Origin of the sequence: Paenibacillus sp. FSL L8-0435, assembly GCF_037965655.1 — a bacterium.
GTDB lineage: Bacteria > Bacillota > Bacilli > Paenibacillales > Paenibacillaceae > Paenibacillus.
The window spans coordinates 980,417-1,038,087 of the sequence record NZ_CP150185.1; the positions used below are offsets into that span (position 1 = coordinate 980,417).

Sequence of the window (57,671 nt, forward strand, 5' to 3'; positions counted from 1 at the left end):
AATTCCCGGGTGTGAACGGGGTGGGCAACTATTCCGAGGGTATCTTTGTAGGGTATAAAGGATATGACAAAGAAGGCATGACACCGGCGTTTGCCTTTGGACACGGGCTGTCGTATACCGATTTTAATTATCGTAATCTGCATGTGAAAAACACTGGCAAAGGTGATAAGGAAACCGTAGAAGTATCCCTTAACCTGCGTAATACCGGTAAAGTTTCCGGTGCAGAAGTTGTACAGGTCTATGTTGGCAATCTGCCAACCAAAGTCGAGACTCCGAAGAAACAACTTGCTGGTTGGGCGAAGGTTGATCTCAAAGCAGGCAAGCAGCAGCGGGTCAATATTCAACTGGATCGCAGCGCACTGTCCTATTGGGATGAAGCATCACATGAATGGGTAATGCCTAAGGGTAAAGTTCAAGTGTATGTCGGCAGTGCATCGGATGATATTCGTCTGACAGGCAGTGTGAATATCGGAAGCAAGTCTGGTAAATAAAACTGCAATCTGGGAGATTGGAAGGTTGTTATCCCAGTGAATTTATTAGCGTCAAATGCAGTTGGTTCTACTTTATATAGATTAGGAAATTGAGTCGTGGCCTATTGGCCGCGGCTTTTTCCACAATGAAAGGAGAGTGAAGCGTGATGAACATAGGCTGGCGAGAGCATCCCAAACGATGGATGATCCTGTTGATCGCAGCTATTTGTTGTATCGGTATAGGAATCTGGCTTATCTTCAACCGAAGTGAACAACCTGCTCCGCCACCGGTTGTGGACAAACAGAGAACGGCCGAAGTCTGGCTAACCACGGGAGATCAGCAAAATCTGCTTACACCTCAGAAGCCCATTCCAATTTCAGATCACCATGATGCAGACACAGGCTCTCCCGTTTCTTCAACGCAGGAGTCAGACACGTCTTCATCGGATTTCACCATACAGATTGACCCGGACAAGACGTATCAGACCATGGATGGTTTTGGCGCAGCGATGACGGGTTCATCGGCACATCTGATCAACGAGCTCCCAGAGGAACAACAAGAGCAACTGCTGAAGGAACTATTTACAACAGAAGGGCTGAACATGGATATGGTGCGTCATACGATTGGTGCCTCCGATTATTCGGTAGATGAAACAGGTGTGGCTTCGAGTTATACCTATGATGATATCGAGTCCGGCACGGATTATGACATGGAACACTTTTCGATCGAAAAGGATCAGGAAGTCGTGAATATGCTGGAGCGTGTAGCTGGTTTGAAACCGGATCTTAACGTACTGGGCACACCGTGGACGGCCCCGGCCTGGATGAAGTATGGGGAGAAGACCACGAACGGCTGGTATCTGGATTACAACGACCCCCAGGTATACGAAGCGTACGCAAGATATTTTGTGAAATATATCAAAGCTTATCAGACAAAGGGCATTCCCATCTACGGGATCACGTTGCAAAATGAACCGGAGTTCACATCGAATAAATATCCAAGTATGAGTATGGGCGCCGAAGAACAAGCCATGTTCATTCGGGATTATCTTGGCCCTGCGCTACAGGACGCGGGACTGGATACGCAAATCATCGCGTATGATCATAACTGGGATCAGGCGGTCGAATATACCAGCAAGGTGCTCGGTGATGAGCAGGCTGCTGTCTATATCGATGGATCTGCTTTTCACTGTTATGCAGGTGATCCATCTGTCATGTCGGAAGTGCATGAGCGCTTCCCGGATAAAAATATCTATTTTACCGAGTGTAGTGGTGGGGAGTGGAGTCCTGATTTTGGCGAGAATCTGAGCTGGCAGATGTCCAATCTCATCATTGGTGCACCTCGCAACTGGGCGAAGAATGTGCTGCTCTGGAACATCGCACTCGATCCGCAAGGTGGACCCACGAACGGTGGCTGTGAGAACTGTCGTGGGGTTGTGACGATTGACCCGGAGCGTGATGAAATCACGAGAAATGTCGAGTATTATGCGATGGGTCACATCAGCCGTTATGTACGTCCGGGAGCTGTGAGAGTTGATTCCACGCAAGAACAGGGCCAGCTCGAGAACGTAACCTTCTGCAATCCGGATGGAACGTTGGTGCTGGTTGCAGCTAACACGGGTGAGGCAGAAGTTTCCTTTGATGTACTCATAGATGGAGATTCGTTTCGATATATACTGTCTTCCCAATCGGCAGCAACCTTCCGTTGGAAGCCAAAAACGGAGGGAGAACGTTGACTCATGATTGGAAATTATGGGTACAGATTGAATGATGAACATGATAAAATAAACGTAGAGTTATTTCAAATTTGATATATTAAACAAGTCCGATCCCAGGATCGGGCTTTTACATAACCTTTTACTTTTAATAGAGAAGGAGCATACGTCGGACATGTTAGTCGCTGCATATCGGGAACAGGATCATGACAAGTTGGTCGAGATCTGGGAGAGTGCTGTTCGGGCAACCCATACGTTTTTGGAAGAGCATCACATTCAGTTCTACAAAAAAGTGGTGAGTGATGTTTTGCAACAAAGGCAAGTCGAGGTTTGGGAAGTGCTGAATACGGAGCAACAACCCGTGGGTTTTATTGGTGTGGATGATAACTTTATCGAGATGTTATTTGTAGATCCGAGCCAACACGGACAGGGTGTGGGACGTCTGCTAATAAACCATACCTTCAAAATCAAAGGCCGTCACCTCAAGGTGGATGTTAATGAGCAGAATACTGGGGCAGCCCGATTCTATGAAAAGATGGGATTTGTACAAATGGGGCGATCTGAATTGGATAGTTCCGGTAATCCGTTTCCACTGTTGCATCTGGAGATCATATAGGAACAGGTTGAGAGAGAGCGTCATTGGTTGACCACAGGATGTTAATGAACACGCAGAGGAGTGTGCAGGATGACACAGATCAAGGTGACACCGGAACAACTGGAGAAGGTCAGTGGTCAGTTCGCTCGGGCCCATCAGCAATTATCGGGCTTCATGTCCACATTGGACGGCAAGATGAGTGTCATGCGCAGCAACTGGGATGGCATGGAACGGGAACGCTTCTATAACGATTATTCAACGGCTCAAGGCACGATGAAATCTGTTCTGGAACTGGTTCTGTCCATTCAGTCGGAGCTTAAGAAGATTGCCGAGCGTTTCCGCACGACAGATGAAGAGGCAGTGAGCCAGGCAATCATGACGGCGCTGACCGCAGCGCGGGCGCTATCAACCATGGGCAAAAATAAAGGCGATGATCTGGACAAAACGCCAGGTCCACCAAAGAACATGGATGAATGGGATGAGAAAGATGCCGAGAAATACCAGAACTATGAGGAAATGCTGAAGAAAGCCAAAGAGATGGGTGACGAAGAACTGGCGCAGCAGATTCAGGCCAGCATGAACATCATTCGGCTTCAGTATGAAGATGTAATCTATCAGACTGACCCCAATACTGGCAAGACGGTAAAAATTACCGAGGATTCCATCGTAGGTACGTATCAGGTGAAAAGCGACAAGGGCGAAACGACCACCATCAGTCTGGATAAACAGGGCAATGTGGTGGACTATAGCAAGGATACGGAAAAGTATAGGTATTCGGAGCAAACGCACACGACCAGTCAAGGCGAGCATCTCTTTGGCAAAGCAGCACAAACGGCTACAGCCTACGGGATTGGTCTGCTGCTCACAAGCAAGACGGGCTCTGCCTTTACAGAACATGCCACTGGACTTGGTTCTTCGTTCGTTGCGGACAAGTTCCTGTTCTCTGTGCCGGAAGAAGGCGAGACACGTACGATGATCTACCGTACCAATAAGGACACGGGCAAAATGGAAAATATGATCGTGGTCACGCGCGGCGACAACGATATTGAATATACGCCGTGGCGGGATTACTTCTAAGCCACGGATGGGGTTGGCAAGCGGCTTAACCGCGAGCCTGCCCATAGAGAAACACCCCGGCAATCTACTCCCTGAGATGGGAAGGTTGCCGGGGTGTTTTGGATTCTCCTTACCGATCAGCCACGGTCGAAGGACCGAGCTGTAAGGGAATCTTTTTTTGCCAGAGATTAATGTGTCTCTTCATCCAGAAACGGTTTGTTCACCGCATAATACATAAAGCCCATCAGCAGCACACCACCCACCAGATTACCCAAGGTCACGGGAACCAGGTTGTGAAGCACACCTTCAAATGAGATCGTCCCCGGGTGATTCAGCACAAGTGCAATCGCGAACGTACACATATTGGCGATGCTGTGCTCATATCCCGAGATGAAGAAGCAGAACACAAAGAGCATCATGGCAAACATTTTGGCTCCATTCTCCTTCATGAACATTGGGACAAAAAACGCCATACATACAAGCCAGTTACACAGGATGCCCCGGAAAAAGAGCTGCATGGTTGGAACTTCCATCTTATGCTCCACCACGCTTAACAGAAAACCATTCACCTGAGACGAGTCGAACAACCCGGTCAGGTAGATTAACAAGGCAAACACGGCTGCGCCCATCAGGTTACCGCTATAACTTGCAATCCACAGCTTGATCACTTCAAACCAGCGCAGTTTCTTGCGCAGCGCCGCATACGTGTAATAAAACGTATTGCCCGTGAACAGGTCACCCCCGCCGTAGGCGATCAGAATGATGGCCGCGCCAAACGTAATTGCCGCCATCGGATAGGTAAACGGGGACTGCTCCATATAAAAGAAGTTACCTGTCTTAAACGCCACGATGACGCCGAATCCGATAAACATACTGGCCAGCATGGAGCGTGCAAGGTACCTGATTAAGCTTTGTTTGTATATCTTGTGTTTTTTCAAAGCTAGTTGTTCCACGTTGCGTAAAGCTTCCGTTTCCATAATTCTCCTCCAATAGCATGATGTCTTGCTTACCATTATAACGAAATTATGGAAATTGGGGAGATTAAACTTGGTTTATTGATTATTACTTCGTTGATTCGAATGCAGTACCCGCATTGCAGAAGAGCCAAAATCAGGATCGGATTGAAGCGATTCTAGCGCGGATGCTGCGCCATTAACTTGTGGATGTGCAACAAGCATAGCAAAGGCCGCTCCTCTGACTAATATGTAGGCATTACCCTCCAGAACTTCCTGAGCCAATTGGATCTCGGCTTCTGTGACGGGCAGTAGAGCGAGCGTTTGCAAGACGTAATTCTGTACATCCTCATCTTCTTCTGAGTCACGAACAAGTTGTGCGGCAGCATGAAGGATTTCACCCAGAAGAGCAGAGGAGCCTGCCATGCCTAAAGCGCGCCATGCTTCGATACGGATGAGATCCTCTTCATGTGTATCCATGCCAATAGCGAGAACTTGCTGAGTAAGGTGATTATCGGTTAGTTCGATCAGATCACGAAGTGCCTGTAGTTTTTCTCCTCCGCTGATTCCGTTAAAATCAGGGTGTTCATTGTTGTTATTATGATTTAAATCAGACATGTCAGACATATCCTATCGTTCATCTCCTGAAGAATATTAAGATTGGGGTGGAAGAATGATTGGACGTGAAGCCAAGGCTTCTTCCACAATCTGTTCAGGCGTCAGGTCTCGATCATCCCAGAAAATCAGATTACTGATCTCTGCATGTGGAACCTGCTGCTGTAGCTCCGTCAACATGTCATCTAACTCGGCTTCCGTTCCTTCAGAGTCCATCAGCTTGCGAACCAATTCGACCAAATGTAATCTATTGTCCATATCGATACCTCCTGAATGATTCATAGCGTGAACAAACTAGTCTTTCATGGGCTGATTTAATGGATCATATATAATGAGCACCGGAAAAAAATTGGGCTCAAGCATCAGACTAATACCTTGCTCGTCTTGATCAGTATATGAAATGATATAGTTCCCGAAATGAGACACGTAGTTGAAGTCTTGGAATTGAAAGGAATGTTCGGGATACTTTATCTTCACATATAACGTAGTAACTCCGCGGGCTAAGGTTTCTTTTAACATAGGAATTTGGGCCAAAAGCATAATAGCAACAAGAAAAATTAGTATACGTTTAGCTAGACGGGTCAGATGGATTCACCCCATTATCGTAAATCAATTTTCAACAATTCATGAAGGCCCATCTCCAAAATAGATGTCACTCCATAAGGATAGCCAGATTACCAAACTGCTCGCCGTTTTCCATGCGTTCGAATGCTTTTGCTACGTCTTGCAATGGATATACGCCATCAATTACAGGATGTATATCATGTTGCTCCACGAATTGCAGCATCTGGATAAACTCCTCACGGCTACCCATAGAGGTGCCGATCAGACTGATCTGCGGGAAGAAGATAGAGCGAATCGGTAGGGTCAGATCATCCCCCGAGCTTGCACCATACATCACGATACGTCCACTTGGTCTGATTATATCAAAATATTTTGGGAACATGGCTTGTCCGATGCTATCCAGGATGATGTCCACAGGTTCCAGATCGTTCTGCCTACGCCAATCAGCATGACTATCCAGTGCCTGGGCAGCGCCCAAACGCTGAGCTTCATTTCTTTTGGCGTCACTTCTGGAGGTGACGGTCACCTTGGCACCAGCCGCTACCGCCATGAGCAGGGCATAGGTCGCTACACCACCGCCAACGCCGGGAATAAGGACATGTTCACCTTGCTTCAATACGCCGCGAGTGAATAAGGCGCGATAGGCCGTCAGCGCTGAAAGGGACAGCACACCTGCTTCCTCCCAGGATAGGTGGGCTGGCTTAGGCAGGGCATTTGCAGCAGGCAACGTTATATATTGAGCCAGTGTTCCATCCGTAGGGCCACCAACAATATCGGGTACGGTCGGCACTTCAGATGCATGTTCCCAACCGAGTGTAGGATGGATAATGACTTCATTTCCTATCGCGAACCCTCTTACGCTTTCGCCAATCGCTACGACAATACCTGCTCCATCGGAACCGGGAACGAGTGGGATGTCCTGAGGGCCGCGTCCTGCCATGATGAATAGATCCCGATGGTTGATTCCAGCGGATTTTAATTGAATCTGCACTTCCCCGGCTTCTGGTGCCCGAGAGATTGACTCTGTATATTGAAGACCTGCAAGGCCGCTCTGGGCCGAATGGACAATAGCTTTCATGTTCAATATTCCTCCTGTCTGTGTAGCTAGATTTAACTACTGAGCCTCATTGTACAGACGGAGCAGATTCACGTAAAATGAACAAAAATGATTGTCAGTATCATTGAAAATAATAGATAAGCACTTTGCATGAATCGGATGATGCAGAATGCCGATATAACGACGAGCAGGTGATCAGAGTATGGATGCAGGTGATTTGAAAATATTTCAGGCGGTTGCCCGCGAAGGTAGTATCAGTAAAGCTGCGCTCTCACTTAATTATGTGCAGTCCAATGTAACAGCACGGATTAAACAGTTGGAGACCCAACTGCAAGTACCGCTATTTCATCGTTCCAATCGGGGGATGTCGCTTACACCTGCAGGCGAGAACCTGCTTGGGTATGCGGATAGAATATTGGAATTATTATATGAAGCAGAGCAGGCCACACAAGTGGGTAACCCACCAGCGGGGATGCTTCGTCTAGGTGCCATAGAGACAGCAGCTTCTACTTTTCTGACGCCGCTCTTGGCTGAATATACTTCATGCTACCCGGAAGTACAACATTCGCTTGTCACGGGTGGGACCCATGAACTGAACCAGAAGGTCATCCAACATGAATTGCATGGAGCCTTAATATATGGCCCGATTGATCATCCTGAGCTGAACTATATGAAGATGTATGACGAGGAATTGGTGTTGATCGCTGAACCTGGAGCACATGAGATGTACACGTTATTGTCCAGGCCGATGTTGTTTTTTGAGATCGGATGCACACATCGTGATCAGGCGGAATCCTTTTTGAAAGATCAGGGTATCCACACGCTTAACATCATGGAATATGGAACACTGGACACGATTCTGAATGGTGTATCTGCCGGGCTCGGTGTATCATTGCTGCCGCGTTCTTCGGTTACCAAAGCAGAATCAAGAGGTGAGATTGCAGTGTTATCTTTGCCCGATCCTTATTGCCGGTTGGAAGTAGGATTTGTGTATCCCCGTGGTGAACATATATCTAGTGCGCTCAGCGCTTTGGTTGATATTATTACAGAACCAGAACGATAAGAGGTTGTTCATAAAGTCCATTTTTGAACACACACTATAAAGGAGTGAATGACTTTGGAGGATACTACGTTAACATTGGCTGATGCATTTAATCAGGCAGACTTTATTGTAGGTGGTCACGGCAGTCGCCAAGTGAAGGTGCTTCAGAACGTACTGGACCAGATCGATGGGGAGGTGTTCAGTGACCACTACGGCAACGGCCCCCTTATTGAAGAATTTCAGCAACAGATGGCCGACGTTCTTGGCAAGGAATCGGCGGTGTTTTTCCCAAGTGGAACGATGGCACAGCAGATTGCATTACGGATCTGGTGTGACCGCAAAGGTGTAAAACGAGTAGCTTACCACCCTTTGTGTCATCTTGAAATCCATGAGGAAGACGGACTGAAAGAGTTGCATCAGATTGAATCAATTTTACTTGCGGACAAGGATCGTTTGATTCGTTTGCAAGATGTACAGGCGCTCGATCAGGACATTGCCTGTCTGCTGTTGGAACTGCCGCAACGCGAGATTGGTGGGCAATTGCCAGCGTATGAAGAGTTGGAAGCGATCTCGGCCTATTGCCGTGAACGCGGGATTAAGCTGCATCTGGACGGGGCACGCCTGTTTGAGATCACTCCCTATTATCAGAAAACGCCTGCGGAGATCTGCAGTTTGTTTGATACGGTGTATGTGTCCTTTTATAAAGGCATTGGAGGTATTGCGGGGGCTATATTGGCGGGTGATCCGGATGTGATGCAAGAATCGAAAGTATGGAAACGTCGGCACGGCGGAGATCTGATCGGCCTGTATCCGTATATTCTGAGTTCTCAGTATTATTTCAATGAACGGATTGGCAAAATGGAGCTGTATTACGAGCAGGCTCAAGAACTCGCCTTCCTACTGAATGCGTGTCACGGGATACAAACGTTGCCCGAGGTACCTGTATCGAATATGTTCCATGTACATTTTGCGCTCGGTGCTGCCGAAGTTGAACCAATCCTTGTGCAAATGGCTAAGCGGTTTGGCATAGGAATGACTTCATATCTGAACAAAACAAGTGGGAACAGCTGTGCCTTTGAATTGTCTACGGGTGATCGTTATGAGAAAGTTCCTCAGGACAAGCTGCGTGCAGCACTGGAATGGCTGGATCAAGAGTTGCGTAAACAGGTGAGATAACAAGCGGATTCTATGTAAAGGGGGAGTTCAAGTGACGTCGATAGAATTGGAACCGATTCGTGATCTTTTGGTGAAAGCTTACGATACAACAATGGGAGAAGGGTGTACTCCCGAAACGCAAAAGAGCATTGAGGATTTTGAGCAAAAGTATAATGTGAAACTGCCCGCAGCGTATCGCGCACTTTTGCTTGAATTCGGGGCATGTAATTTCGGCGACCCTGCCTTGTATTCGGTGAAAGAACTGAGCTGGGCTTATCCGGATTTTTTGGAAGTATACCGTGAATATGAGAAAGAATACGAGCTGCCAGCTGACCTCCAGCCTTTCCCGATTGGTGGATTTGGTGAAGGAAGTACGGCCATACTGGATCAAAATTCAGGCAAGGTGCTGATGTTGATCCACGATGCAGGGGAAACTCCTCTGCGGGAAATTGCTGTGGACTTTAATGAATTGATGACAATGCTGGCTGAGTCGGCAATCTGGGTTCAGGAACAGATGAATTAACAAGGTAGACGGAAGGATGCGCAACAGACTTATGGATATCCGAAAGTTAAGATACTTTATCACCGTGGCGGAGGAGCTTCATTTTCACCGTGCAGCGGAAAAATTAAATATGACGCAACCACCGCTGAGCCAGCAGATTCAGAATTTAGAGGATGAGCTTGGCGTGAAGTTGTTGGAGCGCACCAGAAAAATGGTTCGTCTCACCCCGGCTGGTGCCGTATTTCTGGAACAGGCCAGACTGATCATGGCCCAGCTCGAACGATCCATTCAGCTTACGCAAAAGGCAGATCAGGGCATCATCGGGCATATAACCATAGCCTTTGTGGATTCGGCTTCGGGGAGCATTATGGTGGATGTTCTTAGGAAATTTCGCGCTGCGTATCCGCAGATTGAATTGACGCTGCGTGAGATGACTTCGTCCCAACAATTGCAGGCACTGGAAGACGGACAGATCCATATTGGATTTTTGAGATATCAGGAAGATACTCGTCATGTCTCGTTCCGCCCCTGCCAGATGGAAACGTTGATTGCTGTATTGCCAGATCATCACCCGAAGGCTTCTCAGACTCAAGTTTCAATTCGAGAACTGGCGGATGAAGATTTTATTTTATTCCCACGGCATCTGGGTTCTCCGTTCCATCGTCTCGTTCTGGATTATTGCAGGGAGCATGGCGTAGATCCTCGAATTACGCAGGAAGCGATCCAAATGTATACGATTGTGAATCTCGTTGCAGCGGGCATGGGCATTTCCATTGTCCCGTCATCGGTGGATGTGTTCCAGCGAAAGGGTGTAGTCTTTCTTCCATTACAAGAAAATCCGCCCTCCGTACCGTTGTATACGGCATGGCGGACGGATATGAATCAGGAAGTAGTGTCCCGCTTTATGAACTTTGTTGATGGGGAATATGAGTTGCGCTAAAGGTTATTTACACTTACACTGCGATGACAGAACAATCTTCCAATCGCTGTTATCCCCAGATTTTTTTCGATCCCTTTTCTCAAGGGGAAAATCTGGTGATAAAGGCGAAGTGTATGCTTCCGAAGTAGCTTTCTTGCAGAAAGCTTTTAGCTCCGCTTTTTCAGGTTTTTTCTGTCCTCTTCGTTCTCGTGTAAATGATTAGTACAACTTAGTATGTTGTGAGTAATGGAAAAAGAAACTATCCCGTCTTGGTTGGATCACGCTCAATCCACGGATTCAGTATTTCATCAATACGAGACATGATCGCAGAGTCCAGTTTCACACCGGAGGCTTTTACATTTTCCAATACCTGCTCCGGCCGGGATGCGCCGATAATGACGGAACTGACATACGACTGTTGTAGAACCCACGCGACAGCGAGTTGAGGAAGAGTTAGATCAATCTCTTTAGCGAGTGGAACAAGCTGTTGCACAGCGGTAAGAACATCTTCACGTAACCACTGACCAGCCAGTTTATTGAAAAAGGGTGCTCCTGCCTCAGCAGCTGCACGTGATCCGGTGGGCAATGCTTCGTTAGGCGGATATTTGCCCGATAATATACCCTGAGCCAGTGGAGACCATGTAATCTGTCCAAGTCCTGCTTGGTCGCTTGCAGGCACCACATCTTGCTCAATCACACGCCATAACATTGAATATTGGGGCTGACTTGCAATGAAGGGGACATGGAGTTCCCGCGCCAAAGCGGCTCCTCTTGCAATCTGATCTGCGTTCCATTCACTTACGCCAATGTAATGGACTTTGCCCTGACGGACCAAATCGGAGAATGCCAGAAACGTCTCTTCCAGCGGAGTGTTGTAATCATAACGGTGAGCGTAATAGACATCAATATAATCCGTCTGTAACCGTTGTAATGAACCATTGCAGGCTTCCATGATGTGTTTACGTGAAAGTCCGCGGTCATTATGACCTGTGCCGGTTGGGTGACAGACTTTGGTACACAGTTCAATACTTTCTCTACGTACATCCTTAAGAGCCTGTCCCAGTACGGCTTCAGCCTTGGTATTGGAGTACACGTCTGCGGTATCAAATGTGGTAATACCTGCATCCAATGCGGTTCGCACACAAGCTTCTGCAATTCCATCCTCGACTTGTGCTCCATGCGTAATCCAGTTGCCGAGTGAAATCTCACTGACGGTTAATCCACTGTTTCCTAATTTGCGATATTCCATTCATGTCGCCTCCCTAAGTCATCTGGACTCCATTGTAACAATGGCAGATTAATAGGTGAAATATCTTTTAACCTCATCTTTGATACGAAAAAAGTATCAGTGAATCTATATTTTCTCCTGGAGGTATTTGCGATAGAGAGCAGGCGTAATTTCCTCGAACTTTTTGAATATTTTGATAAAATATCCCGATTCATTAAATCCCAGCTCATCACTGATCTGTGAGACAGGCATGTCGGTGACCTCCAGCAATTGCTTGGCCCACTTTATCTTGAGTTTTGCCAGGTAGGTTGTGAAGTTCTCACCGGTTTCCTTGGCAAACAGTCTGCTGAAATAACTCGGACTCAGGTGGCATAGATCGGCCATTTGTTTGAGTGAAACTTGTTCACTCTTGTGACTGTGAATGTATTCAAAAGCTGGCTGAAGTACCGGACTGGAGCTTTCCGTGTCACTTGGGCTGTTCTTCAGATAAGCATCCGCTATCGCATTGGTCATTTCTTTTTTGATCGACTCGATATTACGAATGGAGTAACCCGGCAGAATGGTGGAGAGGTTTAGAGTCTCCTGATTACCTGAAGCTTTCTCGAACATTTCAACTAACAGATTTTTGTTGAGTGCTTCTTCCACAATGTAGTTGCAGAGCAGGGATAACATGTTGGAGATTTTCACAATCTCTTCATAGGTCATCACAGGCAGCTGGGCGTATTCGTCCTTTAATTCCTCCAGCTTGGCTGCATGCATGGGTACGTTTTTGGACGTGACAATTTGCTCCAAGTCACTACCCTTTTCCGGATCGGCAAGTTTCACTTGTCCTGCCATGACGGCGCCGATATATTTGCCATCAATCGTAATTGGAATCGCGATATCAATAATATTGAAATGGCATAGATATACATAGGGCTCATTCAACCGAACGGCTTCCAGACCGCCACGTGAATCACATTTTTGACAGTAGGGTAGAAGCTCGGGGTCTTTACGCACATTCTGGCAGAAAGCCTGACAGCTGCTGTGGCTGGTTATGGGAATGCCTTTATAATCAACGGTGAGGATCGCCAGTTTGGTTACTGTTGCGAGAGAATCTTGTAGACGCTTCCATTTATTAAGGTCGAGAATTTTATTGATATGCAGATATTCTTTAATCATTGGTGCAACCTCCATAGGCTAACCTGATTCATAATTTAGGCCGTTAAAAGTTAGCAACTTGTACATATTAAGATGTAATGATGACGGGTAATGTATTATGGGAGGTCAAAATTCAACCATCTCATGACAATAACATACCATGATTGCACTAAAAAGCAAAAAATTACGATTGTAAATTATAATAATTTGTTATCAAAGTCCACTGTAAACCTGCTGCTCATGCATTATATTAAGGTCAATTGTAAGAAATTAAAATTTGATGTAATCACTACACCAATTCATATCATTAGGAGGCATATATTATTATGAGAAAAGCATTTATCAGCCCAACCAAATATGTACAAGGCGAAGACGAATTGTTGAACCTGGGGTACTTTGTTAAATCCTTCGGAGAATCAGCCTTGCTTATTGCACATCCGGATGATGTACAGCGTGTCAAAGCAAAGCTGGATGCAACAGCCGAGAAATTTAATATTACGTTTGTTGAAAGCGGTTTTAAAGGGGAATGTTCCCGTGAGGAAGTTGCTCGTCTGCAAGCGATCGCAAAGGAAAAGGGATGTGACTCTACGATCGGTCTTGGTGGCGGTAAAGCGATCGATGCTGCGAAATGTGTAGCTGAAGGCGAAGCACTGATTATCTGCCCTACGATTGCGGCAACAGACGCACCGACAAGTCACTCCGCTGTATTGTACACACCGGATGGTTCTTTTGATGACTATGCTTACTTCAAACAAAGCCCAAGTGTGGTTCTCGTTGATACAACAGTCATTGCCAATGCACCAACACGTTTCCTTGTATCCGGTATGGGAGATGCGCTCTCTACATACTTCGAAGCAAGAGCAACAGCGAAATCCTATTCCCGTGTAAACGCAAGTCTGCCAATGGGTTCCCGCGAAGGATACACACCATCTGCAGTAGGTACCAATGCGGCACTTGCACTGGCAAAACTGTGTTATGAAATGCTGCTGACTGACGGTGCAAAAGCAAAAGTAGCGAGTGACAGTAACGTTGTGACACAAGCGCTGGAAAACATCGTTGAGACCAACATTCTGTTGTCAGGTCTTGGATTCGAAAGTGGCGGTCTGGCCGCAGCACATGCGATCCACAACGGTTTGACTGTTCTGGAAGGCACACATCATTTCTTCCACGGTGAAAAAGTATCATTCGGTACGATTGCACAACTTGTACTCGAAAATGCACCAACCGAAGAGCTGCATGAAGTCATGGACTTCTGTCTTGAAGTGGGACTCCCGATCAGCTTGGCGGATATCGGTGTAGACACGATTAGTCAGGAAGAGTTGTTGAAAGTGGCAGAGATCGCTTGTATTCCGGAAGAATCCATTCACGCTATGCCGTTCCCAATCACTGTTCCTGAAGTGGCTGCTGCCATTGCAGCGGCTGACCGTATGGGTCGTGAGTACAAAGCAGCTCGCCGGGAGGTAAAATAATGAAGAAAATTATTAACCAGGCCGAACATGTTGTTATGGAAATGTGCAACGGGATTGCGCTTGCACACCCGGAGCTTGAATTTCTGAAAAAATATAAAGTCATCAAACGCAGAGAGATCCAGGCGGATAAAGTCAGCCTGATCAGTGGCGGCGGCAGTGGACATGAACCGGCTCACGCTGGTTATGTGGGGAAAGGCATGCTGGATGCAGCGGTATGTGGAGATGTATTCGCATCTCCTTCCCAAATCCAGGTGTATCAAGCGATCAAGGCAACAGCCAGCAACAAGGGTACACTTCTGATCATCAAGAACTACAGCGGCGACATGATGAACTTCAAAAATGCAGCGCATCTGGCTGAAGAAGATGGCATCGACGTACAGTATGTGCGTGTTGAGGATGACATCGCTGTACAAGACAGCTTGTATACCGTTGGACGTCGCGGCGTTGCCGGAACTGTACTGGTTCACAAAATTGCCGGAGCAGCAGCGGAGGAAGGCCGAAGTCTGGCTGATGTGAAGTCCGTTGCTGAGAAAGCAGCTCAGAACGTGCGCAGTATTGGTTTTGGATTCACATCCTGTACCGTACCCGCCAAAGGCACGCCTACATTCGAAATTGCTGAAGATGAGATGGAATTCGGCGTAGGGATTCATGGTGAGCCAGGAATTCGTCGGGAGAAAATTGTATCGGCTGATGAATTGGCAGGGCGTATGATCGAAGCATTGCTTGCCGATATGAAGCTGGATACGGATGATTCTGCTGAGATTGCCGTGCTGGTGAATGGGTTTGGCGCAACACCTTTGCAAGAGCTGTACCTGCTCAACAACTCGGTTCAGCGTGAGTTGTCACAGCGTTCAGGCCTCAATGTAGCTACTACATTTGTAGGCAACTACATGACAAGTATCGATATGGCGGGTGCATCGGTTACGATCCTGAAACTGGATGATGAACTGAAGTCATTGTTATTTAAGGAAAGTGATACCCCTGCATTTAAAGTATCCGGTCCTCCTGTAGCACAAGTGGCGTATTCCGAAGCGCTGGAAGCTGTCGTGGGTGAAGAGGCTCCCGTATCTTATGAAGTGGAGACGCCTGCAACATCTGCGGTGATCAGCAACAATCAATTTTCACTGGACAACATCGTCTATCTGATCGATAAAATGGGTGAGATCATCATCAAGAACGAGGTACCGTTCTGTGAACTGGATTCCCATGCCGGTGATGGCGATTTCGGTATGAGTGTGGCAAAAGGCTTCCGCCAGTTGAAACGCGAATGGAATCACATTATTAACGAAGATAAAAAAGACATCGGATCATTCCTGGATGCATGTTCCTTGGTCATCATGGAATATTGTGGCGGCGCATCCGGGCCAATCTGGGGTTCGGCATTCCGTGCGGCTGGCAAAGCAGTAGGGGATAAACAGCAATTAAACGTTGCTGAATTTGCTGAGATGATCCATGCAGCCGTGCAAGGGATTCAGTCTACTGGAGAGCGTTCCTTCGGACGTGGTGCCGTTGTTGGCGACAAAACCTTGATTGATGCACTCGTTCCATGTGCCGATTCCTGGACACAAAGTGCGGAGTCTGGAGATGACTTCAAAACAGCATTTGCCAAAGGTGCAGCAGCAGCCGTTGAAGGTGCGAAGAAAACGGAAGACATCGTGGCACGTATGGGCCGTGCAGGTGCCGTCGGCGATCGTAGTCTGGGTTACCCGGATGCTGGCGCGTATGCGCTGGGTGTTATTTTCACAGAATTATCTGAGTCGATGAAATAAGAATGTTAGTGAAAAATTAGATCATTTCGATGAGAAATATAAATGTATAAAGAGTTCTTACCGCAAAAGAAGTATCACACAGTGATGCTTCTTTTTTTGTATTGAAATGTCGATTTTTATGCATATAAATACCTACAATGGAATATTTGGTTCATAATTTCGCCATGAATTAAAACAATTAGGTTGTTGAAAATGCCTTCTAACTTGTTATAATATAACCTATTGATATTGATAATCACTATCATTTGTTATTTTGTTACTCAGCACTACAGTGAAAAGGGGTTAAGTTTATTCTCTAAATTTACGTCTGAGGAGGTATGATACTGAGTTTATCCAACACATTACGCTGCGTGGGAATCCAAATTTTCTAAATTTAGGGGGATATAAATTAAATGAGAAAGTCTATTTCTTCAAAATTAATGTTTATCATGGTTGCAGCTTTAACTTTGGTGTTGGCAGCTTGTTCAAGTAATGAACCTGCTACGACGGATACTGCGAATACAGAGGCTGCAACTTCCGATGCTGCTACTACAGCTACAGCCACAACAGTTGAAATTACGGATGCTCATGGAACGGTAACCGTGCCTGTAAATCCAACGAAGGTCGTTGCTCTGGATAACAGAACATTTGAGACTCTGTCCACTTGGGGCGTCAAATTAGCAGCAGCGCCGAAGGATGTAATGCCTGCGGATTCACCATATGTGGCGGATGAATCGGTACAAAATATTGGGAATCACCGAGAACCAAACCTTGAACTATTGGCATCAATACAGCCTGACCTTGTCATTGTTGGTCAACGGTTTGCTAGCTACTATGAAGACATCAAAAAATTAGTACCTAATGCAGCAGTGATCGACCTTAATATTGAGCTTGAAGAAACAGCATCACCTGGAGAAAACTTTGTTAATGGACTTAAAGATGCAACAACCAATTTGGGAAAAGTTTTCGAGAAGCAAGAAGAAGCTGCCCAACTGATTGCTGATTTTGATAAAGCTATTGAAGAAGCTAAGGCTGCTTATAATGGTGAAGATAAAATTATGAGTGTTGTCGTTTCTGGTGGAAACATCGGTTTCTCGGCTCCGCTTACTGGACGTGTGTGGGGACCGTTGTATGACATTTTCGGCTGGGTTCCAGCACTAGAAGTGGACAAATCTTCTTCTGATCATCAAGGTGATGATATTTCTGTTGAAGCGATCGCCCAAAGCAATCCGGATTGGATTTTCGTACTGGATCGGGATGCAGCTGTATCTGCTGAAGAAGGTGCCGTTCCGGCTCAGGACGTTATTGATAATTCACCTGCTCTGCAAAACACCACTGCTATTACTCAAAAACAAATCGTTTATGCTCCAAACGACACGTACACCAATGAATCCATCGAAACTTTCTTGGAGTTGATTAACAACCTTACGAAAGCTTTAGCTAAACAGTAAAAAGGAGTATGCTGCAGTGCAGAAAAATTTAATACCAAAATTAGCTGGGGTTGAGAATTCTCAACCCCAGCGTCATAACCCCAAAAAGCTATGGACCATACCTTTTATCATTGCGATTATAGCCACTATTATTTTAGGCATTACATCACTGCTTATTGGAGTTTATGACATACGAGGACAAGCGGATGGAATGGAGATGTTCTTCATTACTCGTGTCCCAAGAACTGTTGCATTAATGCTTACCGGTGCCGCCATGGCAATGGCAGGACTGGTCATGCAGCTTATTACACAGAATCGCTTGGTGGAACCTACCACAACCGGAACAATGGAATGGTCAGGACTGGGGATCATGTTTATTTATCTGGTCTTTCCTGCCCCGAGCTTAACGCTAAGAATGACTGGTGCAATCATTTTTTCTTTTATAGGGACGATGATTTTTTTTATGTTTCTAAAGAAAGTTAAACTCCGTTCGTCTTTAGTTGTCCCGATTATTGGGATGATGCTTGGAGCTGTCATTTCTGCATTTTCAACTTTCGTCGGGCTTGTGTTCCAAATGACTCAAAATATCGAAAGCTGGTTTGCAGGCTCCTTTTCATCTGTGCAAATTGGCAGGTATGAATATTTATGGCTCATCGTATTGGTGACTATTCTTATATTTGTTTTTGCTGATCGGCTGACATTAGCCGGACTAGGGGAAGACGTCGCTACCAGTCTTGGCGTAAATTATGACAGGATCATTCTTTTGGGTACTGCGCTTATTTCACTAGCCGTTGGAATCGTTGCAGCGGTCATTGGGAACTTGCCTTTTCTAGGGTTAATAGTCCCCAATATTGTTTCCATGTTTAGGGGGGACGATCTCAGGAGCAATTTGCCATGGGTGTGCTTATTAGGGATGGGCAGCATCATTGTGTGTGATATCCTGTCTCGTGTCATTATTATGCCTTTTGAAATACCTGTCTCGATGATCCTTGGAACAGTGGGAGCCGTCGTATTCATTGTCATTTTGTTAAGACAAAGGCGGACAACAAGGAGGGTAAGATGAGCAACTTAGCAAGTAGAAATCCACTGAGTATCGAAATCGATTCTAGCCGTCGTCCTAAAAAAAGATCAGCTAAAGCCTTCCGTACCAAAAAAGAAGAAAAGCGCTATTGGATTTTGCTGATAACATTAATTGTTCTGGGCGTTTTTGCATCGGTTGGACTACTGGTTTATAACAATCCGGTTCCTGTGTCTTCGCCTTCTTTCATACCTGTTGTTACAAGAAGAGTAGTTGCTCTGGTTTCAATGCTGATCGCTGCAATTTGCCAAAGTTTATCCACGGTTGCTTTTCAATCGATTACGAATAACAGAATTATAACTCCGTCCCTTTTAGGTTTTGATGCTATTTATTCAACCATTCATACGAGTACTATATTTTTCCTTGGTGCTACGGTATTTGTGAATTTTAGCGGTGTTGATTCCTTTTTATATCAAGTTGCTGCAATGGTCATCATGTGTTTAATCCTCTATGGATGGTTGCTTTCCGGAAAATACGGCAATTTACAACTTCTACTTTTAGTCGGTATTATTATCGGGACCGGTCTGAGGTCTGTATCCTCTTTTATGAGAAGACTTCTTGCACCGTCCGAATTTGATATTTTGCAGGCAAGAATGTTTGCTTCCGTGAATAATGCGGATTCTGCCTATTTCCCGATTGCGATTCCTATCGTCATCATTGCAGCGATTTTGCTGCTTGCTAATGCCAAGAGGTTAAATGTACTGTCGCTGGGTAAGGATGTCTCTACTTCCTTGGGAACTAAACATCAAAGTAGTGTGATTTATACGCTGGTTCTGGTTTCCATATTGATGGCCATTTCGACGGCTTTGGTTGGACCACTTACATTCTATGGATTTTTAGTTGCGATTTTGAGTTATCAGGCCGCTCAAACCTATGATCACAGATATGTTTTCCCAATGGCTCTTGCGATAGGGTTTGTGATCTTAACCGGTGCATACTTTATTATGAATCATGTTTTCAATGCCCAAGGTGTTGTTTCCATCATTATAGAATTGGTTGGCGGACTAACATTTTTAATTGTGATTTTAAGGAAGGGTTCTTTATGATACAGATCAATAATGTCAAAAAAACCTATGCAGCCGAGGTAGAGATTGGCCCTTTGAATATTCATATACCCAAAGCCGGTCTTACTTCTTTAATTGGACCCAACGGTGCGGGGAAGTCGACGACACTTCTCATGATCGGAAGACTTTTGGATTTGGACGAAGGTCAGATCAAGGTTGCCAATATGGATGTTTCCACATCCAAATCAAGGGATCTGGCCAAAATTATAACGGTTTTACGACAAGAAAATCATTTTGTCACAAGGCTTACCGTTAGACAACTTGCTGGATTCGGACGGTTTCCTTATTCTAAGGGAAGATTAACGGATGAGGATGAAGCTATTATATCTAAATATATTGATTTTCTAGACTTAACTGCTCTGGAAAATAGATATCTAGATGAACTTTCTGGTGGTCAAAGGCAAAGAGCCTATGTCGCAATGGTGTTGTGCCAAGAGACGGAATACGTACTTTTGGACGAGCCTCTGAACAATCTGGATGTTGCTCGTTCTGTTCGGATGATGGAGCATTTGAGATATGCTGCTAATGAATTCGGGAGAACCATTCTGACGGTTATGCATGATATCAATTTTGCCGCCAAATATTCGGATCGAATATGTGCCATGAAAGATGGTCAAATCGCCGCTTTTGGAACCGTAGAAGAAGTGATGGACCCCGAAATTTTAACAGATATTTTTGAAACGAAAATTGAAATTATCGATGGTCCGTATGGACCGATAGCGATCTATTAGCTACAGGGCTTCATAAAAAGTTGTTTGTTAAAATGGTTTTCAGAAAGTAGAGTGATTATTCACTCTTCTTTTTTTTGATCAATGCCGAGCATCATCCTGCAAAATTTTCTTTCTTGTTGAAAAGGTATTTTCGCTCACAGAGCGTTATTTTGGATATGGAAAGCGATTTTGTATGCCATAAATTGGCTTGAGGGTTCCAGATAGTGTAATCTGGAGATTATGAAAACCCATTTGAACGAGAAGGGATCGGGATGATTCAATGACGCAAAAAATCTATTATGACTCTGCTTATACAAGAGAGTGGCATACAACGATTACAGGCAGAGTGGACAAGGAAGACGGCGTATATGTCACGCTGGCGGAGACTGCTTTTTACCCGCATGGGGGCGGACAAACTTGTGATCTGGGACAAATTGGCGGCATCGCTGTTCTGGATGTGAACATCGAAGAGGGCGAGGTGTGGCATAAGCTGGAACGCACCCCTGAGCAGAACGAAGTACATTGTGAGATTGACTGGGAGCGAAGATTCGATCATATGCAGCAGCATACGGGTCAGCATTTGTTATCGGCAATCACGCTAAAGCTGACGGAAGCGATGACGCTCAGTTTCCATCTTGGTACGGAGTATGACACGATTGATGTGGCTGCGGCTGAACTGGGAGCGAATCAATTAACCGCCATTGAACAAGAAGTGAATCGTCAGATCTATCGTAATGCTCGCATCAACACGTCCTGGGTTACAGCAGAAGAGGTTGCACAATTACCACTGGTGAAGCAGCCTACGGTAACGGAAGACATTCGCATCGTTGAGATCGAGGGTGTGGAGTATAACGCCTGCGGTGGAACTCATGTGTCGGCGACAGGCGAGATTGGGATCATCAAACTGTTGAAAACCGAAAAAGTGAAGGGCGGCACCCGCATTTATTTCAAATGTGGAACAAGGGCGCTGAATGAATTCACAGCTACACAAAATGTGCTCAACAGCATCATGGTTAAATTAAAGACAAGTAAGGACGAGTTATTGGAGCGTATTGAGAAAATGGAACTGGAGCAAAAGCAGCTGCAAACTGAGCTGAATGCAGTGAAAACAACGAATGATGCCTATTATGCGGAGGAACTTCTGGCCGCTCGGCAAGGGCTGGTGATTGCTCAGGTCTTTGAAGACAAATCGCTCAAGGATATGCAGAGCCTGGCCACCAAGCTGACCGCAGACCATGAGGGGCTTGTACTCTTTGTGAGCATCTCGGAGGCCAAAGTAGTTCTGGCACAGAACGGCCAACCGCCTGAATGGGCTTGTGGACCTTTCTTCAAAGGCAATCTTGGAGCATACCAAGGCAAAGGTGGCGGCAGTGAAAAGATAGCTCAGGCAGGCTTTGCCAGCAGTGAAGATGCGCTTGCCTTTTACGAATTCACCAAGGACCAGTTGGGACATCACTGATTGCGTCTTGCGATATAAGACCGACAGCATTTAAATATGGAGTAAGGGACAAACACGTCACATTGTGGCGTGTTTTCCATTGCCGATAGTTGAAGGAGGTTGGAATATGACAGAACGAATTCCGTGTATACGGGAGGGGTGTGCAAATACCGTTTTACCAACAACAGCAGCGAAAACGGGTGGTTATTGCATGCCTTGCAAACAGGAGATGGAACGTGAGGAGCGCCAGAGATACATTGAAGCGAATCGACGTGACGTGAACTTGTATGCAGGTATCACAGACCCGGTCGAAATTTTGAAAATCATGCACAAACCTCAGGTTCGCGATCCACTAATTCGTTATACACCCTATGAACAATCCGAGGAACAGGTATATCTGTCTTTGTCTGTAGAGCAACAAGATCAGATGAAGGATTACGCGATGCAACGGATTTGTACAGGTGATGAAGATACGGGCAAAGACATTCTGGTATATCTGGTCTGCTACCATGATATATCGTTGACTGCTGAAATTCCTGAGCTGCTGGAACAGGAGATCTATTATCCTGCCATTTTGTATGAAGGTGCCTCGGGTGAGGTTCGTGATCGTCTCTTGCAGCAGGTGAACACCGATGATGAGAATCGGAACCATATTTTGCTCATGCTGGCCCATATCGGGGATGATGTTGTCGTGCAGCAGTTCCGGCAATGGAGACAATCTCCTCCATCTTGGGCGAGCGAATTGTACGTGGCGCCAGAGCATTACACCACTGAAGCTGGTTGGGAGCTTACAAAAGACGGGCAGCGCAGGGAATTATTCACCACCCCAAGTTATTCACTCTATAAAGTAAAAGAGAATGAAGGAGCTAACGTGGAGTTAACCGGAAATTCACTATCGATGCTGAACCCTAGCAAAAATTGCTGTCCATGGTGTGGCAATGCGTTAACCACCTTAATTAGTCTGGATGTTAAACATCCCGCTCTGAAGGACGTGTCTTGGCATGCCCAGCAACTTCAGATACAGACTTGCGTGATATGCAGCAGTTACGGTGTGGTTTACATGGAGATGGATGCAGCGGGGGAACCGCTATGGAGTTCACATAATGTCATGCCCGTGGGAGCGGACGACATTGACCCGGAGGACGATGTAAAACTTACACCAGATATGGGCCGACAGTTTCGGATTGCAAACGCACCACGTCATGTATTCCATGCCAGTGAGTGGGCGATGGAACCATCGCTATCTCAGGTCGGCGGCCATCCAGGATGGGTTCAGGATGCGGAGTACCCAACATGTCCACGCTGTTCCACGAGAATGAAGGCTGTCGCACAACTGGATTGGGGCGAGGTTGAGGAATATGGTGAGGGTATGTATTACATGTTCATATGTGAGCCTTGCCAGATGACCGCCGTATCGTACCAGCAATCTTGATGGTGGAAGCAATGAGGCATCCCGTAAGTTCTTGAACTTCATGGGATGCCTATTTAATATACGTCAGATTTTCCTACAATTCTGCAGATGCCTGCTTCAGCAGTCCCGACAGCCATTCATAATCCGGCGTATCTTTTTCCTTGAGCTTGATCGTTTTGCGCTCTTCCGGGCCTTCGAATATCCCATCGGGCAGATCGAGTCCGGTTGCATGGAAGATGGTGAAGGATACGGCCTGTTTGGATGGCGAGATGACCGCAGCGTACTTCCCGTTTTTCAGAAAATGAGGTTTCTTGTATTGCACGCGTTCCTGAACGTCAGGGATGGAATCATGTACCAACTGACGCAGTTGTTCAGCGATTTGTACTTGCCAAGGTATCTGAATCTGTTCAATAAACTCAGTGACTTCTGCATTCTTGGTCATGCTTGTTCACCCTCCGTATGGATCTGATTGTGTGCTTCCCATTCTGGTCTTAGAATTCCCATCATCAAGCGGTCGTAACGCTTACCATCACGATATACAGCTGAGCGTGCCCGACCTTCCAACTGAAAACCAACCTTCTCATAGGAACGGATTGCTTTGGCATTGTAGGCGATGACGTCGAGGCCAACCCGGTCCAGATTCATCTCATGGAACGCATATCGTAAAATAAGATTCAACGCTTCCGTACCATATCCCTTGTTACGATGTTTGGCAAGTCCGATGCCAATAGCAAGTTGTCCGCAGCGGTTATTCCATTCAATGCTGTGAATGACGACAAAACCAATCAGCGTATCCTCTTCATGCGTGCGCAGTCTGAAGTAAACTTCCTTGTTCTTCGTTTCGCCCTCATCTTCCAACTGTTTCTCTGAATAGGGAATGGCCAGATCAGTATCCACATTCCGAAGGTACTCCGGGTCTTCGTTCCATTGCAGCATGGTCTCCACGTCTTCAGGACGTGGGGGCGTCATTTTTAATCGTTGGCTATAAAACAGGTTGTCCGTACTTAGTGTCATAGGGGTCTCCTTTAAAATAGGTTAAGATGGCTTCACCTTGGTTTCACATTTAACTCTATGTATAATTCGCAATAGACCTCGCCCCTTTGGCATCTGATAGCCTCATCATACTGGAAATTATAGGTGAATCACAATAGCGTATTTCAGTGGATATAAGCAACCTCTTGTCATAAAACCTAACACGGTAGTAAGATGAAATGATTGATATACATTCAGTGATAAAAACAATAAAAATGTCGGCGGGAGTGGTACGTTATGGAGATCAAAGTGGATGATTTGAGTGGAGTCCAAGTTAAGGCTTTAATTGCGGAGCACTTGCAAGGGATGGCGGTAGATTCGCCTCCAGAGAGTATACATGCGTTGAATCTGGATGGACTCAAGAAGCCCGAAATTACTTTCTGGTGTGCTTGGGAAGGGGGCGACTTGCTCGGCTGCGGGGCTATCAAAGAACTTGATTCAGACCATGCAGAGTTGAAGTCGATGCGTACCGCTTCGGCTCATCTGAGAAAAGGCGTAGCGAGAAAAATTTTGGCTCATATTATGAAGGTTGCCACAGACCGTGGTTATAAGCGAATCAGTCTGGAGACGGGTTCAATGGATTCATTTATCCCGGCACGGAAATTGTACGAAGACTTCGGTTTCGAATATTGCGAACCATTCGCAGATTATATATTGGACCCGAACAGCATGTTTATGACAAAAACAATCTAAGTGGAATCGCATGAGAAACCAGAATTCTGTTTTTTTACAGGATGCTGGTTTTTTTTATTGTGCAACATATCACACATATTGAAGTTTGGAAAAAGAGTAAAATAAACTCAATGATGTAACATGGACCATGCTATGAAAAGGGTGGAGGGAGTCATGCATGATATATTGGTGGTTCGATCATATGAATCCGCTGTTTGCCGTCTTGGTGTTATGTCCAATAATTGCTGTGGTGCTTGGAGTATGCAGTTATTTTGCCAATTGGTTTAGACTCTGGGTAGCGCTGGTTATATCTTTTATGCTGCCTTTGTTGTATATTGCGAGTGATCTTTCAACATTAGGTAGTAACATAGGCGCTTGGTTCATCTATGGGGCAGCGTACAGTTTGATCAGCTGGATTGTACATAGATTGCTTGATGCCATTGTAGGGTATAAAACATAGTTATGTCCTTATACGTTTGGGATGAATTGGCCATAAGGAACTTCTGGGCTGATTGATGGACAATAGGGTATACTGGACATTATGTTTATGAGATTGTGCAAAAATATGAAACAAGACAGCATTATAGACGTTTTTTACATCAGGAGGACTTGAATTGGCTCAGACAGAAGGAACATTACAGAAGAAGCTTAAACCAAGACACATCAGTTTTATGGCTATGGGTGGTGTCATTGGAACAGGGATTTTCAAAGGTAGCGCAGAGACGATTGGACTCGCAGGTCCGGGCGTGATTGTCACGTACATTTTTGCTGGATTATTGCTGCTGGTTGTTATGGCCGCGATGGCTGAGATGGCTACGGTGTACAAGAACAAAAATATGAAAGACTTCGTGCAGGAGGCATTTGGTAGCCGAGTATCCTTTGTTATGGGATGGATGTATTGCTTTCTGTGGTTATCGGTATGTGTCATTGAGGTGATTGCTGCCGGGAGTTTTTTGCAGTATTGGTTCGCGGAAGTACCGCTGTGGATGCTGAGTCTGGCTTGTGCGGCGTTCATTATACTCGTTAATCTGTTAAGTGTAGGTGTGTTCGGGGAATTTGAGTTTTGGCTGGCCGGGATCAAAATTGCCATGATCATTATTTTTATCTTCCTGGGTGCAGGGTTGATCTTTGGTATTATCCCAAGTGATAACACGCCATATCTGCAGAATTATACGCAAGCAGGGGGCTTCTTCCCGAACGGATGGTCATCGATCTTCTCGGCACTGCTTGTGGTTATGTTCTCTTACGGGGGATCGGAGCTGATTGGTCTGACCCTGACCGAGACGGAAAATGCAGAAAAAGTTATGCCCAAAATCGTGGGCAATTTCATGCTCAGAATTATTCTGTTCTTCACCTTGCCGATTCTCATCATCTGTGGTCTTATCCCATGGAATGAAATTGGGCCGGAGAGCAGTCCGTTTGTACAGGTGCTTGCCTCTACAGGCCTGCCGGGAGCAGCACACATAATGAACTTTATTTTGGTGACGGCAGTTCTGTCTGCTGCGAATTCAGGGATTTATGGTGCATCTCGGATGATGCACTCCATGGCAGTGGGCGGGGAAGCTCCGAAGGCATTGTCACAGACCAATCGCAACGGTAGCCCTGTTAACACACTTCTGGTGTGCTCAGTAGTTTTGCTTGGAGGTTCCTTGCTTGGCCTGTTCGCGCAGGATCAACTGTTCCGCGTATTGCTCGCAGTTCCGGGGTTTGTCGTAATCCTTGTGTGGATCTGTATTGCCTCATCACAGTTGAAACTGCGGAAGAGATATCCGGTTCAACCGACCTTCAAAGTCTGGGGATTCCCTTACATAACCGGAGTCGTGGTACTATGTCTTAGTGTGATTGCGGTGATGTTTGTGTTTGATGAAGGTAATCGGTTCAGTATTAGCATCTGTCTTGCCGTGCTCGCGTTGTTGATTATCTGGTCCCTGATTCGATTCAGGAAGACGAATGGACGAACAGTTTAGTATGGTTAGGTAGTCATAATTAATGAGAAAACTTTATAAGTAAGATAGGGACTGCTTTCAGCAGTCCCTATTTTATACACTTCTAAGCCCTTCAACAGTAAACTGAAACAACTTGGAATGCTAAGAAGTCACTCTAGGCGTGAGAATTGCCTGGACAATGCCTGTATCGAGTCATCTTCTCTCATTTAAAGACTGAGAAAATTACTTGAATGAAGCAGTTAGCAAAAGCGGATGTTGAGCAGCAAGTGAGCGAATATATTTTGTTCTATAACCAGAACCGCTTGCTAGAATGGACATTAACACGTTCGAAATAACTCTGACTTTTCTTAGAGTCAGGTTAGTAACATGTCAGCTTTCAATCTTCAACTTTAGAAAACTGAGATTTGATTCTAAAGAATTCCTTATATGTCATTGGTTTTCGGCCAATCAGACGTTCAAGATCCCCAGATGTCTCCGAGAATTCTCCAGTGTTGATTCCTCGCACCCAACCTAATAAGAAATCAGTCATAAGAACAGGTAAGCCATTTGTTACCATAGTGTCTATATATTCTTTTTCGCTAATTGCCTCATAAGGGATATTTATCTCACTAATCTCCGAGAGGGCTGCAGCGATGTCTGCAAAAGAGCTTCCCTCGCTGCCACTTAGAGTATATGACTTATTTTCGTGCCCGTTTTGGGTGAGAACGGCTACGATGGCTGCCGCCAAATCATCCAGAGATGCAGCGGCTACTTTACCGGAACCCTCTGGTACTCGCACGCCAACTTTAAGCGCATCTCCGAAATACGAATGCATGACTTCAAGATACGGTGGATTCCGCAGAATGGTATAGGCTAATCCAGATGCTTTAAGTGTTTGTTCAGCAAATAGGTCTGACGTCGATACTTCGGGCACAATAAGATTTGAATTTTCTCTTCGTATGATCGACGTGAAGAGGACTTGTTTAACACCAGCCTGCTTTGCAGCTGCGATTACATTGAAATGTTGCGTATTGCGGTCGGTAAATGCTTGCGCGGAAATAAGCATCACTTTTTCAACACCACTAAATGCTCGCAGAAGGGAGTTATAATCAAAATAGTCGCCTTGGTAAGCTTTCACACCTTCTTTAACAAACCTTTCCACTTTATCAGATTCCGGATTACGGACCAATATAGCGACCTGACTTGACGGAACTTTTTTAAGAAGAAGCTCTAGTGTCCTGCTGCCGAGATTACCTGTTGCTCCAGTAATAAGTATTTTACCCATATTAATACCCCCTTTGGACTTTTATTAATATACTGCTGTAAATCTTACAATTAGAAACTAATCTAATCATTACTCTCCGATCGTCCACCAGTTGTATGACCATAGACTGTCGCAGAAAACTCCTTCCTTACCAGGTTTAAATTTTGAAACGCATATTAGAATTACTATTTTTTGATTTTCTTCATGGTCACAAGTCTCATTATGTACCATGTATTACTTTTAAAATAGTACGTACTTTTAGGTTATATAGTAACTAAAAGGTGATAATTGGGACGAAGTACAAAATAACTTGGTTTTTGAAATTACTCTATTCTACATTTATTCTCTGATATTCATCCTTGCTCAATGTCTTCTCTGCATAATTCTTACCCCATTCACAAAGAGCTCGCAGAGTGGGTTCAAGTGACATACCCATTTCTGATATTGAATATTCCACTTTTGGTGGTACCTGATTATACATTTTTCTTATAACCAGATTATCACCCTCCAACTCCCGTAATGACTGGACTAACATTTTCTGAGAAATTGTTGGCATGAGCCTTTTCAATTCACCGGTCCGTTTAGGACCTTTTAATAAGTAATACAGAATAAGAGGTCTCCACTTTCCGCCAATGACATCCAAGGTAATTTCCAGATCACAATAAAAAGTTTTCAATTGAGAAACACCATCCCTCATTTAATTTCCATTATTATAGTACATGTGTTGATTCAATCTGAAAAATGCAATCTCCGTGTAAAGGATGTAAAAAATGAACTTTATATTCAACACAGATGACTCAATAGTGTATACACAAAACTCCTAATACCGAATAAACATAACTCATAAATTCCTTATGAAAGAAACCTGTAATTAATATCTGCATGGTCAGTTATAATGACGCAGATTTTGTTTGGCAAACAAACTGAGATAAAGCCTAAATGCAGTTCCAATGAACAAAGCTATCACGGCTATGATAGCGTTTTTACGTTAACCCAATATTTTCTTGCCTAATTCGACATATTCGTTTACTATTTTCCCATACATAGTGCTTCAAGCATGCGTTTTTTGGGTAGCGCCTAGTCAAAAAGGCTTGGGTTCACGGGAGAGGAAGAGGAGCGGATGATTGGTTTTTTTAGAAAACGTTTGGTTGTGCGCATTGTTGCAGTAGTCATACTGGTCATTACGATTATAGCCGTGGGAAGCATGCTGTTACAGGTGGCCAATATGAAACTAGCTGCGCAGGAGGCCATTTCGAGTTACAACATCCAGATTGCTCAGAGTTATGTGAATCAGCTGGATACAGCATCTTATGCCGAGTTTGCCAAGGACCCCAAGGAGAATGACGAATTCTTGAAGATTCGTGATGAATTGGATGACTTTCGCGTAAGCATTGGTGCAATGTATGTGTATTTCGTCAAAATAGATGAAAAAGGTACGCCACTTATTATGGTGGACGGCATGAAGGATGCAGATAAAGCCTCACCGATTAATGAAGTAACGGATGTCCCTCAGGAGGCTGTTCAGAAGCTGTTGCAGGGGCAAACAGCCAGTTCTTCGATCATTAACAATGAGGAGTACGGAGACTATATTTCCTCTTACGCTCCCATGCTGGATAGTAATGGCGCTGTAACAGGTATAATTGGTATTGATACGGCGGTATCGGTGATCGGGAGTATTGAATCGGATATTATGAAATCGAGTATTCCTTTCTATGCTTTGTTACTTTTAATTACACTTATAGGCATTGCTGTTGTCACGTGGTTTATCGTAAGAGGACTGCGACCACTTCAACCGCTGAAGGCGAGTGTGGAAAAGATGGCACAAGGTGAGCTTGCAGAAGCTAATCGAATCCTGACGTCGTATCGTTTACGCAGCCAAGATGAGATTGGAACAACATACCAAGCGATGATACATATGTCCGGGAACTTGAATAAGATTGTGAGTAACATGGTTGAAGGCGTAGCAGTAACCACAGATATTTTATCAGAGTCAACGAAGGAATTTAATCGTAGTACCGAAGAGATGCTTGAGATGGGCAAGACGGTTGATAAGTCTGTCGAACAGATTAGGCAGGGCGCACATACGCAGAAGCAGGGTGCAAGCGATAGTGCGCATGCGATGGAAGAGATCGCAAAAGGCATAACGGATATTTCCGAATCCTCGATGATTGTATCTGATGCAGCAACAAGTGCACTTGCTACGGCGGAGTCCGGTAAACAGAGCATGACACTGATGAAAACACAGATGGAGAGCATCTCAAATGTCTCAAGTGAAGTTGTAGCGATGGTCCAGGTGCTGAATAACTACTCCCAGGAAATTGGTGGTGCCCTGCACACGGTTCGTGATTTTGCGAGTCAGACGAAGCTGCTTGCGCTTAATGCATCCATTGAGGCAGCACATGCAGGAGAACACGGCAAAGGTTTTGCGGTTGTGGCGGATGAAGTTCGGAAGCTTGCAGAGGCCTCAAGCACATCCATGGAACGGATCTCCGACTTGCTGCTTCGTATTCAACAAGAATCACAACAGATTGGCTCACAGATGGGGGTTACTGCAACCGAGATTGGACAAGGGGTTACAATTACCGCAGAAGCGGAGCAAGCTTTCGCCCATGTGGTTGATGCGTTCCAACTGGTGACCAGCCGCATTCAGGAAGTCTCCGCTGCGGCAGAGGAAATCTCGGCAGGATCGGAAGAGGCTGCAGCCTCCGTCAATACGATCTCGCAGATATCAGCCGGGGTATCGGATCATTCGGATGAAATCTATCGCTTGATGCGTGAACAGTCGGCCATGTTCAACAGAGTGGCGCAGACCTCAACCATGTTGGAGCAGCAGACGAACGAGATGAGTGAAGCCGTACGCAAAGTTAAAGTATAATTTGAGTAAGGTGTAGTAATAGTAACGCAAGAGGTAGTCAGAAAAGTGTTCCACTCTTGGAGAAGTTGGTGTTCATCCCAAACTTCATTCAAAGGGTGGAACACTTTTTTAGATTTAAACTGTTAAATGATCCAGCTCTATCGCCTGTCTGAAGCGTCGGGCGAATCGTTCTGCGGCTACGGCGGCCTCCTTGGACTCCGTCTGTACGAAGCCAATTTGCATCTTGGGTTGATCGATTCCAGCGATCTCTACCATCTTCACCAGACCTTCTTTCCATAAGAGATTTTGGTGAAAGGAAAAGTCGTGACCAATTGTGGCGGCAATATCGTTTCTTAACACCATGTTGATGGCTTCTGAATTATATGTTTTGAACAGAATGGACAGAGATCCATGATCATACGTGAATTCCTTGATGAAGTCTTCAATGAAACCATCTCGATACAGTGCCAGTTTGTGTTCTTTTAATTGATCCGGTGTAACGCGGCTGTGCTTGGCAAGTTCAGACAGGTGATGAGTACCGACGACCAGCTTGCCCGAGTACATGGGACTGAAGTGAAGTCCATCGAATTCCCGCAATTGTTTCGCATAGATCGCGATAAAGCCCAGATGGGTTTTGTTGTTGCGAATATCTTCGATGATTTCCATGGACCCTTTCTCTTCAATGGAGATGTTAAGTTGCGGGTGCTCACGCTTCATATCCGCAGCAGACTGGACAAGATAGGGCATGACACTTGGAAAAGTAGCCACATGAAGCTCTCCGCTAAGAGAGGAGGCTTCTGCGTTCAGGGATTTCAATTCATCAATCCGCTGCAAAATGTCCAGTGCCTTGGCAATGAATTGTTTTCCTTCGGGAGTGGGATGAGTTCCCTGCCGCGAGCGTTCGAACAGGATGATACCCAATTCTTTCTCCAGACGATGAACCGATTGGCTGATCGCCGATTGTGTGACATGCAGATGCTCCGAGGCGGCGGAGAATGACTGCGTTTTCGCAATTTCAACGACATATTCGAGCTGTTCCAGATTCATGATTTCATCTCCGTTTAGCATTAATACAACTAATGTTAACATTAGTATCTATAAATATGAATAATACATGAACAGCGATATAATATATAGACAATCATACAAAGGGGATGAACTTCATGAAAGCAGCAGTATGGTATGCCCATAAAGACGTGCGTGTGGAAGAGCGGGAGATTCCGGTTGCTCAAGCGGGTCAAGTCAAAATCAAAGTGGAATATGCAGGGATCTGCGGCAGTGACTTGCATGCCTATCATCATGGTGTGGGGATTCAAGAAGGCGAGAATCATCCGCTTTCAGGACATAAAGCACCGTTGACATTGGGTCATGAATTTGCAGGAACCGTGAGTGAATTGGGAAGTAATGTAAGCGGTATCAGTGTAGGGGATCGTGTTGTGGTAGAGCCGTTGTACCACTGTGGAAAATGCGAATACTGTATCCAGGGTCGTTATAACCAATGTACTCAATTTGGATTTGTTGGACTGAATGGTGATGGTGGTTTTGCAGAGTATGTTGTTGTTGAAGCATACATGGTTCATCCCATACCGGATAACGTATCTTTCGAAGAAGGCGCGCTCGTAGAGCCTACGGCAGTAGCCTTTCACGCGGTTCGTCACAGCAAGTTGAAAGTGGGGAACAAGGTAGCCGTATACGGAGCAGGTCCAATTGGATTATTGACCATTCTGTCTGCCAAAGCAGCAGGAGCCTCTGAAATCTATGCAGTTGATGTATTTGGTGAACGTCTGGACCTGGCAGCCAAGCTGGGAGCGATTCCGGTGAACAGTGCCAAAGTCAATGCAACCGAGGTGATCTTGCAACAATCGGGTGGTATTGATGTGGCTTATGAAGCAGCAGGTGTGCAGCCAACGATGGATAGCGCCATTGCGGTTGTTAAAAAAGGCGGAGAAGTTGTTGTCATCGCAGCGATTCCAAATCCGCTTCAAGTGAACTTCTTCGATCTTCTGGTCAAAGAAGCGAATTTGACGGCAACGCTGGCATATCGCCACATTTTCCCTGAAGTAATTTCATTGATTGCGGAAGGATCTCTCGATGTGAAACAGGTCATTACCAAGAAAATCAAACTAGACGACATCGTGCAGGAAGGACTTGAACTGTTGATGAGCGACAAGAGCCATGCGAAGATTTTGGTGGAGATTGGCGGCTAAAAAAATCAATAGCGATGCATCATTTCAGATGCTGATTGATCATTTATAAACGTAGAAAAGACCGTCATGAAAATGATCGGTCTTTTTTACATTTCATTCTCGGCTGGCTGATCCCGTGTTGCTGTTACCCAACACTATCACTAGGAATCATAACGGTAACAGATCGCCTTGCCCTCGCTACTCTCGGAGCTGAATTCCTTATCCTCTGTAAATCCAAAACGCTCATATAAACGGATGGCATTGACCATCTGACCGCCCGTATATAAATACACCATATTTTTGCCCATTTCTTTGGCAGAATCTACGCATTGCTGGAGCAATACTCTGGCAATCCCGTGACCTCTCCATTTTGGATCAACACCCAGCAGCCGAATAAACGGATAATCAATTGGCAATTCAAAGTTGGGATAAGCCTTGCGTGCTGTTTCGAATAATTGGACTGTACCAACAATCTGATCATCAATCTTCGCGATCCATAATTGTGTCAGGTACGGATTAACCACAGACTCTCGAATATCTTTTAGGTAGGCCTCCCATCGTTCATTTTGCTCAAAAGTCTCCCGATACTCGGCATAACTTGCAACAAGGATATCTACAATCTCTGGATGGTCTGCTTCTGTGGCAGGATGAATCGTAACGGCAGCCGTTGTCATTGTATAATTCCTCTTCTCTTATAGGTAAAGTGTGGAATATAGTTTTCTTGCATTTTACCACAATTGACTCCATCTGATTAATTCGAATTTTCTATAGTTAACTCAGTCATTTCTATGGATCAGAGCACATCAGCGATTAAGCTGTGTGGAATACAGATGATTGCGATATTCGGTTGGCGTATTGCCTTCGTATTGTTTGAACATGCGCAGGAACAGCTTGTAGTCGGAGAAGCCGCATTGTCCGGCGATTTCTTTTACACTGGCATTGGTGTTCAGCAGCAATTGTTTCGCCCGGCGAATTCGTTCTGTGAGGATATAGGTTTTGAGTCCAGTACCTTTCTCACGTTTCACCATTTTGGAGATATAGTCTTTATTAAAATTAAAATTTTCCGCAATCTGACTCACCGTGATGTTTGTATGCAGATGAATATCGACCCACTTACAGATATGGTCCACAATTGCATTGTGCGGGCGATAATCCGCCTCTATATTCCGCTCCAGTTCTCGGAACAACAATAACAAAGCAGCGTTGGCTTCCTCGGGTGAGAAGGATGACACATGCAGCAATTGCTTGAATAACTGATTGGCCATGGAAGGGACCTGGATGGTGGCATGTGTCCTAAACCGGTTGAATTCTGGCAACATGGCATCATAGTGAATCCAGTAGAAGCTGACGGGGGCGTCGCTGATCTGGTAGCCGTAATGGGTGCGACCGGCGCGCAGAAACAACAGATCATTGGCACGAACTACATATTGTTCCTCTTCTTCCGCGATGTACATCTCACCTTCCAGCATCAAAATGATCTCGTGAACGGGCATGCTGCGTCTCATGTGGCTCCAGTTGCCTTCGGATATGAACTTGCCGCACAGGTAATGTTCCAGTGGCATTTGCATAGGACGGATTTATCCACCTTTTCTTGGATTATGAGTCTGATGTAATTGTATTTTATTTGATAATATGAGGATATTCAAGCTCTACAGTAGATTGATGAGTATTAGTCATATGGAACAGAACACGGATTTTACCCCTCAAGAATGAATGGATATCTATTACATCCCGAGAAGGAGTGAGTGTCATGATTGATACGAAAAAAGGATTTCTGGGACCGGAACATGTAGATCTGTTAAATGGTGTGTTCCAAACATCACAAGAAGTGGGGGAGCGTTACCTGTTATCGCTGGATATGGATCGATTCCTGGCTCCATGCTTCGAAGCTCATGGGTTACCGGCCCGAAAAGAACGCTACGCGGGGTGGGAGGCACGTTCCATCAGCGGGCATTCCCTCGGCCACTATCTGTCGGCGCTGGCTGTAACGTATCAAGCTACCGGAAATATTACATTAAAAGAAACGTTGGATTATGCAGTTACCGAACTGGCGAGAATCCAGCAGACTACGGGGAGCGGATATATCGGCGGTTTGTCCGAAGAAGCATTCCACATGGCTTTTCGAGCAGAGAATATCGGTGGATTCAACATCGGTGAATACTGGGTTCCCTGGTATAGTGTGCACAAAATCTATCGCGGCCTGATTGATGCCTATAAACTGACTGGCAACGGACAGGCACTTGAGGTGGTTACTCGATTTGCAGATTGGGCAGTAGAAGGTTTGCTCCCGATGACAGAAGAACAGATGCAGACGATGCTTCAAAGTGAACACGGGGGCATGAATGAAGTATTTGCACATTTGTATGGGATTACCGGCAAAGCCTTATATCTTGAGATTGCTAACAAGTTCACCCATCAATTGATCCTGAGACCCTTGGAGCGCAAACAGGACGATCTTCAAGGCAAACACGCCAATACGCAGATTCCCAAAGTGATCGGTGCAGCCGAAATCTACAATCAGGACCATACTCATGAGAGTTATCGGACAGCGGCAGAGTTTTTCTGGAACACCACGGTGCATCATCGTTCTTACGTATTTGGTGCAACGAGCATATCGGAGCATTATGAAGCGAAGGGTATGGAGAGTCTCGGGATCAAGACAGGAGAGAGCTGCTGTACCCACAACATGATGCATCTGACGAAACAACTTTTCGCCTGGAATCACGATAGCGCCTACATGGACTATTATGAAAACGCCCTCTACAATCACATCCTGGGCACGCAGGACCCGGATACGGGGAACAAAACGTATTTTGCCTCAACGCTGCAAGGTCACTACAAAATCTATGGTACACACGATACGGCTTGGTGGTGCTGTACAGGATCAGGCATGGAGAATCCGGGCAAATATGCCGAGGCCATCTATTTCGAAGACGAGCAAGACCTGTACGTCAACCTGTATATCGCTTCCCAGCTGGATTGGACGTCTCAGGGTATATCCCTGAAGCTCGAAACCGACTTTCCTTATTCGGAAAAGGTAACCCTGACGATCACCGGAGGCAGCGCCTCGGCCCATCTAAGACTACGGTTGCCCTCATGGCTACAAGAGCCAATGACGGCAACCGTCAACGGGGATACGGAGCATCCGTATACACGGATGGAACCCGGCTATCTTTCCATCGACCGCACATGGACAGCGGGCGATGTCATCACAATCACACTGCCGATGTCACTCCGCCAGTACACTTCACGGGATGATGCCCACAAAGTGGCATTCCTGTACGGACCAATAGTGCTCGCTGGTGCACTAGGAAACGAGGGGCTCCCTGAGGATACGATTGTGGACGAAACAGCGCTGAATCCCAAGACTGCTTCCGTACCTGTGATCTGGACAGAACAGGAGGATGTACGAGAGTGGATTAAGGTTGTAGATGCAGATACGTTAACATTTGAACTTAGCAAGGATGTCACTTCGACGGGCGAAGCCGTGAAGCTCATTCCTTTCTATGATGTGCATCATGAATTTTATACCGTTTACTGGCCGTTTAACGATGAAGGAGATGCGCTGGAGAAAGAATTGAACGATATCACGATCGACAGGGTTCAAGCTGACGGTCAGCAGGATGAGATTGGACATCAACTGGACAGCAACTGCCGGGGTGAGCATCACAACGGTTCAACCACAGATGGACGTAAGAAGTTGCATATGTGGCGAGAAGCTTTTGGCGTCAATGGGGCTTACTTCAGTTACCAACTGGCAGTGGATCGAACGGCATCCAATTATCTATGTGTGGCCTATTGGGGCGGAGATCATTCCACGTTTGGATGGGAAGGTACGTTATATGACAGACAATTCGCCATTACCGTGGATGGAACACTCGTTGGTGAGCAGCGAATTCACATGAACAAAATCGGCGAAGTGTTCTATGTGACCTATGATATTCCTGAGGCGGTTACATCAGGCAAAGACAGCGTTACGGTAATGTTCCAGGCGAAGGGCGACAATGGTTGTGCCGGGAAAGTTGTAGAGGTACGCACCACGCGGAGCAAACCGGAATCCATCTTTTCATAATAAGAGGCATGGTGTGAAAAGGCGCAAAACACAATGTTATAATGGAGATAAATTACGGTTCGTTGGAAGAGGAGGATGGAAGTGTGGCAAAACCCGACGATAAAGGTACTTATAACTTTCAGGATTGGTTAACATGGGAAGGATCTTGGGAATTAATTAACGGCAAAGCTTTTAATATGTCGCCAGTACCTACTTCATCGCACCAGTTTATTGTGGGTGAGCTGTACTTCTCCTTGCGGACTTTTTTATCAGAATCGGAAATGTTTCGTGTTTGTAGCCCCTTTCGATGTGTATTTTAGCGAAAATGAACAATATGATGTACCAGATCAAATTGTACAACCTGACCTATCGGTGGTGTGCTCGAAAGACCAGATTTCCAAAAGTGGCTGCCACGGTGCACCTTCTTTAATTATAGAGGTGTTATCGCCTTCTACTGCGTTAAAGGATTTCAACGAAAAATTTAACTTGTATCAGAAATATGGTGTGAACGAATATTGGATTGTTGACCCCGGCAATCAAACCGTCCATGTGTACACGCTGGAGGATGGCAGTTACCAGACCCGTCATCTATATACAGAGCAGGAAACGATTCAATCCGTCGTGTGTCCTGACTTGCGCATTTCGCTGGAGTCGTTGTTCAAACTGAGGTAGTGGAAGCACGAAAATGATGAACCAACGCAAAAGGGACGAAACCGGATGAGCTCCGATTTGTCCTTTTTGCATTACTCCTTTTCAGACAAGTCTTATATAAAAAATGACACGCATAGCTATTTTCCACGTATTACCTGATAACATTTCTTCTCCACAATCTGCTGTCTCGTAAAACTCACTTTTAATGGATTGACCACCAAATTTCCTGCCAAGTTCTACGTTGTCCCTGAAAATATGAAATGGGATAAGCCCAAACCACGTATATTATGAGTATCCAAATATCCAATCATATCCACCTGAGAGCGTTAACATCATGTACAATAAGAATAAGTTGAACAGGAAAATTACGACATCAAGCACCAATATATAACATGAAAGGAGGTCGGATGATTGAACATGATCAAGTACATAAAATTGTTCGGATTAATCCTCTGTATTGTGGCTGTGAATGTTCTGGCATTCTCACCCGGCTTCATCGGGCTGAACTTCGATGAGGGTGCATTCACAACTGCACTATCCGTTACCCTTCTGTTCGGCAGTGCAATGGCACTCCTATATGGGAGTTACACCTTGCTGTTCAGACAACCGGTAGTCCTGCCTGTGAAGCATATTGAAACGCATGAAGATTATGTGGAAGCCTTATCTTTTTATAGGCGCATTAAAGTTCTCGAAGAAGATATTACGCTGGGGCTGTCCCAACTTAGTCGAATGAAAAAGAAAAAAGAAACCCTCCTGAATGTGCTTCATCAACGGTTTGATCCAGGAGAACTGAGCTACAAGAAATTTGCTTCGGTCACACTGGAAGTGGAGAAGCTGTTGTACCTGAACATCCGCAGTGTGCTGAACCGATTGAATGTATTTGATGAAGCTGACTATGCCAACATGATGAAATCCAAATCCTCAACACTTCCCCAGAAGCTTTTTCAGGAAAAAACCAAGGTATACAACGATTATCTGTCTTATGTGAAAAATGCATTACACACCAATGAGGAAATCTTGCTCAAGCTCGATCAGTTGTTACTGGAGATTTCACGCCTCGACAGCTTTGAAGCCGGAGATATTGAACAGATGCCTTGTATGCAGGAGATTGATCAGTTAATCAAGCACACCAAATTATACAGACAGTGAGGGGTTGCTCGTATGGCCAAGAAGGGAAAGTTTTTTTTCATATCAATCGTGATGCTGGTACTCGTATTTGGTCTGGTCTATGCAGGAATTACACTAACATCGAACTTTGGCAAGTCAACCACACAGGTGAGCACAGAGAATGCAGGTAAGGAACTGGGGAAACTGTACGCGGACATTGCGCCAGCGACGGCGGAACCGGTCAAAGGACAGATTGATCTCGACCCGGTCGATGTGGCAGAATCACTGCCGGATATCTCCAAATTCGCAATTGCTGTAGAGAATACAACAAATGATTACGTCGAAATCTTTTCTTCCACAGAGAAGTCGGGCAGCGGGGTAGACGGCTGGTTAACCGAAGTGGGCGAGGAGTTCAACAAAGCTAACATTACCGTTGGTGGAAAACAGGTGTCGGTCAAAATTCGCAACATCGCCTCCGGTACGGCCACCGATTATATCAAGTCTGGTAAGTATATGCCGGATGCATTCACACCTTCCAATGAACTGTGGGGCGAGATGGTTGAGGCCAGTGGAGTGAAGACAGAGATGGTATCCGAGCGACTGGTTGGAAATGTTCCGGGTATTGTCATCTCCAAAGCCAAATATGATGCACTGGTTGATACGTACGGCTCCGTTAATGTAAAAACCGTAACCGAAGCGATTGCCAACAATGAGCTCGCGATGGGATATACCGATCCATTTGCCAGCTCCACAGGACTGAATTTCCTGGTGACAGCACTGAATACGTATGACAGCGCCAACCCGCTGGGCGAGAAGGCTATTGAAGGGTTCGAAAAATTCCAAACGAATGTACCGTTTACAGCGTCGACAACGATTCAAATGCGGGAGGCTGCCAAATCAGGCAGACTGGATGCCTTTGTACTCGAATACCAGACGTATGTGAATACCGCTGATCTGAAGAGTGGATACGTCTTTACACCATTTGGTGTGAGACATGATAGCCCGTTGTATGCATTGGGACAATTGCCGCAGAACAAACAGGAGATTATCCAGAAGTTCGCGGAATTCGTCACTCAGGCGAAGTACCAACAATCGGCGGAAGAGTTCGGTTTCAACGGGCTACAGGATTACAAATCCGAGCTGGCTACCGTGGATGGCGGCACGTTGTTGTCTGCGCAGAAAGTATGGAAAGAGAAGAAGAACGGCAGTAAACCAATTGCCGCCGTGTTCGTGACGGACGTATCCGGAAGCATGGACGGTGAGCCGCTTAACCGACTGAAAGAGTCCTTGCGTAAAGGTCAGAAGTACCTGGGCACAGACAACAGTATAGGATTAGTTTCTTACTCCAGCGGGGTAACCGTGAATCTGCCGATTGCCAAGTATGATACAAACCAGCAGTCCATGTTTGTCGGAACAGTTGATAGTCTGCAAGCTGGGGGTGGTACGGCGACCTTTGACGGGATCGTGGTAGCAATGAAGATGCTGGAAGATTATATGGCTGCTAATCCAAACGTGAAGCCGCTGATTTTTGTCCTGAGTGATGGCGAGACCAACGAAGGTCATACCCTCAAGGATATCCGGGATCTGGTCGAGACGTACAAAGTACCAATCTATACGATTGGATACAACGCGGACATCAAGGCTTTGGAGAGCATCTCCAGCATTAACGAAGCAGCAAGCATCAATGCCGATACCGACGATGTCGTGTACAAGATTGGTAACCTGTTTAACGTACAGATGTAAATTTATAACACGAAGACGTAGAGTGCAGAACCGATCTGAAGAAGCGTAGCGGTCGCCTTTATCACCAGATTTCAACCGATTAATGAGGAAAATGAAGAAATCTGGGGATAACAGCGATCGGAGGATGGTACTGCAATCGGAGTCACTCGCGTGGAATATCAATCATTTTACAGCACGTATTTAAAGGGGGAATTGTAGATGTCATTTTCAATGGAAATACCAAGCCAGAAGGAAATTCAGAAGGTGATTGAAGAAGAGGTAAAACCCGTGCCCGCCGAGGTCGCGGAGCTTCAACAAGTGGCAAATGCCAACGTAGAGATGATCATGACACTGGATCTCGAATCCCTGGAGAAGCGCAAAGAGATTTTGCAATCCATTGACGGCTTTGGCATGAACACGATGAGATCCTCTTCTGAGAAAAACGCCTTGCTTCAAGTCTCCGTTGGACATCTGTCCAAGACGGGAGACGAGGGCGGTCAGGTCGCCAAAGGTTTGACCGAGCTGCATATGCAATTGAAGGATCTCGACCCAAGCGTGGTCGACTTTGCCAAGACCGGTTTCCTCGGGAAATTGTTTAATCCGCTTCGCGCCTATTTCCTGAAATACCAGAAGGCTGACGCAGTCATCGCTGACATCGTAACCTCTTTGGATAAAGGCAGATCTACCCTGCGTAACGATAATACAACGCTGGAGATTGAACAGCAGAATCTACGGGAACTCACCAAACGATTGCAAAAGGAAATCCAACTTGGTGTACTCATGGATGAATCCATCGATGGCCAGATTGAAGCGGCCAAGGTCCGCAATGAAGACCCCGAGAAAGTTCGTTTTATTACGGAAGAAGTGCTGTTCCCGCTCCGTCAGCGTTTGATGGACCTGCAACAGATGTTGGTTGTGAACCAGCAGGGCATCATGGCGATCGAAGTAGTGATCCGCAACAACAAGGAACTGATCCGAGGCGTAGACCGGGCGAAGAATGTAACGATCTCGGCATTGAAGATTGCCGTTACAGTAGCGAGTGCTTTGTATAATCAGAAGATTGTATTGCAGAAGATTGAGTTGCTGAACCAGACAACCAACGATCTGATCGCCGGAACATCCAAGATGCTCAAAGATCAGGGGATTGCCATTCAGAAGCAGGCATATGAAGCCAGCATCTCCGTGGATACGATGAAACAGGCGTTTACCGATGTGTTGTCAGCACTCGATTCAATCAGTCTTTATAAGCAGGAAGCCCTGCCAAGAATGCGTGAGACGATTAACCAGTTCCGTGAACTTGCGGATACCGGCGAGCAACAGATTCAGCGTTTGGAGAAAGGGCAGAAGCTGGGGCTGTAATTTTAGAAGAAAAAAATAATTTTGCGTATTAGATTGGTTATCTTCTTATATAATTAGAAAAAGCGACCGTTCCTCATTAAGCATGGGGAATGGTCGCTTTATGGGCTTCAATGAAGATTGGTACTAATGTAGATACCCGATATTCCGTGCATAAGGGTATATCTGCTGCTCGTATTGGTCGAGGAGAACGCCAGCCGCACGTACTTTGGCACGACCTTGTTGCAGTATCTTAGAATTCACTTTGTTTTTGGAAACGGCTTGTTTGTACAACAAGTATCCTTCCAGCTGAAGGTAGCTTCCCTTGACATAATAGGCATGTATTTTCTTAAGTTCAGGATTGGAAGGTTTGATTTGTTTTAACATGGAGACCGTTTTTGTATAATTAGGGATCACCGTATTCGTAAGTTTGAGGTACATGGACTTGCGATTGGTTGAATTCACCTCACCTCCCACACTACCCAACGTGTCGATTGCTTTATTCTCATAAGGTACCAGACGAGATATTTGTTTAAGGTATTTTTCGAATTCCTTTTGATCTTTAGTGAGCTCCTGTTCTGCATCATCTAATTCTAATTCGTCCATAAGTTCTTCGTTCAAATCATCTTCGTCTTCACTATAACTCTGATCTGAATCTGAATATGTAGAGGTTGCTATTTTGGCTGCATCAGCAGAAATGGCTGGAGAGAGAAGCACTCCGCCAAGCAAAACAAAACTGGTAATCAATGATATAATCCACGACTTCTTCAAATGTAATGTCATCCTCCTTTTGTTTGTATTCCATTGGATAACCTAACATATCATTACCAGAAATTACAGGAATGCATTTACATAATTTTGGTGGTGGAGCTTTCTTAAATCACTCTCAATCACCCTGCTATAGGGAAGTAAGACAAATCAGAATCTCAGTTTCTCAACACGACATTATCTGGCTTGTAATGGATGATCTTGAACAACTCCTCGGCCATGTAGGCGGGGCTGTTCTTGAAATCTTGTCTGATCCACTCCATGATCATGCCGAATATCGCATGAGATTGGTAGCTTGCCAATATTTCATGGTTGATGTGCTGCGGGAAGATGTGGTTCAGATCCTGTAAGGCCAGATCCCGAAGAACATCACAGATCATACGCTGGAAGTTGGAGGAGGCCTCAGATTTCACAACCAATGTGTAGAATTGTGCATGTTGGTGCACATGCTCAAATATAGTGATCGCCGAAGAGGGCATCAGATTGACTTGGAACTCTTCCTCATCCTGATAGGGTTTACGAAAAGAAGTCACCAGATCCTGAATTACATCATCGATAATCTCGTTGAACAGGTCTTCTTTGTACTGATAGTGCCTGTAGAAGGTTCCCCGATTCAGGTCGGCACGCTGCACAATATCCGTAATCGAAATTTCTTTAAAGGGATGTTTTTGCATCAAATGGATGAGTGCATCCTTCAGTGCAGCTTTTGATTTTTTAATTCTTCGGTCCATCGAATTCATAGTTTCAGACATCTATTTACCTCCTCGCGAGTTCACTTTATTAATTAAAGTACATTCGGGCTTAATAGTGTTGTTTAACGTACAACTGGGCAAGCTTTTACTGATTGAAGTAAAACGCTATGACTTATTATACTAAGGATAAGAGTTAATGAACATTTGTTTGTTAACTTATTGTAAACGAATACACAAAGGAGGATACATGGAATGAAACTTCAAGATAAAGTTGCAGTTGTTACAGGTGCTGGTTCAGGTATGGGGAAAGCAATTGCCACGTTGTATGCTCAAGAAGGCGCGAAAGTCGTCGTATCGGATATTAACGAAGAGTCCGCACAAGCGGTAGTTAATGATATTAAAGCACGGGGCGGAGAAGCAATTGTCGTTCTGGCCAATGTAGCCAAAGAAGAAGATGTGCAAAATCTGATCGATACGACAGTTAGCACATACGGTACAGTAGATATTCTGGTTAACAATGCGGGAATTATGGATGGCATGGAGCCGGCAGCAGATGTAACGGATGAGAAGTGGGAGAGATTGTTCGCTGTGAACACAACCAGTGTGATGCGGACAACACGTAAAGTATTGCCGATTTTCCTGGAAAAACAAAAAGGTATCATCGTGAATATTGCTTCGGCAGGGGGCCTACACGGCGGACGTGCAGGGGCAGCCTATACGGCGTCCAAACATGCGGTTGTGGGCTTCACCAAAAATACAGGCTATATGTATGCTGAGCAAGGCATTCGCTGTAATGCAATCGCTCCAGGCGCTGTGGCAACCAATATCAGCTCTTCCATGACAGGTATTAGCCATTTCGGTGCAGGGCGGCAACAGCTTGGGATGGCAATTAACCCACGCATCGGGACGAGCGAAGAGATCGCCAAAGTGGCTTTGTTCCTTGGATCTGACGAGTCCAGCTTCGTGAATGGAACTGTCGTTACAGCAGATGCTGGGTGGAGCTCTTACTAATCCATTCAAGCGCAGACAAGCATGGAGTACGGAAATAGTGTGTGAATTAAGGAAGCCGCATGTGTATATGCGGCTTCTTTTTTGCACCTATGCACCTACGTACGGTGGATAACAGCATCATATTCCGTGTAGGACAAACGTTTGCATTACTACGCGAATATTCGAAATGAGTCAATCTGAGGGTGGCTTTGGCTTGGAAAAGAGTGAGGATTCGCGCACGATCAGACGATGGGGGATAATGACCGGATTATGAAGCTGTGGTTCCCCACTAAGAATTTTTAACAGTACCTGAACGGCTGTATAACCAAGCTGATAAGTCCCGATGTCGATAGAGCTTAGGGGTGGAGAAGCCAGTTCCGATAATGCAATATTGTTAAAACTGACCACACTGATATCTTCAGGCACCAGATAATGAAGCTCCGCAAGAGCCCTCAATACCCCGAAGGCCACATTGTCATCGATGACAACAATTGCGGTGGGTCTGTCCGGCAAGGACATGAACAGCGACATCGCTCTAAATCCACTTTCCTGCAGAAATTCACCTTCCACAATCCAGTCACTATCCGCATCCAGCCCGGCGTGGGCAAGCGCTTTTTGGTATCCTAACATACGATCATGCGATAACGTAATGTCCGGAGGACCGCTGACAAATCCGATTCGGGTATGGCCCTGAGCGATCAGATGATGAGTCGCATCATAAGCGGTCTGCACATTATCGTTATCCACCATGGGGGCATTTGGATGAGCTTCACTGCGACCGATTAACACAAAAGGAAACTTTTCCGCTTCCAAAAAAGAAATGATGGGATCGTCTCGTTTGGACCCAAGCAGTAGAATGCCATCCACTCTACGGCCATGAACAAGGCGTGATATTGCATGCAGTTCATTGTCTGATGATGTTTCGGTTGTTAGCAGCAATTCATAATTCATACGGGTGGCATGTGTAATAATACCTCGCAGCAGTTCCCCGAAAAAGTAATTCTGAAACAACTCTTCTGCAGGACGCGGAAGCATAATCCCAAGGGTATGTGTTGTTTTGGAAACCAGGCTCTTCGCGATGATGTTGGGATGGTAGTTTAATTCTTTCATGATTTGCTTCACTTTGAGAGATGTCTTGGTGCTGATTCTGGGATGGTTGGAAATCACCCGTGACACTGTAGAAGGGGAAACACCCGCCAATTTGGCAATATCCTTGATCGTAATCATGTAAAAAATCCCTTCTGAACAATCGTATAAATATTCTCCTATGGTAATCCAAAGGATACGAGAAATCAATTGCTAACTGCCGAGTAAGGGATACTCATGAAGTAATATTAAGGAAGAAAGAGTCAGAACAAGGAAACAGGAAATTACTGTAGGTAGAAGAAAGAAAATGGTTGAAATTGAGCAAATATGGCTTGTGCAAACGTTTGTGCAAATAAAGTTTGTTATTGTATGATGTGATTGTTATTGTAGCGCTTACATCAGTGGATTTACATACTTCTTGACTTGTTTACCCCTACATATTGAACGGAGAGGTCATCTTGTCTTCCATTTGAGCAAACGTTTGTACAAAAGGGGATATGGGGTGCAGAACCTGACAACATACGCAGACAAAAGGGTGAAAAGCGCGAACTTTGTTGGACCAAGCAGAGGGAAGGGGACATTTTACATGAGAAAATGGCAAGGGGCAACATTGTCCGTCATGATGGCTTTTACACTGGCTGCGTGCGGGGCTGGAGGCGGAAGTCCATCTCCAACAACGGCAGGTGAGAATCCGGAGGAAGTTGTAGAGCTGACAGCCGAGAACCTTCAACCGGAAGAAGGGGCGACCCTGGTGATCTGGGAGGATAAAAATCAAAGCAGCTTTATTGAACAAAGGGTCAAAAAATTCGAAGAAAAATATGGGGTAACGGTCAAAATGGAGGAATTACCTCCAACCGATCAGGTAACCAAGCTGACGACGGATGGCCCAGCGGGTCTGGCGGCAGATGTTGTTGTTTTCCCGCATGATAAGATTGGTAGCGCTTCAGAGGCGGGACTTATTCTGCCCAATGACATATTCGAAGCAGAAACCGTAGAGAACACCAGCGACAACGCGCTGAAGGCAGTGACGTTCAAGGATATCCTGTACGGCTATCCGTACAGCGTGGAGACCTACGCCCTTTTCTATAACAAGGCACTCTATCCGGAAGCTCCGAAAAACTTTGATGAGATTATCAGTTTCGCCAAGACGTTCAATAATGTGAAGTCCAATCAGTACGCACTGATGTGGGAATTGCAGCAGTTTTATTATAACTATGCATTCCTGGCTTCACAGGGCGGTTATATTTTTGGAGACAACGGAATGGACAGCGCGGATCTCGGTCTGAATAACGAAGGAGCCCAGAAGGGTGGACAGTTCCTGCAGACGCTGAAGTCGGAGGTGCTGCCGCTTAAGATGGGTGACGTGAACTATGATATCAAAAAAGGATTATTCTCCAGCGGAAAACTCGCTATGGACATTAATGGTCCGTGGACCATTGCCGATTATCGCAATGCAGGTATTGATTTTGGCGTTGCTCCGCTTCCGGCAATTGATGGCAAACCGATGACCTCCTTCTCAGGCGTTAAAGCCTATTATGTGAATGCATTTACGCAATATCCGAATGCGTCGAAGCTATTGGCAGCGTTCCTTTCCAATGAAGAGGCCCAGATGGAGAACTTTGACCTGAACGGTACACTTCCTGCGAACAAAAACGTAGCTGCTGATCCGAAGTTGCAAGAGGACTCAATCAACAAGGCGTTCCTGGAACAGTTCAACAACTCAACTCCAATGCCTTCGCTTCCTGCCATGGACAGCGTATGGGGACCGATCACTTCGGCCATTACGGATATATGGGATACCGAAAAGGACGTGAAGGCATCACTGGATAACGCCGTGAAACAGATCCAGGAAAGCCTTGCAACCGTCCAATAAGGACGAACGACGAATGCGAAGATATGCATAAGAGCTGCATAAATTGAACTTCATATTTACACAAAAACGTAGAGGACAGAAGAAAGATGAAGAAGTAAAACGTGCGCCTTTATCACCGGATTTTCCCTTTTGGAAAAGGGATCGAAAAAAATCTGGGGATAACAGCGATCGGAAGCTTATTCTGTCATCGGAGTGGTCAGTGTAAGTACACTTTTGTTCAATGTATGCAGGTTAGCAATAGGCGGGGAGGAGAGAGCGAATGCAACAGCAGCATGTCCCGGTGCCTGTTGGACCGAACACGGAAAGACAGCATCGGATGACAGCGGCCATATGTTCCATCATACTGCAAGGTCTTGGACAGCTGTACAATCGACAATGGATTAAGGGGATTTGTCTACTGTTACTGGAGGGAGCAGGGCTTGCGTACCTGCTTCCTCGCCTGTCACAGGCCGTATGGGGCATATGGACACTGGGGGAAAATACACAGCGTTTTGTCAAAGTGAATGGGTCCACTGTACTTCAAAGGGGAGACCATTCCATCTTTTTGCTGCTTGATGGCATTATCGTACTGCTGGTGTTTTTTGTGTTTATCTTAATCTACATCTTGAATATTCGGGATGCGTACGTCACGGGGCTTGCGAGGGAGGAAGGCAAACAGACCCTAGGCGCAGCGGCATCGCTTCGGAACATGATGGACAAAAACTTTCCGTATCTGTTCCTGTCCATCCCGGCCCTGGGCATTCTTTTCTTCACCGTTATGCCCATCCTGTTTACGATCACGATCGCGTTTACCAACTATTCGGCCCCGGATCATATTCCGCCAGCAAAACTCGTGGACTGGGTAGGCTTCAAGACGTTCAGTGATCTGATCCAGCTGAAATCCTGGAGTCAGACATTCTACGGCGTTCTGACCTGGACGGTCATCTGGGCCATCTTGGCGACAGTCACCACCTATTTTGGCGGCGTGTTAGTAGCACTGTTGATTGAACAGCGTGGCATACGCTTCAAGAAGCTGTGGCGGACGATTTTTATTTTGCCTTATGCGATCCCACAGATCATCTCCTTGCTGCTCATGCGTAATCTGTTCAATGGTCAGTTTGGTCCAATCAATACGTATATGAGAGCATTTGGACTGGAAGGATTGCCTTGGCTGACAGATCCATTCTGGGCTAAGGTCACCGTTATTGTCGTCAACATGTGGATCGGTATTCCGGTCAGTATGGTGTTGATTCTGGGTGTATTGACAGCCATCCCTCGTGACCTCTATGAGGCTGCCGAAGTGGACGGAGCATCTGCGTTTCAGAAATTCCGGATCATTACCATGCCGTTCATTCTTTTTGCCACAACCCCGGTACTCATCATGCAATTCGCCGGAAACTTCAACAACTTCAATGTCATCTTCCTGCTGACCAATGGAAATCCACTGCGGGGAGACTACCAGTACGCAGGGGCAACGGACCTGCTGGTGACCTGGCTCTACAAGCTCACGCTCGACAATAACAAATTCAACATGGCTTCAGCGGTAGGCATTATCATCTTCCTTATTATCGCTACATTCTCTATCTGGAACTTCCGCCGCTCCAAATCATTCAAGGAGGAGGACATGATTCAATGAAGACACGTAATAATCCGCTGCGTGTGGCCCTGAGTTATGTGCTGTTGCTGATCATCGCCGTTGTCTCCATCTATCCGGTACTCTGGATCTTTCTCTCTTCCCTGAGACCCGGTGCGGCATTGTTCAGTGAGCGGTTATGGCCGGAAGCTTTCACGCTGACCCATTACGGGGAGCTGTTCAATAACCCGTCCTTTATGTACGGCAGATGGTATATGAATACGCTGAAAATTGCCTTTTTCACAATGATCTTCTCCACGTTGATGGTGACACTCGGGATGTATGCCTTGTCCCGCTTCCGCTTCCGTGGACGTAAAACGATTCTCTCCACCATGCTAATCCTCGGCATGTTCCCGAGTTTCATGAGCATGATTGCCATCTATATCATTTTGCTGCAAATTAAATTGCTCGACACCCACGCTGCGCTCATCCTGGTCTATTCTTCAGGGGCGGTACTGGGCGGATTTATCGTCAAAGGTTTCTTTGATACGATTCCCCGCAGTCTGGATGAAGCGGCCCGCATGGATGGTGCAAGTCACCTGCGGGTATTCACCAGCATCATCCTGCCTTTATCCAAGCCGATGCTGACTTATGTGGCACTAACCAGTTTCACGGGTGCATGGATGGACTTTATCTTCGCCCGGCTGGTGCTGCGGACAAAGGAGAACTGGACGCTTGCGGTGGGTATGTGGGATCTGGTCAACCGTTATCAGGACAGTAACTTTACGATGTTTGCTGCGGGTGCGGTACTGATCGCGATTCCAATTACACTGCTGTTCGTTTTCCTGCAACGATTCCTTGTTCAGGGTCTGACGGCAGGAGCTTCGAAGGGGTAATACCGTGCCATAACAGCATAGTCAGCCGCGATCCCTGCGGCACTTTAACCAGGCACTTCCGTGATGTCATGTCTTTATCGACTGGCACTGCAGCGGAAGTGCCTGATTCTGCATGGGCTCGAATGATGATTAGGGAGGAACGTGATATATGGGCATGAACCCGTCCAGTGAGCCCGAGATTATCGGATACCAAGATGGACAAGCTGCATTGCATAATACTATAGCTCCAGCAACACTTTGGCGTAATGTTACCTTTCGGAGGATATTGTACGGCTACGGGATCTCGGTCTTCGGGGATTGCTTCAATGGGATTGCGATCAGCCTGTGGGTGTTACAGACCACGGGGAGTGCAAAGAGCATGGCAGCCGTACAGATCTGCAATATGGCCGTCAGTTTTCTGTTTGGATCGGTGGCGGGTACGGTTGCAGACCGATTGGATCGCAGGAAGCTGATGCTGGCCTCGGATGTATTTCGGGGCGTAATGGCTATAATGATTGCGATTAGCTTGTTCGGTTGGCATGCGCCGTTCCCGGTGGTGCTGTTGTTGCTTTCGCTATCCATGTTTTCAAGTCTTTTTCAGGCACCTGCATTCCACGCCTCTGTAGCAAGTATGGTAGGCAGGGAGCATATTCAACAAGCAACCGGAACCATTCATATGGTAGATAATCTTGCCCGGATCAGTGGACTAGCCGCAGCGGGAGTGGCTGTTGCTGCATTTGGCGGATTCGTTGCCATATTAATTACAGGGGCAACCTTCCTGTTGTCTGCAGTATGTGTAGTGATGGCGGGCCGCTTTCCAGAGGTGCAGCGATCCGTTAGTCAACAGACCACGTTTGCTCAGGAGTGGCGCAGTTCGTTTGGCTACATCTATCGGAATCGTCTGATTCGATCCATCGTATTGCTCAATCCCGTGCTGATTTTGTTTTTCATGTCTGCGATGATGCTGGTTCAAGTGATGGCGGTTAAGGTATGGGAGGCAAATCCGGTACAGTTTGGATTAATTGAGACCTGTATTCCGCTGGGATACATGATTGGCTCTGCGCTGTTGATTGCTTCGGGAAAACGATTGAAGCAAAGAGGGAGATGGGTATTTATCGGTCTGATTGTATTAGGGCCGCTTTATATTTTTTTGGCGAATGTATCCTCACCAATCATGGCGTTACCGTTCATCGTGGGCGGAGGTGCGATGTTCGCCTGCTGTACGATGCTCACCCAGATTATGCTGAGGACAGCCGTTCCGGACGAGCTGCAAGGAAGGGTCTATGGCGTGGTTGGAACAATCACCAGTACAGCGCCTATTCTGGGATTAACGGTAGTCTCCGTATTGGCAGATCAATGGGGCGCAGCTTCTGTGCTGCAAGGCGTGGGCATATTACTGCTGGCGACAGGTATTCTGGCTGCTACAACATTGAAGTCGATTCGAACCTATCAATAACATTCTAAGATACATCAAAATGATATGAATTGAACCCACATGTACACATTCAACAGAGAGAGGATAGAAGCAATCTAAGCAAGCTCGCTAGGTACAGCAAAACCCGGAGCATACGCTGCGTTAGCGTAACTCCGGGTTACCTTGTGGACTGAATATCCTATTGCCAGTTTACATTTACAGTCGCTGTACCGCTGGTTGGTGTGGTGAACGTGTGGTTGGAACCACCTTCCCACGTAATGGTTGCACCATTTTTCTTGAAGAATTTGAACTCCAGTTGTTTCCCGGCAGGCACGCTCACATCATAGTACCAAGTTGGGTAGGCGTGGATAACCTGATTGAAAGCAGGGCCAATAGCTGTTGTACCCGTACTCCAGTTGCCCAGTTCTGCCACGTTACCTGCCAGATAGATGTTCTGACCCAGTGTGGTGGAAGCATTGTTAATGACAAATCGTACAGTGACCTGATCACCCGTAAGGATGGTGAAGTTGTTATACGCATTGCTGTTGACGCCATTCGCAGCTACTTTTACAGCATAATTGCCTGCGGCAACAGCTGGGATCGTAACTTTAATCTGTGTATCTTCCCAGGATGTAATGGCTGCACCGGTAACGGCTGATGTACCGAAGTATACCGTGCCTTTGGTGGAACCGAATCCGCGTCCGCTAATCGTAACGACATTACCCGGTTTGCCCATCACCGGACCTACATGTCCGATCGTTGGTGTTGTCTCGCTCGTTGTATATTGCCATACCGCTGTTGCACCAGCTGCCAGTGTGAAGGAAGAGACGTTGCCATTGGTGGAAGTGATGTTATTACCGTTCAGTGCACCGCCCAATACATCGGTGTAGTTGCCTGTTGGCAGTGAAGTGCTTAGATTCGCAATGCTTGCTGGTGTGGAGAGATTACGGTTCACCGCAACAACAGCTACACTTTTGCCAAATTTGCGCTCATAGACGTACACATCATTATTGATCCAGCGCTGCTGAGTGGAGCCATAGGCGATTGCTGGATTGGATTTGCGCAGAGGGGCCAGCTTGCTGATCACGTTGAAGGCAGTGGTTGTTTTGGAGAAGGAAGGCATTTTGGCCCGATTATCAGGGTCCCCGTTACCCGTCAGATACTGCTCGGTACCATAATAGATGGCAGGTACGCCGCGTGAAGTCAGCGTGAAGGCCAGCGCTTGTTCCAGACGACGATTGTTCACGGCACTTGTTTTGAACCGATCCATATCATGGTTGTCGATGAACGTAACTTGATCATTCACCTGATTGTAATCTGCCGCTGTGCCTGTAATCATCGAATCCAGAGCATACATATTGGAAGTGTTATCCCGGAAGACATCACGTACGGCAGAGTTAAAGCGGAAATCAAGCAGGCTCATCCCGGATTCGTTGGCAAATTCTGTGTTATCCGCATCGGATGCAGCAGATCCCAGGAACCATTCACCAAAGGTGAATACAGGTTTATGTGCATAGATGGAGGACATCCAACTCTTTTGCCAGCCGAGAGGCATATGTTTCACCGCATCTACACGAATGCCGTCCACGCCCATATCAAGCCAGAGCTTGATTGCATCTTTGAAATATTGGTCAATGGTATTGTTGTTGTGATTCAGGTCAGCGAGGTCGTAGAGGTTTTTGTAGATTCCATTCTCCAGGGAGGAAAAGTCGGAGCCGCCGTTGTGATGGAAATATCCATTCGTATCATTCGTGTATCCGCCAACAAGATTACCGTTATCATATAACTTGCCATTCTCAGCAAAGGACGTATCGGTTTCCATGGCAGGAGACGTGTGGTTTGGTGCAAAGTCAATTACGATCTTGATGCCTTTGGCATGAGCAGTCGTAATCAGATTTTGAAAGTCAGCCATTGTTCCGAAATACGGATTGGTCTTCTTGAAATCACGTGCCCAGTAGCCATGATACGCTGTGTTAATCACGCCGCCGTAGTTGATGGTAGCGAAGATATTTTCAACCGGTTGGGAGATCCACAATGCCGTTACGCCCAGATCGCTAAAATAGTTATCGTTGATTTTGTTAATCAAACCCTGCCAGTCGCCGCCACAATACAGCTTCAGGTTACTACAAGTGGCATCGTAGGCAGCTCCGGTAGGATTGTTGGAAGGATTGCCGTCCAGGAAGCGGTCCGTAAAGATCTGATAGATGACGTCTGTACTAAAGTTCTGCTTGTTGGTAACCGCGGTATCCGCATCGGCATAGATCGCGGAAGCAGGCAGATAGGGAAGTGCGCCTCCTGCAAGTAAACTGAGTGTCAGTGTTGTGCTGAGGAGTACGCGTTTGGCCATTTGAAACATAGTAATCCACCCTTCTCGTGAATGTAGTAGTTTAGATAAACAACCAACCTGGCTCTTGAATAACAGCGCTTTCAATACAACGGAGTGTTACACAGTGGATTGGAGACTTCCCTCCTTTTGACACGCCAACAACCCCGGTATCTCCTTCAGGAGTTACCGGGGTTGTCCTAAACCGCTCTGGTTTAAAAGCATGGCCCTCGAGTTATGATCACAACGTTATCGTAAGAAATATTGGATCTTATGTCAATAACTTTTTTGAGAGCATTTATTTTCTATTTTTATGTTTACAAAAGCATGTCCGGGGATTTAAACTATTCGCAGATTCACAATATAAGGGCTATGTATCCCGGAACACTTACGTGTGTTTTGGGACAACCCCGTCTCTTCTGAGGCGGGGTTATTTGTATTATGCAGTCGAATCGGGAGAAGAGAGGCGGTTGATGATCGTTGAGTACCCATTCTGTCATCGAATGTTTGGAAGGCATTCAGGCGTCGCGGCTGGGCAATATCCGCAACATTTATGTGTACCTCCCGCCCGGTTACCATGAGCAGACAGCTCGGCATTATCCGGTTTTGTACGTTCATGCGGGGCAGCGGGCTTTTGGTCCATCTGGGCCAGGCAATGAAACATGGAATATGGACCAGGCAGCAGACGGTCTTATTTCCTCCGGGCAGATTGAATCACTGATTATTGTCGGCATTACGCATGTCCGTCCAGTCACGCACAACGAATTCTACCACTTCATTGCTCCTGAGAGAGAGGCCGTGAGTGTGGGGTGCTCAGGCATTGCCTATGAACATTTCATCATTCATGAGCTCAAGCCGCTCATTGATCATCGTTACCGTACGCTGCCGGACAAGTCGAATACCGGACTGTTGGGTTCATCTGCCGCGGCGCTTTGTACATTGCACATGGGGATGCGAAATCCGGATGTTTTCGGAAAACTGATCATGATGTCACCATTCTATGTGGATGTGCAGCTGGACGAAACGTCGGATAGCGGACTGTTGGAAGAAAACATGTACCGTCTGCCAGAGGAAGTACCTGCCGTTCGAATGTGGATGGATATTGGAGATACGGAAGGTCTGTTTCTGCCTTCCCAGGTCAGAAGGGTAGCTCATCAATTACTTGAACGCGGAGTCAGACCGGGTGAAGAATTGGCATTTCTGGAACAGCAGGGTGCCTGTCATCAGGAAGGTGACTGGGGAGCACGCGTTCATCTCCCGTTAATATACATGTTCGGCCACGTGGGTAAGCCCTCTTCGCTCAAGCTGCTTGGAAGGGATGTCATCGGACTACAGGGTGGAATGACCGTGTGTATCAATGCACAGATTCACTACGAGAGTGGGTTGGTTCAGAGTCTGCTGCATGGGAATTATACTTCGAGTGACCCGAATATACTTCAGGTGCATGCGAGTGGAGAGTTAATTCCGGTCGGTATTGGAAGTGCATCCATCACGCTGACTGCGGGGGAACTGTCTACTACACGCATCTATACGGTCATTCCCGAATTGTCTACGCACGTAGAGGTGTGCATCCGTGCAGAAGTAGCCCCCGATGAAGATTCGGAGGAAACGATATATGGTGGCATGGGCATGAAGCTGGTTCGTTCTGGTAAAGGTCGATATGAAGGTAGTTACCGAGTCCCGCGAGATAGTGGTTTCTCCTTCCGATTTACTCGCGGTTTCCGTCGTTTCGAGACCGATGTGGATGGCAAACCTATTGCCAATCGGGTATTTCGAGCAACAGATGATATGTCTGTGCATTACCAAATCCAATCCTGGGGCAGTACGTCAGCCAAAACGGGAACAGGAGGCCCAAAATGAACATTCCTTCATTCGCTCCAGTGCTGGACATTCCCTATTATTATCCCTGCAATTTCCCTCTGATTCATGAAGTGCTCCATCGACAAGGGTCCATCACAAGTCTTGCACTGCTGGCGGCAAGTCGGTTGTACAGCCTTCCTTCGTGTGGGGATAACGGACTGGTGAAGCCTTATTTTCACAAACTGGATTATGTAGAGCCGATCTGGGAGATGTATGGACAGCGGGAGCTGGGAAGCTTCGAAGAGGGGAAGACGCTGATCCGGCAGTATATCGGCGAAGGTGAGCTTTTTCTGGCTACAGGAACCAGTTATCACCTGCCTTATTGTGAGGATTATCAGAATCCCGAGTACATTCGCAAACACGTGAAGCAAGGCTCCCGACTGCATCTGGTAGACCATTGGATTGCCGTGTATGGTATGGAAGATGAGCATGTCCACGTCTATGATCCCGTGCCCTCCAAGTATTATGGAAAGGTTGCTCAAAGGGCCTTTCATGACTTCTGGAAAGGTAACCAAAGCATACCCGAGCTTGCTCAGGCCAAGCGCAAAGAAGAACTTCGAACGTATGGCACCATGGACATTCGGGCGACTGTGAAACTGGACTCAGCGGGTTATCGCGAGATGTTGACCCAGGCGCTGACAACACAGATTGAAGAATTTCTGACAGGCAGGACGATTACACAAGGAGAGCGCAATTATTATTTTGGACATGCGGTATCGCTGCAACTGTTACATGCACTGCATGAGGCGAGTGAAGGGGAGCAGGACAATGAAATGCTGATATCCGGTCTGCTGTTTGATATGCGGTGGAGCCGATATTTTCTAAATGATTTGCTTCAAGAGTCAGCCTTGTGGCTAGGTTCTCCCCTTGATCGATATGCAAGAGAATTTAGCGAAATTATCGTACGTTGGGAGAAGGCCTACAATATGCTTCAGGTCAGTCGAATAAAACAGCGTGAGCAGTGGAAAGTACAGCTAACAGGTGTAATTAAAATGTTGGTCACCGATGAATGGCACTGGTATGAGTCACTTCGACAGTCCATACCTCAGGCAGATTGTTTCCCACGTCAGGCTGTGTCGATGATTGGACAAGAACACAGGGAGGATTTGCTCCGTATCGTATTGGATAGTTGCCGGGAGTTAAACGCGTACCATAATACATCGATTCCACTTGGTGAGGGTGGTAACGCTCCACTGTATGGACGAAGTGGGCAACTGGATTCGCTGGAACTTGTGTCATTACTTGCAGTGGTAGAGCAGGGAATCGAAGATCGATGGGGGACGGCGATGGGAGCCGCACTGGCCGAGATAGCTGCTGCTTCCATGCCGGAAAGCCCATATCAGACTGTAGGTTCACTTGTTGATTATCTCGCACAGCAATGGGCACCTGACCGTGAGGAGGATGCAAGATGATGAACCAATTCTTACTTGAACGATTCGCGGAACAGGGACAGCATCCTGCACTGATCTGGAAAGATCAGGAGTACAGCTATCGGTGGCTGCTGGAACAGGTTGGCATCATGAGTAAGTGGATTACAGCAGAAGGGCTGACTGGGCAACTTGTAACGCTGGAGGAAGACTATTCCCCCTATGCGGCGGCAGCATTGGTTGCTTTGCTCGGACAAGGGTGTATCGTGCTTCCCATGGATCGGTACCTGGTTGAAGCCAAACGACAGGAATATATCCAGCTGGCACAGGTGAAGTGGCGTTTGGGCATTGAGGATGGCCAGTTGTGTATTCGGCAAACGTGTGAATTATCTGGAGAGGTTCCTGTATTGTTATCCTCGCTGGCACAGGATGGCGTAGGGGGATTGGTACTCTTTTCATCCGGATCAACCGGAGTGAGTAAAGCGACTGTGCATCGTGCAGATCGGCTGTTAGATGGTTTTCGGCGGCAAGTTCGGCCTTTGCGAACGATTCCATTCATGATGTTTGATCATATCGGTGGTGTAAATACCATGCTGCAATCCCTGTCCAGTGGGGGCTGTCTGTGTATCATTGCGGATCGATCTCCCGAAGAAGTGTGCCGAACGATTGAGAAGTTTCGTGTGCAGGCTCTTCCGGTCTCTCCAACATTCATG

51 protein-coding genes and 1 pseudogene (2 of these 52 running past the window's edge) are annotated in these 57,671 nt (G+C 46.2%); 35 read left to right on the forward strand and 17 right to left on the reverse strand.

Annotation, left to right across the window (positions count from 1 at the left end):
• The 4 genes from NST33_RS04465 to NST33_RS04480 form a co-directional block, all read left to right on the forward strand.
• Positions 1 to 491, forward strand: partial view of a beta-glucosidase gene (locus NST33_RS04465; protein ID WP_221818826.1) — the 3' portion only. 2,221 nt of this gene lie to the left of the window's left edge; only the last 491 of its 2,712 coding nucleotides appear in the window; the start codon falls outside the window, past its left edge; its stop codon occupies positions 489 to 491.
• A 146-nt stretch (positions 492 to 637) separates the two neighbouring features.
• Complete coding sequence (locus NST33_RS04470; RefSeq protein WP_339308606.1) at positions 638 to 2,206, forward strand: glycoside hydrolase family 30 beta sandwich domain-containing protein; 1,569 nt, start codon at positions 638 to 640, stop codon at positions 2,204 to 2,206.
• 154 nt (positions 2,207 to 2,360) lie between these two features.
• Entirely contained in the window at positions 2,361 to 2,801 is a 441-nt protein-coding gene (locus tag NST33_RS04475) for an acetyltransferase (RefSeq protein ID WP_339306924.1), read from the forward strand.
• Positions 2,802 to 2,870: 69 nt separating this feature from the next.
• The gene (locus NST33_RS04480; RefSeq protein WP_339306926.1) at positions 2,871 to 3,857 is read left to right on the forward strand and encodes a WXG100 family type VII secretion target; all 987 of its coding nucleotides are present in this window, start codon (positions 2,871 to 2,873) and stop codon (positions 3,855 to 3,857) included.
• A gap of 167 nt (positions 3,858 to 4,024) precedes the next feature.
• Here NST33_RS04480 and NST33_RS04485 read toward each other — a convergent pair whose 3' ends face one another.
• From NST33_RS04485 to NST33_RS04500, 4 genes are all read right to left on the reverse strand, one after another.
• Positions 4,025 to 4,813 (reverse strand): formate/nitrite transporter family protein, encoded by a 789-nt coding sequence (locus tag NST33_RS04485; RefSeq protein ID WP_017690511.1) that lies wholly within the window; start codon positions 4,811 to 4,813, stop codon positions 4,025 to 4,027.
• Between the two features lie 75 nt (positions 4,814 to 4,888).
• The gene (locus NST33_RS04490; RefSeq protein ID WP_339306928.1) at positions 4,889 to 5,407 is read right to left on the reverse strand and encodes a hypothetical protein; all 519 of its coding nucleotides are present in this window, start codon (positions 5,405 to 5,407) and stop codon (positions 4,889 to 4,891) included.
• A gap of 36 nt (positions 5,408 to 5,443) precedes the next feature.
• Positions 5,444 to 5,662, reverse strand: coding sequence for a bacteriocin immunity protein (locus NST33_RS04495; RefSeq protein ID WP_081745826.1), 219 nt, complete (start codon positions 5,660 to 5,662; stop codon positions 5,444 to 5,446).
• A 394-nt stretch (positions 5,663 to 6,056) separates the two neighbouring features.
• Positions 6,057 to 7,046, reverse strand: coding sequence for a zinc-binding dehydrogenase (locus NST33_RS04500; RefSeq protein WP_339306932.1), 990 nt, complete (start codon positions 7,044 to 7,046; stop codon positions 6,057 to 6,059).
• Between the two features lie 181 nt (positions 7,047 to 7,227).
• Between NST33_RS04500 and NST33_RS04505 the strand changes: the two genes are divergently transcribed.
• The 4 genes from NST33_RS04505 to NST33_RS04520 are packed head-to-tail and all read left to right on the forward strand — an operon-like array spanning position 7,228 to position 10,664.
• Positions 7,228 to 8,088, forward strand: a complete 861-nt coding sequence (locus tag NST33_RS04505) for a LysR family transcriptional regulator (protein ID WP_339306934.1) — start codon at positions 7,228 to 7,230, stop codon at positions 8,086 to 8,088.
• A 48-nt stretch (positions 8,089 to 8,136) separates the two neighbouring features.
• Positions 8,137 to 9,243, forward strand: a complete 1,107-nt coding sequence (locus NST33_RS04510) for a beta-eliminating lyase-related protein (RefSeq protein WP_339306936.1) — start codon at positions 8,137 to 8,139, stop codon at positions 9,241 to 9,243.
• Between the two features lie 31 nt (positions 9,244 to 9,274).
• Positions 9,275 to 9,745 (forward strand): SMI1/KNR4 family protein, encoded by a 471-nt coding sequence (locus NST33_RS04515; RefSeq protein WP_339306938.1) that lies wholly within the window; start codon positions 9,275 to 9,277, stop codon positions 9,743 to 9,745.
• Positions 9,746 to 9,761: 16 nt separating this feature from the next.
• Positions 9,762 to 10,664, forward strand: a complete 903-nt coding sequence (locus NST33_RS04520) for a LysR family transcriptional regulator (protein WP_339306940.1) — start codon at positions 9,762 to 9,764, stop codon at positions 10,662 to 10,664.
• A gap of 238 nt (positions 10,665 to 10,902) precedes the next feature.
• Here NST33_RS04520 and NST33_RS04525 read toward each other — a convergent pair whose 3' ends face one another.
• Together NST33_RS04525 and NST33_RS04530 are read right to left on the reverse strand one after the other, a co-directional pair.
• Entirely contained in the window at positions 10,903 to 11,892 is a 990-nt protein-coding gene (locus NST33_RS04525; RefSeq protein ID WP_339306942.1) for an aldo/keto reductase family protein, read from the reverse strand.
• Positions 11,893 to 11,997: 105 nt separating this feature from the next.
• Complete coding sequence (locus NST33_RS04530; protein WP_339306944.1) at positions 11,998 to 13,032, reverse strand: PocR ligand-binding domain-containing protein; 1,035 nt, start codon at positions 13,030 to 13,032, stop codon at positions 11,998 to 12,000.
• Positions 13,033 to 13,337: 305 nt separating this feature from the next.
• Between NST33_RS04530 and NST33_RS04535 the strand changes: the two genes are divergently transcribed.
• From NST33_RS04535 to NST33_RS04570, 8 genes are all read left to right on the forward strand, one after another.
• Positions 13,338 to 14,480, forward strand: a complete 1,143-nt coding sequence (locus tag NST33_RS04535; protein ID WP_017690500.1) for a glycerol dehydrogenase — start codon at positions 13,338 to 13,340, stop codon at positions 14,478 to 14,480.
• Positions 14,480 to 16,249: a dihydroxyacetone kinase subunit DhaK gene (dhaK, locus tag NST33_RS04540; RefSeq protein WP_339306946.1), complete on the forward strand. Its 1,770-nt coding sequence runs from the start codon at positions 14,480 to 14,482 to the stop codon at positions 16,247 to 16,249. The genes NST33_RS04535 and dhaK overlap by 1 nt, the downstream gene beginning before the upstream one ends.
• Positions 16,250 to 16,641: 392 nt before the next feature.
• Positions 16,642 to 17,679, forward strand: coding sequence for a siderophore ABC transporter substrate-binding protein (locus tag NST33_RS04545; protein ID WP_221818839.1), 1,038 nt, complete (start codon positions 16,642 to 16,644; stop codon positions 17,677 to 17,679).
• 16 nt (positions 17,680 to 17,695) lie between these two features.
• Entirely contained in the window at positions 17,696 to 18,721 is a 1,026-nt protein-coding gene (locus NST33_RS04550; protein ID WP_339306948.1) for an iron chelate uptake ABC transporter family permease subunit, read from the forward strand.
• Positions 18,718 to 19,782 carry an iron chelate uptake ABC transporter family permease subunit gene (locus NST33_RS04555; protein ID WP_339182178.1) on the forward strand — a complete coding sequence of 355 codons (1,065 nt, stop codon included), beginning with the start codon at positions 18,718 to 18,720 and terminating at the stop codon, positions 19,780 to 19,782. The genes NST33_RS04550 and NST33_RS04555 overlap by 4 nt, the downstream gene beginning before the upstream one ends.
• Entirely contained in the window at positions 19,779 to 20,531 is a 753-nt protein-coding gene (locus tag NST33_RS04560; RefSeq protein WP_339182181.1) for an ATP-binding cassette domain-containing protein, read from the forward strand. Before NST33_RS04555 ends, NST33_RS04560 begins: the two co-directional genes overlap by 4 nt.
• A gap of 259 nt (positions 20,532 to 20,790) precedes the next feature.
• The gene (locus NST33_RS04565; protein WP_339306950.1) at positions 20,791 to 21,969 is read left to right on the forward strand and encodes an alanyl-tRNA editing protein; all 1,179 of its coding nucleotides are present in this window, start codon (positions 20,791 to 20,793) and stop codon (positions 21,967 to 21,969) included.
• Between the two features lie 106 nt (positions 21,970 to 22,075).
• Positions 22,076 to 23,380, forward strand: a complete 1,305-nt coding sequence (locus NST33_RS04570) for a DUF1963 domain-containing protein (RefSeq protein WP_339306952.1) — start codon at positions 22,076 to 22,078, stop codon at positions 23,378 to 23,380.
• 73 nt (positions 23,381 to 23,453) lie between these two features.
• On the opposite strand, the gene NST33_RS04575 is transcribed toward NST33_RS04570, so the two are convergent.
• Both NST33_RS04575 and NST33_RS04580 read right to left on the reverse strand, forming a co-directional pair.
• On the reverse strand, positions 23,454 to 23,801 hold the full coding sequence (locus tag NST33_RS04575) for a DUF1801 domain-containing protein (RefSeq protein ID WP_221818844.1): 348 nt from the start codon (positions 23,799 to 23,801) through the stop codon (positions 23,454 to 23,456).
• Complete coding sequence (locus tag NST33_RS04580; RefSeq protein WP_339182190.1) at positions 23,798 to 24,373, reverse strand: GNAT family protein; 576 nt, start codon at positions 24,371 to 24,373, stop codon at positions 23,798 to 23,800. Before NST33_RS04580 ends, NST33_RS04575 begins: the two co-directional genes overlap by 4 nt.
• 255 nt (positions 24,374 to 24,628) lie before the next feature.
• Here NST33_RS04580 and NST33_RS04585 point away from each other — a divergent pair, with 255 nt between their 5' ends.
• The 4 genes and pseudogenes from NST33_RS04585 to NST33_RS04600 form a co-directional block, all read left to right on the forward strand.
• Positions 24,629 to 25,084, forward strand: a complete 456-nt coding sequence (locus NST33_RS04585; RefSeq protein ID WP_221818846.1) for a GNAT family N-acetyltransferase — start codon at positions 24,629 to 24,631, stop codon at positions 25,082 to 25,084.
• Between the two features lie 157 nt (positions 25,085 to 25,241).
• Positions 25,242 to 25,523 carry a hypothetical protein gene (locus NST33_RS04590; RefSeq protein WP_339306955.1) on the forward strand — a complete coding sequence of 94 codons (282 nt, stop codon included), beginning with the start codon at positions 25,242 to 25,244 and terminating at the stop codon, positions 25,521 to 25,523.
• A 154-nt stretch (positions 25,524 to 25,677) separates the two neighbouring features.
• Positions 25,678 to 27,030, forward strand: coding sequence for an amino acid permease (locus tag NST33_RS04595; RefSeq protein WP_339182194.1), 1,353 nt, complete (start codon positions 25,678 to 25,680; stop codon positions 27,028 to 27,030).
• Between the two features lie 75 nt (positions 27,031 to 27,105).
• Positions 27,106 to 27,233: pseudogene (locus tag NST33_RS04600) on the forward strand (IS3 family transposase); the annotation flags it as partial.
• A 152-nt stretch (positions 27,234 to 27,385) separates the two neighbouring features.
• Here NST33_RS04600 and NST33_RS04605 read toward each other — a convergent pair.
• Both NST33_RS04605 and NST33_RS04610 read right to left on the reverse strand, forming a co-directional pair.
• Positions 27,386 to 28,273 (reverse strand): SDR family oxidoreductase, encoded by an 888-nt coding sequence (locus NST33_RS04605; protein WP_339182196.1) that lies wholly within the window; start codon positions 28,271 to 28,273, stop codon positions 27,386 to 27,388.
• Positions 28,274 to 28,580: 307 nt separating this feature from the next.
• A complete protein-coding gene (locus tag NST33_RS04610; protein WP_313771415.1) occupies positions 28,581 to 28,928 on the reverse strand; it encodes a helix-turn-helix domain-containing protein in 348 nt (115 codons plus the stop codon).
• Positions 28,929 to 29,372: 444 nt separating this feature from the next.
• On the opposite strand from NST33_RS04610, the gene NST33_RS04615 reads away from it, so the two are divergent.
• Positions 29,373 to 31,127: a HAMP domain-containing methyl-accepting chemotaxis protein gene (locus NST33_RS04615; protein WP_339306957.1), complete on the forward strand. Its 1,755-nt coding sequence runs from the start codon at positions 29,373 to 29,375 to the stop codon at positions 31,125 to 31,127.
• 114 nt (positions 31,128 to 31,241) lie between these two features.
• Here NST33_RS04615 and NST33_RS04620 read toward each other — a convergent pair whose 3' ends face one another.
• Positions 31,242 to 32,153 (reverse strand): LysR family transcriptional regulator, encoded by a 912-nt coding sequence (locus tag NST33_RS04620; protein WP_339306959.1) that lies wholly within the window; start codon positions 32,151 to 32,153, stop codon positions 31,242 to 31,244.
• Positions 32,154 to 32,269: 116 nt separating this feature from the next.
• Between NST33_RS04620 and NST33_RS04625 the strand changes: the two genes are divergently transcribed.
• Positions 32,270 to 33,313: a 2,3-butanediol dehydrogenase gene (locus tag NST33_RS04625; RefSeq protein ID WP_339306961.1), complete on the forward strand. Its 1,044-nt coding sequence runs from the start codon at positions 32,270 to 32,272 to the stop codon at positions 33,311 to 33,313.
• A gap of 140 nt (positions 33,314 to 33,453) precedes the next feature.
• Here the strand turns inward: NST33_RS04625 and NST33_RS04630 are convergent, their stop codons facing one another.
• Together NST33_RS04630 and NST33_RS04635 are read right to left on the reverse strand one after the other, a co-directional pair.
• On the reverse strand, positions 33,454 to 33,966 hold the full coding sequence (locus NST33_RS04630) for a GNAT family N-acetyltransferase (protein ID WP_339306963.1): 513 nt from the start codon (positions 33,964 to 33,966) through the stop codon (positions 33,454 to 33,456).
• A 129-nt stretch (positions 33,967 to 34,095) separates the two neighbouring features.
• Positions 34,096 to 34,860 (reverse strand): AraC family transcriptional regulator, encoded by a 765-nt coding sequence (locus tag NST33_RS04635; protein ID WP_339306965.1) that lies wholly within the window; start codon positions 34,858 to 34,860, stop codon positions 34,096 to 34,098.
• Between the two features lie 182 nt (positions 34,861 to 35,042).
• Between NST33_RS04635 and NST33_RS04640 the strand changes: the two genes are divergently transcribed.
• The 5 genes from NST33_RS04640 to NST33_RS04660 all read left to right on the forward strand — a co-directional run bounded on the left by NST33_RS04640 (position 35,043) and on the right by NST33_RS04660 (position 42,182).
• On the forward strand, positions 35,043 to 37,364 hold the full coding sequence (locus NST33_RS04640; protein WP_339306967.1) for a beta-L-arabinofuranosidase domain-containing protein: 2,322 nt from the start codon (positions 35,043 to 35,045) through the stop codon (positions 37,362 to 37,364).
• Between the two features lie 288 nt (positions 37,365 to 37,652).
• Positions 37,653 to 38,015 carry a Uma2 family endonuclease gene (locus NST33_RS04645; protein ID WP_339306969.1) on the forward strand — a complete coding sequence of 121 codons (363 nt, stop codon included), beginning with the start codon at positions 37,653 to 37,655 and terminating at the stop codon, positions 38,013 to 38,015.
• 396 nt (positions 38,016 to 38,411) lie between these two features.
• Positions 38,412 to 39,143 (forward strand): hypothetical protein, encoded by a 732-nt coding sequence (locus tag NST33_RS04650; RefSeq protein ID WP_313771416.1) that lies wholly within the window; start codon positions 38,412 to 38,414, stop codon positions 39,141 to 39,143.
• Positions 39,144 to 39,155: 12 nt separating this feature from the next.
• Entirely contained in the window at positions 39,156 to 40,844 is a 1,689-nt protein-coding gene (locus NST33_RS04655; RefSeq protein ID WP_339306971.1) for a VWA domain-containing protein, read from the forward strand.
• A gap of 198 nt (positions 40,845 to 41,042) precedes the next feature.
• The gene (locus NST33_RS04660; protein WP_339306973.1) at positions 41,043 to 42,182 is read left to right on the forward strand and encodes a toxic anion resistance protein; all 1,140 of its coding nucleotides are present in this window, start codon (positions 41,043 to 41,045) and stop codon (positions 42,180 to 42,182) included.
• Positions 42,183 to 42,305: 123 nt separating this feature from the next.
• Here the strand turns inward: NST33_RS04660 and NST33_RS04665 are convergent, their stop codons facing one another.
• Together NST33_RS04665 and NST33_RS04670 are read right to left on the reverse strand one after the other, a co-directional pair.
• On the reverse strand, positions 42,306 to 42,929 hold the full coding sequence (locus NST33_RS04665; protein ID WP_339306975.1) for a hypothetical protein: 624 nt from the start codon (positions 42,927 to 42,929) through the stop codon (positions 42,306 to 42,308).
• 155 nt (positions 42,930 to 43,084) lie between these two features.
• Entirely contained in the window at positions 43,085 to 43,678 is a 594-nt protein-coding gene (locus NST33_RS04670) for a TetR/AcrR family transcriptional regulator (RefSeq protein ID WP_339182222.1), read from the reverse strand.
• 192 nt (positions 43,679 to 43,870) lie between these two features.
• Between NST33_RS04670 and NST33_RS04675 the strand changes: the two genes are divergently transcribed.
• A complete protein-coding gene (locus NST33_RS04675) occupies positions 43,871 to 44,629 on the forward strand; it encodes an SDR family oxidoreductase (RefSeq protein ID WP_339182225.1) in 759 nt (252 codons plus the stop codon).
• A gap of 171 nt (positions 44,630 to 44,800) precedes the next feature.
• Here the strand turns inward: NST33_RS04675 and NST33_RS04680 are convergent, their stop codons facing one another.
• Positions 44,801 to 45,835, reverse strand: a complete 1,035-nt coding sequence (locus NST33_RS04680; protein WP_339306978.1) for a LacI family DNA-binding transcriptional regulator — start codon at positions 45,833 to 45,835, stop codon at positions 44,801 to 44,803.
• A 445-nt stretch (positions 45,836 to 46,280) separates the two neighbouring features.
• On the opposite strand from NST33_RS04680, the gene NST33_RS04685 reads away from it, so the two are divergent.
• The 4 genes from NST33_RS04685 to NST33_RS04700 all read left to right on the forward strand — a co-directional run bounded on the left by NST33_RS04685 (position 46,281) and on the right by NST33_RS04700 (position 51,450).
• Positions 46,281 to 47,567, forward strand: a complete 1,287-nt coding sequence (locus NST33_RS04685; RefSeq protein WP_221818861.1) for a maltose ABC transporter substrate-binding protein — start codon at positions 46,281 to 46,283, stop codon at positions 47,565 to 47,567.
• 259 nt (positions 47,568 to 47,826) lie between these two features.
• Positions 47,827 to 49,182: a sugar ABC transporter permease gene (locus tag NST33_RS04690; protein ID WP_221818862.1), complete on the forward strand. Its 1,356-nt coding sequence runs from the start codon at positions 47,827 to 47,829 to the stop codon at positions 49,180 to 49,182.
• Positions 49,179 to 50,015, forward strand: a complete 837-nt coding sequence (locus NST33_RS04695) for a sugar ABC transporter permease (RefSeq protein ID WP_221818863.1) — start codon at positions 49,179 to 49,181, stop codon at positions 50,013 to 50,015. The genes NST33_RS04690 and NST33_RS04695 overlap by 4 nt, the downstream gene beginning before the upstream one ends.
• Positions 50,016 to 50,163: 148 nt before the next feature.
• A complete protein-coding gene (locus NST33_RS04700) occupies positions 50,164 to 51,450 on the forward strand; it encodes an MFS transporter (protein WP_221818864.1) in 1,287 nt (428 codons plus the stop codon).
• A 157-nt stretch (positions 51,451 to 51,607) separates the two neighbouring features.
• On the opposite strand, the gene NST33_RS04705 is transcribed toward NST33_RS04700, so the two are convergent.
• Entirely contained in the window at positions 51,608 to 53,764 is a 2,157-nt protein-coding gene (locus tag NST33_RS04705) for an alpha-amylase family glycosyl hydrolase (RefSeq protein WP_221818865.1), read from the reverse strand.
• A gap of 447 nt (positions 53,765 to 54,211) precedes the next feature.
• Here NST33_RS04705 and NST33_RS04710 point away from each other — a divergent pair, with 447 nt between their 5' ends.
• The 3 genes in view from NST33_RS04710 to NST33_RS04720 are tightly spaced (each overlapping or abutting the next) and all read left to right on the forward strand, a layout consistent with a single transcriptional unit that may run on beyond the window.
• The gene (locus NST33_RS04710; protein WP_221818866.1) at positions 54,212 to 55,591 is read left to right on the forward strand and encodes an alpha/beta hydrolase-fold protein; all 1,380 of its coding nucleotides are present in this window, start codon (positions 54,212 to 54,214) and stop codon (positions 55,589 to 55,591) included.
• Complete coding sequence (locus NST33_RS04715) at positions 55,588 to 57,003, forward strand: BtrH N-terminal domain-containing protein (RefSeq protein ID WP_221818867.1); 1,416 nt, start codon at positions 55,588 to 55,590, stop codon at positions 57,001 to 57,003. Before NST33_RS04710 ends, NST33_RS04715 begins: the two co-directional genes overlap by 4 nt.
• Positions 57,000 to 57,671, forward strand: the 5' end (the start) of a protein-coding gene (locus NST33_RS04720) for a fatty acid--CoA ligase family protein (RefSeq protein WP_221818868.1). Its footprint extends 708 nt past the window's final position; 672 of the gene's 1,380 nt are visible here — the first part of the coding sequence; the start codon lies at positions 57,000 to 57,002; its stop codon lies off the right edge, out of view. Before NST33_RS04715 ends, NST33_RS04720 begins: the two co-directional genes overlap by 4 nt.

Excerpts from the sequence above, each read along its gene's own strand:
- NST33_RS04495 (WP_081745826.1), bottom strand. The coding sequence starts at position 5,662 with ATGGACAATAGATTACATTTGGTCGAATTGGTTCGCAAGCTGATGGAC.
- NST33_RS04535 (WP_017690500.1), top strand. The coding sequence starts at position 13,338 with ATGAGAAAAGCATTTATCAGCCCAACCAAATATGTACAAGGCGAAGAC.
- NST33_RS04680 (WP_339306978.1), bottom strand. The coding sequence starts at position 45,835 with ATGATTACGATCAAGGATATTGCCAAATTGGCGGGTGTTTCCCCTTCT.
- NST33_RS04470 (WP_339308606.1), top strand. The coding sequence starts at position 638 with ATGAACATAGGCTGGCGAGAGCATCCCAAACGATGGATGATCCTGTTG.
- NST33_RS04505 (WP_339306934.1), top strand. The coding sequence starts at position 7,228 with ATGGATGCAGGTGATTTGAAAATATTTCAGGCGGTTGCCCGCGAAGGT.
- NST33_RS04605 (WP_339182196.1), bottom strand. The coding sequence starts at position 28,273 with ATGGGTAAAATACTTATTACTGGAGCAACAGGTAATCTCGGCAGCAGG.
- NST33_RS04570 (WP_339306952.1), top strand. The coding sequence starts at position 22,076 with ATGACAGAACGAATTCCGTGTATACGGGAGGGGTGTGCAAATACCGTT.
- NST33_RS04500 (WP_339306932.1), bottom strand. The coding sequence starts at position 7,046 with ATGAAAGCTATTGTCCATTCGGCCCAGAGCGGCCTTGCAGGTCTTCAA.
- NST33_RS04635 (WP_339306965.1), bottom strand. The coding sequence starts at position 34,860 with ATGCAAATGCCACTGGAACATTACCTGTGCGGCAAGTTCATATCCGAA.
- NST33_RS04625 (WP_339306961.1), top strand. The coding sequence starts at position 32,270 with ATGAAAGCAGCAGTATGGTATGCCCATAAAGACGTGCGTGTGGAAGAG.
- NST33_RS04615 (WP_339306957.1), top strand. The coding sequence starts at position 29,373 with ATGATTGGTTTTTTTAGAAAACGTTTGGTTGTGCGCATTGTTGCAGTA.
- NST33_RS04675 (WP_339182225.1), top strand. The coding sequence starts at position 43,871 with ATGAAACTTCAAGATAAAGTTGCAGTTGTTACAGGTGCTGGTTCAGGT.
- NST33_RS04545 (WP_221818839.1), top strand. The coding sequence starts at position 16,642 with ATGAGAAAGTCTATTTCTTCAAAATTAATGTTTATCATGGTTGCAGCT.
- NST33_RS04685 (WP_221818861.1), top strand. The coding sequence starts at position 46,281 with ATGAGAAAATGGCAAGGGGCAACATTGTCCGTCATGATGGCTTTTACA.
- NST33_RS04700 (WP_221818864.1), top strand. The coding sequence starts at position 50,164 with ATGGGCATGAACCCGTCCAGTGAGCCCGAGATTATCGGATACCAAGAT.
- NST33_RS04650 (WP_313771416.1), top strand. The coding sequence starts at position 38,412 with ATGATCAAGTACATAAAATTGTTCGGATTAATCCTCTGTATTGTGGCT.
- NST33_RS04655 (WP_339306971.1), top strand. The coding sequence starts at position 39,156 with ATGGCCAAGAAGGGAAAGTTTTTTTTCATATCAATCGTGATGCTGGTA.
- NST33_RS04575 (WP_221818844.1), bottom strand. The coding sequence starts at position 23,801 with ATGACCAAGAATGCAGAAGTCACTGAGTTTATTGAACAGATTCAGATA.
- NST33_RS04485 (WP_017690511.1), bottom strand. The coding sequence starts at position 4,813 with ATGGAAACGGAAGCTTTACGCAACGTGGAACAACTAGCTTTGAAAAAA.
- NST33_RS04670 (WP_339182222.1), bottom strand. The coding sequence starts at position 43,678 with ATGTCTGAAACTATGAATTCGATGGACCGAAGAATTAAAAAATCAAAA.
- NST33_RS04690 (WP_221818862.1), top strand. The coding sequence starts at position 47,827 with ATGCAACAGCAGCATGTCCCGGTGCCTGTTGGACCGAACACGGAAAGA.
- NST33_RS04560 (WP_339182181.1), top strand. The coding sequence starts at position 19,779 with ATGATACAGATCAATAATGTCAAAAAAACCTATGCAGCCGAGGTAGAG.
- NST33_RS04630 (WP_339306963.1), bottom strand. The coding sequence starts at position 33,966 with ATGACAACGGCTGCCGTTACGATTCATCCTGCCACAGAAGCAGACCAT.
- NST33_RS04585 (WP_221818846.1), top strand. The coding sequence starts at position 24,629 with ATGGAGATCAAAGTGGATGATTTGAGTGGAGTCCAAGTTAAGGCTTTA.
- NST33_RS04640 (WP_339306967.1), top strand. The coding sequence starts at position 35,043 with ATGATTGATACGAAAAAAGGATTTCTGGGACCGGAACATGTAGATCTG.
- NST33_RS04660 (WP_339306973.1), top strand. The coding sequence starts at position 41,043 with ATGTCATTTTCAATGGAAATACCAAGCCAGAAGGAAATTCAGAAGGTG.
- NST33_RS04705 (WP_221818865.1), bottom strand. The coding sequence starts at position 53,764 with ATGTTTCAAATGGCCAAACGCGTACTCCTCAGCACAACACTGACACTC.
- NST33_RS04530 (WP_339306944.1), bottom strand. The coding sequence starts at position 13,032 with ATGATTAAAGAATATCTGCATATCAATAAAATTCTCGACCTTAATAAA.
- NST33_RS04695 (WP_221818863.1), top strand. The coding sequence starts at position 49,179 with ATGAAGACACGTAATAATCCGCTGCGTGTGGCCCTGAGTTATGTGCTG.
- NST33_RS04490 (WP_339306928.1), bottom strand. The coding sequence starts at position 5,407 with ATGTCTGATTTAAATCATAATAACAACAATGAACACCCTGATTTTAAC.
- NST33_RS04555 (WP_339182178.1), top strand. The coding sequence starts at position 18,718 with ATGAGCAACTTAGCAAGTAGAAATCCACTGAGTATCGAAATCGATTCT.
- NST33_RS04480 (WP_339306926.1), top strand. The coding sequence starts at position 2,871 with ATGACACAGATCAAGGTGACACCGGAACAACTGGAGAAGGTCAGTGGT.
- NST33_RS04520 (WP_339306940.1), top strand. The coding sequence starts at position 9,762 with ATGCGCAACAGACTTATGGATATCCGAAAGTTAAGATACTTTATCACC.
- NST33_RS04590 (WP_339306955.1), top strand. The coding sequence starts at position 25,242 with ATGATATATTGGTGGTTCGATCATATGAATCCGCTGTTTGCCGTCTTG.
- NST33_RS04510 (WP_339306936.1), top strand. The coding sequence starts at position 8,137 with ATGACTTTGGAGGATACTACGTTAACATTGGCTGATGCATTTAATCAG.
- dhaK (WP_339306946.1), top strand. The coding sequence starts at position 14,480 with ATGAAGAAAATTATTAACCAGGCCGAACATGTTGTTATGGAAATGTGC.
- NST33_RS04715 (WP_221818867.1), top strand. The coding sequence starts at position 55,588 with ATGAACATTCCTTCATTCGCTCCAGTGCTGGACATTCCCTATTATTAT.
- NST33_RS04475 (WP_339306924.1), top strand. The coding sequence starts at position 2,361 with ATGTTAGTCGCTGCATATCGGGAACAGGATCATGACAAGTTGGTCGAG.
- NST33_RS04525 (WP_339306942.1), bottom strand. The coding sequence starts at position 11,892 with ATGGAATATCGCAAATTAGGAAACAGTGGATTAACCGTCAGTGAGATT.
- NST33_RS04580 (WP_339182190.1), bottom strand. The coding sequence starts at position 24,373 with ATGACACTAAGTACGGACAACCTGTTTTATAGCCAACGATTAAAAATG.
- NST33_RS04565 (WP_339306950.1), top strand. The coding sequence starts at position 20,791 with ATGACGCAAAAAATCTATTATGACTCTGCTTATACAAGAGAGTGGCAT.
- NST33_RS04620 (WP_339306959.1), bottom strand. The coding sequence starts at position 32,153 with ATGAATCTGGAACAGCTCGAATATGTCGTTGAAATTGCGAAAACGCAG.